The following is a 57,671-nucleotide window of genomic DNA, read 5'->3' on the forward strand; positions in this document are numbered from 1 at the left end:
CTCTCCGTGAGTTTTTGTGATCTGCCGCTGGCGGGCACTTTGTGCACCGTCGCCGACGCGGCCGACTTTGCGAGCGACCCTGGCAAGGCGATCGGCAACTGGATCGCCACCAGCTGCGGCGATCTGGCCGCCACCGCCGCCGACCTGGCCGCCAAGGCGGTCGACACCACCACCAAGATCGACCTCAACGCGCACTGGTTCGTGGCGAATTACGAACTGATCCTGCCCATCGGGCTGGTGCTGCTGGTCGCCTCGTTCTGTGCCCAACTCGTCCGTGCCGCGCTGCGCCGCGACGGCCAGGCACTGCGGCAGGCGTTCACCGGCACTCTGTCGGGCTGCCTGTTCGCCTTTGCCGCGATCGCGCTGACCACAGTGGCCATCGAGGTCACCGACGCGCTCTCGGCTGGTCTGTTCTCCGCCGCGGGCACCAGTATCTCGGCGACCGTGCGCCGTCTGGTGCAGGTGTCGTTGATCGGCAGTCTGAGTTCGCTGGGCTGGCTTGTCGCCTCGCTCGCCGCGCTCGGTTCGGCGCTCGGTGCGCTGCTGTACTGGTCCGTAATGGTCATCCGCAAGGTCGGCGTCTTGGTCCTGGTGACGCTGGCGGTGTTCGTCGGCGCCGGCGGCGGCTGGGAAGCGACCAGGCGCTGGCGGCGTGGCTGGATCGAGGCGACCGCGACCCTCGTCGCCTCCAAGCTGTTGATGACGATCATCTTTCTGCTCGGGGTGTCGGCGCTGGGCAACACCAAGCCCAAGGACGGTCTTGCCGCCCTGTCCGATGTCCTGGCCGGCGTCGTCATCATGGCCATGGTGTTGCTGTGTCCGTATATGACGTACCGGTTCGTGCACTGGGCCGGTGAAGGCGCCGGTGGCGAGGATCTGCACCGGGCCGGCGGCGCGGGCATGACGGTGGCGCGCCAGCACACCGAACGCGTGGGCCGCAAGGCCGCGTCCGCGATGGCCGGCGGCGCCGGGGCCGGTGCCGGGGCGGCGGGCGCTTCTGGAAGTGCGATGTCCAGCGACGGCCTGCTGGCCGCCAACCCCACCGGGGAGAGCGGCAGTTCCGGCCAGGGCGGCGCCGATGCGCTGCGCAAGACCGTGACCCCGCCGCCCACCAGTGTCCGCGACACGGACAGCGAGGCACCGGGCTGGCCGTCCGCGGCGGCCGAATCCTCGGCCGACCAGTGGTCACCACACGGCCCCGCCGCATCGCCTCCGCCCTCCGGCACCTCCGCGCCCGGAACGTCCGCCGCATCCTCGGCGTCGCCGGGGCCGGTCTCCGGTCCCGGGGCCGGTCCCGCGCTGCCGCCGCCGCAGGGCAACTGACCGCCCCTGCCGCACCCCCGGGCGCCGCCCGCTACTTGTTGTGTCCCGTCGTCGATCGGCCTGCTGTCCTTGTCGGAGATATCCCTGCCGCTGGCGGTGAAGTTTCCCCACCGCTCCCGCCGCGGCGTCCTGCTCGGCCTGTCCATCCCCCAACTCGCCCTGACCGCTGGCGCGTTGACGGTTCTTCTCCTCGTGGTCGTCACCACCGGCCTGTTCGGCGCCGTCGCCCTTGCCCCGCTGTGGGCCACCGTGGCCGCGGCGGTCCTGATCCGCCGCTCGGGCCGCTCACTGATCGACTGGGCTCCGGTCCTGGCCCGCTACGCCCACCGGCGCCGCTCGGGGCAGTATCTGTGGCTGGCCCGTCCCGTCACCCGGCCCACCGCCGAGGGTGTGCTGCACCTGCCCGGTCAGGACGCCGCGGTGCGGGTGCTGACCCCGGCCGCCGGGCAGGCCGCGGCCCTGCACAACCCGCATGAGCAGACCCTGACCGCCGTCGCCCGGATCAGCGCCCGCGCGTTCGCCCTGCTGGACACGTCCGTCCAGGACGCCAACGTGCGAGCCTGGGGCCGGGCGTTGGCCAGCGCCTCCCGCACCGGGCACCTGCGCACCGTGCAGGTCCTGGAGCGCACCGTGCCCGACTCCGGCGACGCGCTCGCCCGCTACTGGGCCCGCCACGGCCGCCCCGAGACGCCGGTGGCCGGACAGGTGTATGCCGACCTCGTCGCCTCCGCCGGCCCGGCCGCCGCACCGCACGAGACCTATCTCGCCGTCAGCCTCGACCTCAAGGCCGCCCGCCGCCTCATCACCCAGGCCGGCGGCGGCATCCCCGGCGCGTTCACCGTGCTGGAACAGACCACCGCGGCACTGGCCACCGCGGCGCGCAGCGCCGGACTGCACATCAACGGCTGGCTCGGTGCCCGCGAGATCGCCGCGGTGATCCGCACCGCCTACGACCCGGCCGCCCTGCCCGCGCTGCAGCACTGGTCACCCACCGGCGCCGCCGAGGCCGACCCGGCCGCCGCCGGCCCGGTCGTCCAGGTCGAGGAGTACGACCGGCTCGCCACGGACTCGGCCCGCCACGCCACCTACTGGATCGAGAACTGGCCGCGCACCGAAACCCACCCCGGGTTCCTGCACGGCCTGCTGTTCTCCGCCGGTGTGCGCCGTACCTTCTCCCTCATCTACGCACCCCAGCCGCTGGAGAGCGCACTCAAGGACGTGCAGCGCCGCAAGGCGACCATCCTCGCCGACGCCGCCGAGCGCCAGCGCCGCGGCCAGGTCGACTCCGAGGAAGACAACGTCGAGTACGCCGACGTCAAAGACCGCGAACGGCAGCTGATCGCCGGGCACGCCGACGTCGCCCTCACCGGCCTGCTCACCGTCTCCGCCGACACCGACGAACAGCTCGATGCCGCCTGCGCCCAGATCGAGACCGCCGCCACCGGCGCCCAGGTCGACCTGCGCCGCCTGCACTTCCAGCAGGCCGCGGCCTTCTCGCTGGCCGCCCTCCCGCTCGCCCGCACCGCCTTGTAACCCAGAGCCTCCGGTCCGCCCCTGGCGCCGAGGGCCGGGAAGGAACCCGCTGCCCGTGCCCCATTCCACCCACGCCGACCCGGGATCCCACCATCCCTACCTGCGCGCCGCGACCGCCGGCGTGCGCCACCACACGAGCAGCCTCACGCTCGCCCCGCTTCCGGCCGAGCGGCCCCAGATCGATGCGGTGCACGCCCACTTCGCGGCCCTGCACCTGCTCCTCGACCGACTGCACGCGGACACCCATCTCCCCTGGCCGTCCGCCGGGCAGCAGCTGGCCGCCGCCCGCACCCGCCTGTGGCAGGCCGCCACTGCCGTCCACGACGCGTACCACCTGCTGCCCCGGCCCGCCGAGCCCGGCGGTGTCGGCGAGGACTGCCGGCCAGAACGCCTGCCCGAGGGCCCGCCGTTCCTGACGATCTGCCAGCGCCATCTCGCGGCCTCTCACACCGCGCGCCGCACCACCAGCCCCTCCGACCTCGCCTCTCCGCTGCGGACCCACCACAGCAGCTGCACCCGCTGACCCAGCCCGGCCCAGCGCCCGCCACCATCCCCTCCCCTGACAGAAAGCACCCGTTGAAGCTCACGTCCCGCCGCATTGCCGCCGCCCTCACCACCGTTGCCGCCCTCGGCGCCGCCACCGCTGCCACGACCGTCCCGGCCAGCGCCGCCGCCTCGTATCACTGCACCACGAGCTCCGCCTCCGTCGACGACCCGGCCTATTCCGGCATCGCGACCGACAACTACAACTTCACGACGAAGCTGTGCGCGAAGCGCGCCGGCAGCACCATCTACGCCTACGCCAAGGTGTCCTTCGAGGGCCCGGTGTGGTTCGTCAACCAGACCGATGTCCTGGACGGCGCGCGCGTCCACCTGCAGATCAAGAAAAGCGTCTCGGGCCCCGACCCGGTCGTGACGTACAAGAACTTCTACGCCCTGGAAAGCAAGTTGGAGCACGGCGACACCTGGGGCAACGGCAGCTACACCACGCCGACGATCACCTACAAGGCCGGCTCGGGCCGCTACCTGGCCGACGGCAGTGTCGACCTCGACTGGAACAACGACGGCAAGGGCTACCGCAGCACGCTGTTCTCCGCCTCGCCGCGTGTCTAGCCGCACCCTCGCCTCCCCGAAGAGCCGCGCCTCATGAACCACCGGCCCGGCCGCAAAGCCCGCCGCGCCAGCGCCTCCCCCGTGTTCACGCCGCACGGCGCCGACCGCTCACAGCGCCGAGCGGCGCGCCGCGCCTTGGCCGAGGCCGCCGCCCACGCCCGCGGCCAGGACGCGGCACCCGACGCCTCCAGTACCGCGCACTCCCCGCTGCCCACGCCGCTGTACGGCGCCGCGGGCCGTCCCGGCCCGGCCTCGGCTCGCGGCCCTCGTCTGCGGCTGCCCGCCCAGCGCATGACCACCGCGGTGGCCGGCGGCGCCTATCCCTTCCTCGCCGAGGGCGGGCTCGGCGCCGAGGGCCTCTACATCGGCCGTGATGTGCACGCCGAAGCGAGTTTCGTGTTCGACCCGTTCACCCTCTACGGCAAGCTCGACGGATTCACCAACCCGAACATCCTGCTCGCCGGCGTGATCGGACAGGGCAAGTCCGCGCTGGCCAAGTCCCTGGCCCTGCGCTCGATCGCCGTCGGCTACCGCATCTACGTCCCCTGCGACCCCAAGGGAGAGTGGACGGCCGTCGCCACTGCCCTGGGCGGCACCACGATCGCGCTCGGCCCCGGCCTTCCCGGCCGGATCAACCCGCTCGATGCCGCCCCGCGCCCCGACTCGGTCACCGAGGCCGACTGGGCGGTCGAGGTCCGCAAACGGCGCCTGCTGCTGCTCGGCTCACTGGCCCGCACCGTGCTGGGCCGGGCACTCAAACCCGTGGAACACACTGCCCTCGACATCGCCCTGGACCAAGTGGTCGCCGATGCCGACCGACGCCACCGCACCCCCCTGCTCGGCGACATCGCGAGCGCCCTCAACGCCCCCGCCCTCCTTGACGACGGCGCCGGGACGGCCACCGACCGACTCCTCGCCGGAGGCCGCGACCTCGCCCACGCCATGCGCCGCCTCGTCCGCGGCGACCTCGCCGGAATGTTCGATGCACCCAGCACCACCGCGTTCGACTCCCGCTCCCCTATGCTCACCATCGACCTGTCCCGGCTCGGCGCCTCCGGCGATGACACCGCCCTCGTCCTCGCCATGACCTGCGCGAGCGCCTGGATGGAGTCCGCCCTTGCCGACCCCTCCGGCGGACGCCGCTTCATCGTCTACGACGAGGCATGGCGCCTGATGCGGCACGCCGGACTCCTCGAACGCATGCAAGCCCAGTGGAAACTCTCCCGCGGCCTGGGCATCGCCAACCTGCTGGTCATCCACCGCCTGTCCGACCTGCTGACCGCCGGAGATGCCGGCTCACGCGGACGCGCCCTGGCCGAGGGCCTGCTCGCCGACTGCTCCACCCGCATCATCTACCGGCAGGAAGCCGACCAACTCCAGGCCGCCGCCACCCTGTTGGGACTCACCGGAGTTGAGGCACAGGCCATCGCACACCTGAACCGGGGGCGCGGGCTATGGAAAGTCGCAGGAAGATCATTCATCGTTCAGCATCAGCTTCATCCCGCCGAACAACAACTCTTCGACACCGATGCGCGAATGCACTGAAACCATATGAATTCACGCATACCGGCGCTCCGAGTTCCAGGATCCCAAGAGTACGGAGCCGCGGCAGAACCCGCGCGGAGGTCGACGCGGAAGCACGGCACCGGCCGAGCGATCCGCGGGCGTGCCACGCGTAGTCCTGGTGATCGAGAACTCGTCGAATTCCTGCTCATACAGGCAGCCGCACCAGAGCACTTCACTGGAGCCGGGGCGAATGGGCCATCGACCCGCACCGCCAGCTCGCCCACGGTCAGCCACCGACAGGACCACCCTCGACAGCCTCGCCTTCGACGCCACGCAGACCAGCCCGCAAGTACCGCCCCTTGCCTATCGGAGCCCCTCCCCCGTGCCTCATGCCTCTGACCGCGCCCAGCCCTCTTCACCTCCCGGAACCCAGCTTGTGGCCGCCAGGCTCGGCCTGTCGCTGAAGGCGCTGTACCGCCTGCACCCCGCGGACAGCACCGGAGAGGCCCTCGCCCAGCTCGTCGTCCGCGCAGCCCGCCGCCTCGACCGCCTGCACCAGGACATCACCGCCCGGGCGGCGGGGGCCGCCGACTATTTGACCCGTGTCGCCCACGGCTCCACGATGATCAATTCTCTGGGGATCCTGCAGAACCAGGGCCTGCAGCTTGATCTTCTGGCCGCTCGGCATGCGGATGCCGCCGAGTATCTGGACGAACTGATCTACATCTACCAGCATTTCACCTCCGCCACCCCAGCATCGAAGACGCCCCGCCCGGCGCAGGCAGTGACCTCCGCCCCCTCCGCAGGAGCACCGATACCGCCCCGTCGGCAGTGACGGCCCTCGGAGCTCATCCGCCGGTTGCTGCGCACGGCACTGCACCGCCGCAAAGGATTTCCCGTCATTGTCCCCGCCCACAGCGCCGCGGTCACCGTTGCCCTGGGCCCGCGCCATGGACTGACCGCCATCGCCCATGGCGAGGATCACGCCTGGGCCCGAACAGCCGTCGCGCATACGAGATTTCGCCGCCTCCCCACCGGCGCGTACGCGAGCGGCGCGCGCAGCACCGAGGCAGTACAGCAGATCCTGCCGTGTCACGCCGGTACGCCGCACCGCGTGACCCCCTTGTCCGCAACTCCCCCGCAGGAAGACGTCTTTGTGAATTCCGAGCCGTTCATCGTCATCGGACATCACCCCGATCACGGATGGATCGTTGACGGCCCCGGGCGTCAACTCCCCCATGTTGGCGAGCTACTGGTGGGCGCCGGCTTCGTCTATGACACCGTCCTCGGCACCCACCGCATCCCCGACGGCACCGACCCGTATGCGCTCTTGCATCGGGCGCTGCCCACGCTCCAGATGTTCGACGTCGATTACATGCTGCTCGGCGAGGTGAAACGACCGGACACCGCCCAGCAGCCGGCACCCGGCGCCGTACCTGCTGCCCCGGCCGCAGCACCGCGCCGTCCGCATCGCTGACCCGGCGCCGCCTCACGGCTCATTGCCCGCCCACTCTCACCGCCCACCGCGTTCGGGACGATCTCTTGTCTGAAGTGTCCGACCTCACCCACGCCGATGCCCTCATCACGGCCACCTGGGCCCGCAGCATTGCGGACCTGGAGGACCTCGTCCGAAGGCGCGTCGTGCATCTGCCGGTGCTCAAGGCCGTGCTGCACATCCGCTCCGCGCTCGTCGTCACGGATGGCGACATCACCGCTCTGCGACATCGCCTGCACGCGCTGACCCGGCCCGATCACGTCCCGCACTTCCTGGACCACCAACGCCTGGCGCCCACGGCCACCGACCTGGCCCGCGCTCACGCTGAGAGCCAGGCCCGGCTGCAGGCGATCCGCGCACTGGTGGACGCCTACCCCGAGGGCCATCTCGCTGACGAACTGAACGTCCTGCTGTCGCGTCGGCAAGATCACGATCACGCGCCCACCGACGATCAGCTGCGCGGCGCCCCCGCACCCCGCTCTGTCACAGCACCACCTGCCCGTGCTGCACGCCGCTGACCCCGCCCCCACTCCGCCCCCGGCACGCCACGCCAACCGCCGCGGGAGGAGCACCCGATGACGGTCGAGGAGCACATCCTCCACGCCTGTGCGCCCCGGCTCGGCCGCCTGTACACCGAACTCGACGCCCTCGACCCGATGGTGGACGTCTTCACCGAAGAACTGGCCACGGTGATCTCCGAAGCGGCGCTGCTGCTCGCGGAACTGTGCGGCGCGTTCGACCCACAGGACGGCGGACTGGACGTGTTCGTCCACGCGGCTCATCCGCGCACCCGCAACCGGCTGACCTTGGTGCGCGCGAACGCGGCCCTGGCCGAGGCGGTCCGCTCCCTGTCCGCCGCGCTGGAGTGCGCCGCGCACCACGACGCCCTGCTCACCTCGCGTGATGACGCCCACTGTGCACGGCGGGAGCGCTACTCCGCACAGATCACCGGGCACGTCGTCCGGGCACGCCGGGCGTTCGCCGAGGCCGCAGGCGCTCTGCACCAGAGGACCGGTGCCGGACCTGACCGCGGCAGGGCGGCAGCGATGCCGTTCACCACAGCAGCCTTGAAGCCCCGCCGCCGCTGAACTCCCTCCCGCCACACCCGTCTTCGACACACCGAAAGTCGCGATGCCACGCCGACGCGAACGCGCCCCTGACCCACCCTCCGACATCGTGCTCCTGTCCCCGCGCTACCTGGGAGCCAGCCCACCCGGCCTGCACGCGGCCTGCGTCTTGGAACTCGCCGACGCCTTCCGCTGGACGGTGACGGACACGACCGCGACGATGACCGCAGTGAGCCCCTGCGGGCGGATCACCGTGCGCCATGACCAGGAGGGGAGGCGGCTCGCGCAGGTGCCGGAGTGCACCTGTCCGTCCAGGCGCGCACGGCCGCCGACGCACCGCTGCGCTGGCAGGCCGAGATCGGCGGATCCGCCCCGGCCGAGTTCGTCGCTCATCTCCTGACCGAGCTCGCCCGCGAGCTGCGCGACGATCCCGATCACGTCCTGTACGGCATCGGCGCCGCCCCGCAATCCGAACTGCTCGCCTTCAACGCACAGCAATGGGACGGCGTCAGAAGGGACGGGCTCGACGGTCTGCTCTCCCGTGACGGGCACGCCGCCGTCATCTACCGATCCCCCGACACGCACCCGCCGCTTGCCGCCTCGGATCCGTCCCTGGCCTGGCACATCGCCGCATTCCCTGAAGGCGTAGGCCCGTTGTGGGCGATCGGCTTCACCGAACACGTCCCCCAGTTCCTGGTCCGCGCCACCGTCGCGGACATGCTCAGCGCCGAGCCGCTGGCCCGGCCCGCCGCCGCGCGCCTGCCGGCCGCGCTTGCGCCGCTGGTCACCACGAGCCGCATCACGATCCCCGACGGACCGCCCGCCCCTCCGCAGCCTCCCGGGCCTGCCGCTCCGCCGCGCTCACGCGGTCACTGAAGCCCTCCGCCCACCAGCTGCGCCCCAGAACACGTCCGTCACTGCACCACCGACTGCCCCGCCTCTGGAGTACATCCCGATCTTGTCTGCCCGCCCCGACATCACGGTCGTCATCGCCACCCGGCTGCGCCCCGAGCGCCTGGGATATCTGACCGAACTGCATGCGAGTCTCCAGCGGCAAACCGTGCCCTTTGAGGCGGTCCTCGTCCTCGACGGCGCCGACCCCGCCCGGTTGCCCGCCTCCATCGCCGCCGATCCCCGGATCCGCGTCCTTGCCCTGCCGCGCCCTGTCGGCGCTGCCGCCGCCCGCAACCTCGGCCTGCGCATGGTTCGCACCCGCTACGTGTGCTACAGCGATGACGACGACCTGCTCAGCGACGACAGTCTCGCCGTGCGCCACCAGAGGATCACTGAGACCAACCTGGGCTGGGTCGCGGGCCTCAGCGCGGATCTGTACCCGGACGGCACGACCCGTATCTGGCACTGCCCCACTCCTCCGGGCCGCCATCGCCCCGGCGACGTGGTCACCTACTGGACCAGCCCCCAGGCGCCGATCCCGCTCGGGCAGACCATGCTGCTGGCCCGCACCTCACTCGTGCTGGCCGCCGGCGGGCACGGTGGCCTTCCCCAGGGCGAGGATTTCCTGATGGTGAACGCGGTGACGTCTCTGGCCGCCGGGGAACTCCTGCCGCACGTCTGCTATTTCTACCGCCGCCATGAATTCCAGATGACCGCAGGCGGTGCCGCGTTCCAGCAACTCGAGGGCGCCGTACGGGACTTCGCATTCCGTCAAGGACACGCCCTGCGGGACCTGCTCGCCCTGGGTCGCGCGGGCACTCCAGCCGGGGACCCACTCACCCCGCCGTCCTCCCCCGTCGGATGACCTCCCCGTCGCGGCTCGAACCGTCCGGCCGGCACGCGCGCAAAGCCGCACGCTGCACGCATCCTGCTCAGAAAGGGCCCTGTTCCTGTGCCGTTGTCCGCCGCCGCCATCGACGCTCACGGCGTCCTCTTCCCACTCGTGCTGCCGGACGGTGATCACGAGCGCGAGGAAATGCTGCACGACATCCTCGGCGGATTCTGGGAGGCGACCACCATCAGCCGCCCCGGCCCGGACGGCGAGCCGGTCGGCGCGTGCTTCTTCCTGAACGCCGCCCCCAACGCCTATGGCCTGCCGGCCAATATCGCGGCCACCACCATCGCCGACGTCGTGGGCGATCGACCTTTGCCCATCGAACTGCACGGCACCGTCGTCCTCCTCGGTCTGCCCACCCGCCAGGGCGAGTTCACTTCGCTGGATGGCCGAGTGGTCCGCCTGGCCTCGCTCATGACCACCCTCGCCACTGCGGAGCACGACCCGCCGCCCGGCGCCGTGCGCTCTGCGCCCGCACCGCAGGGCCCCGTGCCGCCGCCCCCTCGCAGCGAGCCCGGCACAGGTCCACCCCGCCGGTGACATCGCCGCCCTGTGTTCCGCCCGCCCCGACAGATGGTTCCTGATCCTTGAACGACCCGCAGACGTACATCGGTTACCACCCCGAGCATGGCTTCATCGCGCGCCCCTCCGAGGAGCTTCCCCCGCATTTGGCGGACTGGCTGCTCACCCGCGTCATGTTCGAGCGTGTCCCCGACACCCCCCTGTACCGGCTCGCCGCCCCCTCGAACGACGGGGTGCGCCGTACCCGCCAGGCCGTCAAGGACCTGCGCGCGCTGGGCTTCCGCGTCCAGGCCGACCTGCGCCTCGACCCGTCCCTGAGCCCGGACGGCCGACAGCTCACACCGCGCCCGGGCAATGGCCAGGCCCTTTCCGCGCTGCGCACCGCGGCTCGCTCCCGTTCCCCTCAACTGGCCGGCGCCGCACTCTCCACCCCGCCGAGTCGGCCCGCCGCCCCGGCTGCCGCCGGCCCGATGGCCGCGCGCCCCACCCGCACGCGCTGAACCCGGCGCCGCCCCGCACCCTTCTCTCGATCTGGAGCCGACCATTACCGAGGCCGCCCCCATCTCCCCTGCTTCGGGCGCCACCGCGGCCGACCACCGTCTACGGGCGTTCAAGGAGAACCTCGACGCGATACACGGCCGGTGGCGGGCGAGCACGGGCAAGCTGTACGACTCCTATCGCAGGATCACCGACAAAGACGCGCTGCACGCCGCGGCCCGAGCACGCAACCGCGACGCAGCCCGCGCCTTTGCCGAGCTTCTTCCCCACTGCCCGGCCCTGCTGGCACACGCGCGCACGGCCCTGGACGCCCTGCCGGTCACCGCGCTGCAGCATGCCTGGCGCGGCATCATCGACCGGCTCGACAGGGCCGCCCACCAGGCCGAAACGCTGGCGAGCGATCCGCAGTTCTTCAGCACGCCCATCTCCACCGCACCCAATGAGCTGTGGACCTCGGTCCGTCTGTGGGACCAGCATCATGACTTGCTCACCGGCCTCCTGGAGGACCGCTACCGTCCACGCCCTGACGCCGTACTGGCGGCACCCGAACGCGACGCGCTCGCCGAACCCGTACGGCAGGCCCTGTTCGAAGGCCACTACAGCATCTACAGCTGGTGGAACGACGCCCACGGACGCCTCATCCGCCTGCTCGCTCACACCGCCGAGCACACCGACACGACGGCGCCCGACCTTGGTGCGTTCATCGCCGTCACCGGGGACGAGGACGCGCCGACCGTCCTGGGCGTCTACGACGACGAGCATCGCGCCGAACAGGCCCTGCCGCCGGTGCCGCCGTTCAGGCTGCAGGAACAGGATCGCTGGCAGCGTCCCGCCGTACTCTTCGTGCCTCATCTGGCGGACCTGCTGCGCGGCGTGCGCACCGCCGCACACGCCGGCGAGATCGGCGAAACGCTGGATCACGTGTCCGCCCGGCGGAGCCCTGCACAGGGTCATCTCCCGCAGATCAGTGAAATCGTCCGAGCCGCCGCCGCGTTCACACACGCCACAGGCACACCCGACGGGGCCGTGGCCGCCGCTCGCCTGCGCGCGGTGGCCGCGCAGCTCGATCACGCCGCCGACGAACTCCACGACCTGCAGGTGGAGTTGCAGGACCAGGTCTCGCTGCTGCCGCCGCCGGCACGTGCGCAGGCGCAGCAGCCGCGACCGGCCCTGGCGCCGATGCCGCAGGCGGCGATGTCAGCGGCCCGCAATCGCTGATCACCCGGCTATCGGAACGTGCGGAAAGGCGAGGTAGCTGCGGGGTGGTGAGGCCCGTCCTGGAGCGTGTCGGCAGTCATTGCCCATGTTCGTGGTCCAGCCACGCACCGTTGATGTGCTGGAGGCTCTGGGCCGCCTCGCCTTCGCCCAACGCGGCACCGCTTTCCCGCCACCACCGAGAGGAGATCCGCCTTGCCCGAAACACCAGCAGAGCCGTTCATGACGATCCGGCACGCCATCACCGGCGAGATCACCACCACCGGCTACAACGCCGCCGCCCGGCGGATCCTGTTCCAGTCCGGCTTTGAAGAAGCTCCAGGCTGCGCCTGCCGATCGACGGAGCCCGGTACGGAGCGGAAGCATGGGTCTGCTCGGCAGCCGGCGAGCTGCTCGTCGCTGGCCATCCCATGCCCTTGGACCGAGCCCTCGGCCGGCCGGTGAACGCCGACGGCACGCCCCGGTTGGCCCGGTCGCCGATGCCGGCACCGTCCGTGATCCGCTCCGAGGGCTGTCAGCCTCTCCGCCGTATCGCCAACTCCGCCCGCACCCGAACCTGTTGAAGGATCCTCGTTTTGACCACACCCGGAACGCGCAAGAGTTCAGCGCGTACCAAGGGCGGCGAGCTGCGGGCCAAGGTGGCCCGGCTGCTGGCCGACCGGCCGGCGGACACGCTCACCATCGGGGACATGGCCAGGCAGCTGGGCCACTCCCACGGCGCCGTCCGCAACGCCGCCCTCACCCTGGTGCGCCGCGGCGAGGCCGACCAAGGCGGAACCGGACAACCGGAGTTCCGCGCGAACGCGAGAACCGCCGCAGCCGCGCAGACCGCTGTGATCAGCCCACCGGGCACCCACGCTCCCCGCGCCCAGGCGGCCACGGCCCGTACGACCATTCCTGCAGCAGCCACGGCCAGGCAAACCGGCCCGATCCTCCGCGCGGGGGGCCAGCTCTACCATCCCCGGGAGCTGGCCGATCTGCCCGACGTCGAGGCGCTGAATCGCTTGCGCGACGCCGACGTACCGGTGCTGCTCTACGGCCCTCCGGGCACCGGCAAGACGAGCCTGGTCGAGGCAGCGTTCCCGGACCTGCTCACCGTCGCCGGTGACGGCGACACCACGGTCGGCGACCTGATCGGCGAATACACACAGGACGACGCCGGCGGCTACGTCTTCCAGTACGGACCGCTGGTCACCGCGATGACCGAGGGCCGCGCCCTGCTGATCGACGATGCGACCCTGATCTCACCGAAGGTCTTGGCGGCGCTGTATCCCGCGATGGACGGGCGCAGGCAGATCCAGGTCAAGGCCCACAAGGGCGAGACCATCAAGGCCGAGCCGGGCTTCTACGTGGTCGCAGGCCACAATCCCGGCGTCCACGGGGCGGTGTTGACAGAAGCGCTGTCGTCCCGGTTCAGCGTGCAGATCCAGATCGGCACGGACTATGACCTCGCCCTGGCCTTGAGGATCGATGCCCGGGTGGTCCGGGTCGCCCGACACCTCTCCCACCAGGTCGAACTCGGCGAGCTGGGCTGGGCACCCCAACTGCGGGAACTGCTCAGCTACCAGAAGACCGAGGCCGTCCTCGGCACCAAAGCAGCCCTCGCGAACCTGGTCGGCATCGCTCCTGTGGAGGACCGCGACGCCGTCGCCGACGCCGTCATCAAGGCCGTCGGCCTCAAGGAGATCCGCCCCCTCACCCTCGGCAAGCAGCTCCCCGCCACAGCCGCACGGCAGCCCCCGGGCAGCACCGGCTCCGCGCACCGGGGCCGCTCGCGATGAGCGCCCACCACCACGTCCAGTCCCCCGCCACCACGGCGGGCGACGACGCCGACCTCGCGCGATGGGACGACGACGGTGCCCCGCCCGCGCAACCCCGCACCTCCCCGGCCGCGTGGCTGCGCGTGGGAGCCGAACTCGGCTCTCGGCTGGTCGACCTCTCCGGCCGCCAGGACCTCCTCGTCACCTGCCGCCCCGGCACCCGCAGCGGCGCACCGGCCGCGTTCTTCCCCACGCTGGGCGAGGTCGAGTTCGACGCCGGCCTGTTCGCCCCGCTTCAGCCGCACGAGATCCATCCGCGGATCGTGGGCGACGAGGAGCGGTATCCCGCCGCCTGGGGCGTGTTCGTCCACGAGGCCGCGCACGCGGCCCACTCCGTCTGGGCGGCGCCCGGCGGAGCCAACCCCCGTGTCGTCGAGGCCGCGCTCCTGCTGGAGGAGAGCCGTGTCGAAGGCGCACACCTGATCACGCGGCCCACGGACCGCACGTACCTGCGCACCAGTGCCCGAACCCTGGTCATGCCCGACATCAACCACCCCACCCTTCAGGGCATCGAGCACGCCGCCGCCGTGGCGGCCCTGATCCTCGGCCGCCGTGACGTCGGCATCCTGGACGCCGGCGAGACCCGGGCCGTCGCCGATCTGTGCGAAAAGGTGCTGGGCGCCAACCTGCTGGCCACCCTCACCCGCATCTGGAGTGCAGCCCACCAGTGCGCCGACCACGACGCCACGACCATGCTCGCGCACGCTCAAGAATGGTGCGACACTCTGGACACCGCGGCCCCCGCCCTGCCCGTGCCTCAGAACCTCACCGATCTGCTGTCCGGCGCCGTGGGGGTCGTCATGGACAGCACGGCCGCCACCGACGCCGCCGACCTCGCGGCACAGGCCGCAGCGGCCAACGCCCTGACCGCGCGGTCCAAGGCGCAGGGTCAGGACCGCGCCCAGCGGGCCGGCCAGCGACGCAAGGCCGCCGCCACCGCCAAGTCGGTCTTCAACGCCCGCGGCACCACCGTCACCCCCGACGGCACACCGGCGCCCTACGGCAACCCGGTCACCGGCACCCGCAGGCCCACCGCCGCCGAGCAGAGTGCCGCCGCGCGCCTGAGCCGCGCCCTGCGTGCCGCCGCCTACCGCGAGCGGACCGAGGAGTGGACCACCAGCCCCACTCCGCCCGGCCGCCTCAATTTGCGTGCGGCCCTCGCCCGCGACGCTCAGCGCGCGGCCGGATCGGTCCCCACCGCGGAACCGTTCACCCACACCCGCCGCCGCAACTCCCCCACCCCACCACTGCGTGTGGGGATCGCCGTCGACGTCTCCGGCTCCATGCGTGCCGCCTGCGCGCCCGTCGCATCCGCCGCCTGGATCGTGGCACGCGCAGCAGCCCTGACCGACCCCGACTCCCGCACCGCCACCATCGCCTACGACACGCATCTGACCGCACTGACCCGACCCACCCACCGAGCACCAGAGCGCGTGACAACGTTCGGCGCCAAAGGCAGCAGTCACAACCTCGGCGACGCCATCGACGCACTCGACCACGGCCTCGAACTCAGCCGCCCCGGCACCGGCCGCCTCCTCGTGATCGTCACCGACGCCATCTACACCCCCGACGAAACCGCTCACGCCGTCACCCGCGTCAAGCAGCTCACGACCGCCGGCTGCGCCGTACTCCAGCTCACCCTCACCGCGCAGTCCCAGCACTTGCCGGGGACCACCTTGCTGCACCTGACTCAGCCCTCCAGCGCTCCCGCCGCCATCGCCACGGCGGCCACAGACGCCATCCGCAGGACCCGCTGAGACGACGCAGAAGACAGAAAGCAGAAACAACCACGTGGCAGTTAAGAAGTTCTGGTCCGTCGAGCACGCTTGCGGACACACCGTCGAATTTGATCTTTCGGACCGCCCGGCCGACCGCCGGGCAGGGTTTGCTCGCTGGTTGTCCACCCGGGAGTGCACCGACTGCTGGCGGGCCTCCCGCGACGAGGATGCCGAGGCGAAGGCCGAGTGGCTCGCCCGGCAGCGGGCCGCCGAACAGGATGTCGCCGAGGAATGGGCCCAGCAGTACCGCATGCCGCCGCTCGAGGGCACCGACCGCGCCGTCGCCTGGGCCAGTCGCTGCCGTCACCGGCTCGTTTCGGCCGCCTACACCGCGCTTGTCGCCGAGGGCGGTATGAGCGAGACCGAATGGGAGTCGGTCGAGGACGCCGTCCGCCCGATCACGCGCGCCGGGTGGTGGCTGGACCAGCGCGAAGCAGATCCGGCCGACCTGCCCGAACTCCTCGCCGCTGCCCACGGCGACGACCGGCCGACCGAGAATCCCCATTTCTAGCCGTCCTCTCCGGAGCCCCATTGCCCTCCGCGCTGCCTACCGTCACCATCACCCGCGAGCCCACCGGCAACGTCACGGCCGAGGGCGGCGACCGTCTCGCCCACGACCTGCTGCGCCACGCCGGATTCCAGATCGAGACCTCGATCCGCACCTTCTGGTTCCGCCTGCCCTGGGACATGGGCGAGACCCGCGAGAACCAGATGGCCAGCCATGCCGCGCGCATGCTCAGCGCCGCCGGCTACCACGTTCATCTCGACCCCGCTCTCGCCGCCGACGCCGCGCTCCCGCAAGCCACGTCCGCAGCACAGCAGACGGGCGAGGTTCCGTTGCAGGTGCTGAGCGACCGGATGCGCGGGGCGGAAACGTTCGCTCACGCCGCGTCCCTGCTCCATCAGGTCGTCGATGGCCAGGAAGGTCCCCTGGTGAGGCTGGCGTCCTTCTTCGCTGCTGCCGCCGAGCAGGCCGAGACTGTGCCGGGCACCGCGGCCAGTCACCTGGCGAGCCTCCTCGACCGGGCCTCCGCCACACTCGATGACCTGCTTCGTCAACTCGACGGCTGCGCTGGACAGTTGCACAACCTGGGACCGGCGTCCCAGGTGACACCACCCCCCGTCTCCGCGGCCCCAGTCGCCGAACGCGCGGCGGTCAACTTCCCACCCCGCACGACGCCCAAGCCTCATTCCCGCTGACCCCGAACCCGCTGCTCCTGCGCCACCCCCATCCCTCTAACAGGAGTTGACCTGACCCGCTCCTCCAGCACAGAACTCGCCGCCTTCGCCAGCGCCTTGGCCAACCGTCTGTACGGCACGTGGCGGCCGGCGCCGCCCGCCCCCGTCCATCAGGACCCGGCCCGACACCGCTTGTGGGACAGCGGCCCACTGACCCAGCAAGTCTTCATCGAGCCCCGCTCCGCCCAGCGAATCGTACTGACGTCGCCGCTGGGCCTGCAGCTTCATGTCACCGCCCGGCCAGGCCGCCCAGGCCGCTTCGCCGTCGTGCCGTTGTTGCCCGCCGGGATCGGCAGGGCCGACATCGCGACCGTGCCCCGCCCCTTCGGAATCTCCGTACCCCGCGACCCCGCACGGGCCGCCGCCGCGGTCAACCGGCGCCTCATCCCCGACCTGGTCAGCGCCGCCGCTCTGCTGCCCTCCCGCTCCGAGCCACGTCATGCCACCCGGATCGAGTGCGCCTTCGGCCCGGACCGGCTTCCCTACATCGCTGCCGCCCACGCCGACGCGGTGTTCCAGCTGCTGCACAGCGGCCGTTTCGAACTGGACCCGGCCACCGGCATGTTCGGCGTGCCGGACGGAGTCGGCACGTTCGACGCCGCGCTCCGCGCCCGTGATGCCACCACCGCTCTGGCCGCGACGGGCTTCGACGTTCGCATCCGTGCCGCTGCACCGCACCCCCCGCCCGCGCCCCAGGGCCTTCCCCACGCCCGCACCGTCCGGGGCGTCCCATCGCGCGCTCACTGAACGGCCGGAATCCCATCATGCTCGCCTCACGTTCCGCCGCCATAGCGCTGACCTGATGCGCACCCCTGCGACAGCGGCCTGTTCACCCTGCCGGTCCGTGACCTCGCAGCTGCCAAGGCCGCCGCACGGCGCGTGCTGACCACCGACGGCCTCCACCAGTCCGCGGCCACCGTCAGCTGCCGCCGTCATCCCTGAACATCAAGGAGAGCCTCATTACCTCGTTGCCCGACGACGGTCGCGTCCACGTCAGTCCGCGCTACCTGGCCGGCCAGGTCGACGACCCTCACGACGAGTACCTTCGGCCGCTCGTCGAGAAGTACGGCTGGAAGCAACTGGATGACGGTGCGGACACGTTGTACTACGTCAGTCCCTGTCTGCGCGTCCGCCTCACCTGGACACCGGAGTTGTACCGCGAGCCGTCCCTGCAGATCGGGGCGCATGCGGATCCTCACCCGCTGCGGACACCGCTGTGGCACATCGCGGCCGACTGCCACCTGCCCACCGAGTTCCTGACCGCGCTCACGACCGTGGTGGCCAACGCGCTCACGGAGACGCCCGATGCGCTGCTGCGTACGAACGAGGACTGGATGGCCCCGCTGCCGCGCCCCCGCGGCTGGCGGGGAGCAGCCCGCTCGGCCACCTCGCCCGACAGCCTGGCGCACTACACCCGTGAGCCCGCCGCCGTGCTGGCCCCGCGGCCCGGCCTGGTGGCGGGCTGGACGTTCACCGCCGCCCTCCCCGATGGCCGCGATGAGTGGCAGGCCCAGTTCAGCACCAGCACCCCGCGTTTCCTCGTCGAGGCGTTCCACCGCGCCGTCACCGCGCCCGAACCCGTGATCCGCTACGGCTCCTCCCTCTCGCCGTGGACGCGCCCCTATCTCGCCACCTGGCCGGTCTTCCCCGCCGCGCTCCCGCCACCTCCGCCCGTACCGCACGCTCCGGCCACGCCGCGGCCCCACCGCTGACCGCCCACCCGGGGAGGATCACCTGCCGCCCGGCCTCGACGACGGCGCCTACCTGTACACCCTGGCCGAACAGTTCCACGACGCCGCCACCGACCTGCCGCTGCCCGAGCGGGTCGCGGCCGGCGACGAGGTCGGCCAGGACCTCGAAGAGCAACTCCGTTACATGACCGGCCTGTTCATCCGTCTCGCGCACGAAACGGTCCAGCGCCGTGCTCTCGCCCTGTCCTCGGCCGAGCAGGACACGACCGACAAACGTCACGCCCTGGACCGCACCGCGCAGGCAACCGCCTCGGCCGCCGAATCGATCGCCCACCTCGGAGCGGCGATCGCCCAGCTCGGCGTGCACCGGACCACGGCCCCGCCCACCGCGCGAGAACACGGGCACGCCGCCCAGCGCGCCCGTCTCGAAATGGAACGCCATCTGGCCGCCGCGGCTGCCCTGGCCCACCAGACAGGCCGCATCCTGCTGCCCCCGCCTCACGCCAACTCCCCGAAGCCCCCGGCTCACCCCGCAGCCGCCGCAGCCCCCTCGCCCCGCACCCGCTGACCCCGGCCCACCTGTTCTTGGAGCCCACCCATGTCCCGCCGCCTTCGACGCCCTGCGGCACTCCTCGCCCTGGCCTGCACCCTGCTGCCCGTGGCCGCATGCAGCAATACCGCCTCCACCCCGCCATCTCACACGAGCGCTACGGCATCGTCCCCGGCCCGCGCGCAGCCCGCCCCCGCGCTCTCCCGTACGCAGGCGCGCACCGTCCTGACGCACTACTCGAAGATCAACAACAAGGCCGGTGCCGCCCTCGACGCCACGCTGCTGGACACCGTCGAGGACGGCCCGCAGCTGGCCATGACGCGCTCCTGGTATACCCAGGAGCGGGCTCTTCCCGAACTTCAGCGCACCCCCTACATCCCGTGGTCGTACGACGCCGACACCGCCCGCTACTTCATCCCGCGCCTGCCCGCGGGCCGGCAACGCTGGTTCGCCGCCCAGGTGTTCAGCGGCACCGCCACCGAGCAGTCCCGTCTCCTGGTCGTGGCCGAGCGGCCGCGCACCCACGCGTGGGAGCTGGTCGAGGTGGTCGACCTCGCCGATGCCACTGCGCTCAAGGTCGCCGAGGACCGTGACGGGTACGCCACGGCCGTGGACGCGACGAGCAGCGCGCGGCTGGCCGCGCCGGTCTCCCTGCTGCGCACCGCCGTCCTGGACAACGTGGTCACCGGCGGCGCCAACACCGGCCACCAGGTCTTCGCCTCCACCCCGGCCATCCGAAAGTTCCTGGCCGCCCGCAAGAAGACTCTCCTCAAGTACGGTCCGCAGGGCACCGTCGCCTTCGCACCCGCCACCACCACCTCGCCGCAGAGTTACGCCCTGAAGATGGCCGACGGATCGGTGCTGGTCGCTTTCGCCCACCGGCACACCCAGACCGACACCGTCACCCGTGCCGGGCTGGGCATCACCCCCGCACCCGAGGACCGGGCCTGGCTCGGCACCAACAGCCAGTACACCTCCATCACCTACACCTTCACCTGCGCGGACGCCGCCCTCGTCCCGTCAACTTCCCGCCAGGCCAACCTCCTTGGCTCGCATTGCGCGCGCACCGACGCCGAGGGGACCCCCGCGTCCCGGCGAGCGGCATAGGCCCTGCGCGGCCTGCGGGCCCGTGCGCCCGGCGGGTACGCACGTCCACTGCGCGATCGGACAGCTGCGGCGCACAAGGGCGGGAATCGGGTTCCGGACCGCCGTGAGTGCTGAGAAGATCGGGGCCGATCGCCCGTCCCTCCACGACCCGGCCGGGCGCCGAAGGGGAGAGCCGATGGACACGCCTCGGATGGAACGCACCGTCATGGTGGGCAAGACGCCGGTCGCCGACGCGGCCACGGGCCGTGTGAGGGTGATGGTTGAACGCTGCGCCACCTGCGACTTCCGCCCCGGCAACCAGGGCAATCTGGCTCCCGGGCAGTTGTCCCGGCTGGTGCGCGAGTGCGTCGCCGACGAGGGACATCTGGTCTGTCATGAAACCGGCCAGGATTCCGGGCAGCCGGGAGCCGTGTGCGCTGGGTTCGCCGCGCACCCCGATGCGGAACGCTCCCTCGCGCTGCGCATCGCGGCAGCCGGTCACGTCCTGCCCCAGCTGCCCCCGTCGGCCCCGCAGGCCATCGCACCCTCGGCGGGCGGCCCCCTGCCGCAGTAGTTCACCCCACTGTCGCGTGCCGCGGCAGATGACCGGCGGCCGTACGAGGGGATCGATGTCCTGTGCGAGGAGTGCCCTGAACTGCGGGCCACAGGCAAAGGTCTGGCATTTCGACGCCTTTTCCGAGAGGACCGGAGCGACGGCGCGCACTTCACCCGCGCTGAGCCCGGTGGAAAGACCTTCATGCATGGGGGGCAGCGGCCTCTTATACACCCACTTCGTCCGTTAGGGAAACGGCTGATTCTCCGCAGTATTGATGATCCCTCCGCACGCCGCGCACGAGAGGTCATCCGCATGAACCAGCAGCATCGCCGGTGGTCCGCCATCGACACCGTCACCCCCAACCGCCGGATCACTCACCAGCACTTCGCCGTCGGCGACACGGTCACGGTGATCCGCGGCGTGGCCGACGGCGTTCTGTGCGGCGAGGAGATGAGGATCGTCGCCCCGTCGTGGCACGAGCCGACCAAGGAAGACGGCTGGCGCGTCCGCAACCCGAAGGGCGGTCGGCGCACGTACCTCACCGCGCACCCGCGCTACCTCGTCCACACCGCCAAGAGCCGACGCCACTGCCCCGACTGCACCCTTTACCTCAAGGACCTCAGCCAGACCGTACTGTCGCAGCTGCCCGCGACCGGGATACACGAGGCCGGCTGGTACCGGATCACCGAGCCCCCGAACCACCTCCTGCACAACGCCGACGAGGACGCGGCGAAGTGATCGCTTCCTGGACCACCTACACGGACGCGTCCGAAGCCCTCACGGACGTCCTGTGCCGTCCGGTGGACGACCAGGCCAGCGTGGCCCGTCTGCGGACCATCGCCCGGTCCTCCTGCCTCACCACGGCTTCTACCGTGAACTCGGCGGCCGCGCTGGCCGCCTGGTCGATCCGGCTCAACGCACCGAGCCGCGAGCATCGCATGCCCGGCCGGGGGATCGCGCGCCTCACCCTGGTGCCGCACCCCGATGACCGGCGTCTGACCGAGCCGGAGGCACGGGCCGTCGTCGGCCGCATGCTGCAGGCGATCGGTCTGAACCCGCCCGGCTGCCGCGACGAGCACCCGTGGCTCGCGCTGCGGGCCGAGGACCGGCACGCCCTGCACGTCGTCATCAGCTTGCGGTCGCTGGCCGGCCGGCTCCTCCACGTGCCGGGCATCGGCCAGCGGCTGCACGTCGAAGCGCGCCGCATCGAAGCCGACCTCGGCCTGGTGCCCTCGACCACTGGCCTGCGCCACACCGGCCCGACGGACGTCGAGTTCACGCTCGACCCCGGCCTCGGGCTGTCCGCGACCGTCCGCAGCATCCATCCGGGCGCCCGCGCCGCGCTCGCTGCAGCCGGGTTTCAGCCCCATTCGGACGACGCCGTCTACACACTGCCCGATCACCTGACGCTCACCGAGGCGCGAGTGGCTCTGGCCGACGCCGAAGTACGCCTGCGTCAGCTCGGGGTGACCTCCACTGCCGATCCCGCCATCGCGGCGCACACCCTGGCGGCACCGGACACCACCCCCGCCCGCACCGCCGCCCTGTACACCGTCCCCGTCACTCAGCTGACCGCTGTGCAGCGCCAACAGCTCGTGGGTCATCTCACCGACGAGCGCTCCGGCGTCCTCGGTGCCGTGCGGCGCCAGATCGAACAACTGGCGATCGCCTCCGATCCGACCAGCGAAGACGCCCATGCGGTCGACGAACACGAACGGCTGCTGTGGGCGGCCCACCGGCTGTACGGGATCACGACCGATCTGGCCCGTCTCGCTGACCGCCAACGTCCCGGCGGCGAGCCCACCGTGGCGCATGCGCTGACAGCACGCGCAGCACCGTCATCACCGGCCACCGCTCCCGTGACCCGGGGGCCTCATACAACTCGGCGCCTGCCGCACTGAACCACGAATCGCGGTCCGATTGGTGCATCAACTTGCCTATCCGTCACTGCCATTGACCCACATTAGGGGTTCCCCTGCACCTTGCTCCTGAGCCGTCGTCGAAGCCCACCGACACGCAGTCCAGTTTTCGCGCCGACGCCGTCACTGCACTCGGGTTTGGCGCAGCCGCGTTGTGCGCGGTGATCTACCTGATCAGCTGCTGCTACGCGCTGGCCCGCTGCCAGGGGTGGGCCGGCGACGTTGCCTTCTTCACCGCCCTCGCGCTCACCACTCTTCTTCTGATCGCCAGCGTCCTAGGATCCCTCGCCCTGGAGGAGCCGGAGGAGTTGAGCATGCTCGTGTTCGTCCTGCTACTGGCCGCCCTGCCAGTGTCGGTCGCAGCCACCAGCCCCATCGGCGTGCACCTGGAGACACTCCTCGGCACCGGTGCGGCCCTGTTCCTTCCGCGCTTCGTCTACTCCCTGTTGGATGCGTCCCCCCTCGAATGACCCCTCGCTCACCACATTCACTCTCCGAGTCTGCGCAGGACTTTCAGCCTCTGGCCACGGCGCCACATCAGCCGTGGTACCGCGACCTGCACCTTGCCGAGCTCGTCAGCACGGGCGCCGCCGATCTGATCCGCGCGGCCCGTGACATGCTCGACGACGGCTATCCCCTCTCGTCGGCCCTGGCGAAGGGCGCCGCGCACTATTGCGCACGGCACCAACTGCCGGTTGCTGCGGCAACGCTCGTGGAAGCGGAGGCGCTCCGGCTGGTTCTCAACGTCTTCGCCGACCAAGGCACTGAGCCGCTCATTCGCGAACTGCCGACCCTGCTCGCGTCGTTCGACCGCTTGCCCATCGCCGAGCAGCGCCGCCTGATGGCCACGCCCCTTCAGCAGTCCCAGCAGTCCTCGGACGCTTCCAGGACGAGAACGGCCATTCGCCCGATCACCTTGCAGGAGCGGTTCGCCGCTCCTTCCTCGCACAGCAATTCGCCACGCCCTGGCCGGTAGCGAGCCCACGGCCGTCGGCGGCATGCGTCCGAACTCCCCCACCGCGGTTGCGGTGTGAGGCAAACACGGGCCCACCGCCCACGCACCGCACGCCACGGCCGCAGCCCCACTGGTCCCGAAACCCTGTCCAGCTCACATCAACGGCCCCGCGCTCTCTCGTCTGAAGGACAGCACCATCCCCATCACGTCCCCTCGCGCCACGCTCGACAACCCGTCCGACCAGGCCCGCAGCTGGCTGCGACGGCTCATCTCCCCCTATCTGCGCGCCTGTCTGCCGGCCGGCCGTGAAGGCAGCTCCCCGCTGGCCTGCGGCCCGTACGCGGTTCTCGACGAGTCCCGCCGCCGCAGTCCGCACCACTGATTCGGACCACGCGCCGGTCGCATCCTCCTCTCCCCGCTCGCACGACCGAGATCGCATCCGTTGGCCTACTACGCTCCCAAGAATCTGCGCGCCGCCGAGTTCTTCGCCCGACTCCATCTGCCCTTCGGCGGCAGCGAAGTTGTCGGTGACACCTACTACGTCACGCCGCACCCCGGCTCCGTGCTCCGGCTGCGCATCAGCTTCCACCAGACCATCAAGTCGGGTGAGTACGACGGGCTCGTCGTCGCGCTGCTGCATCCCGAACACGGAACCATCGACAGCACGTTGCTGACATTCCTCATGCACGAAACCTTCGCCGAGCGCGACACAGCGCGGCAGGTCCGCCCCGGGCACGCCGGTCACGCCACCTTCGATGCCCTCGCCCCGCAATGGGCCGGGGCAGACCTCGGTGAGCTGCGCCGTGCAATCGAGCGATACGCCCGCATCTGGTCTCCCACCACGGCGCTCCCGTCGCCCCCCGCCGTCGCCCCGTCGCGGACGGCGACACCCCGGCCCTCTCCCCCTGCCGGACGCACCCGCTGACCCGTCCTCACCGCCGCCGCCCTCCGCCGTCGCCTACGTTCCTGCCGCTCGCCAGAGCCAACGAAAGTCCGGATCACGGAACTTGCTCCTCGGTAGCGCTCGACCGTCCTTTGATCCTGGAGTGTTTTGTCCTCTGAGTCCCGTCCGCCCTTCGACGCCGCACCGCAGCAGGTGAAGGAGCTGAACGCCGCCCTGCTCACGGTTACCGACGCCCTGCGCCACGCCACCACTGGGCAGCAGGTCGCCACCCTCATCACCCCGCTCCTGAACCAGCAGGACGGCACCCTCCCGCGTCTCGCCATGGCGCTGAAGACCGCCGCCGACCGCGCGCAGAAGGTCACCGCGCACTCGTCCGCGGACCGCACCCTGTGGCAATCCCTCGCCCATGCCGCCGAGGCCCTGGATACCTGGATCGTCACCCTGCACGGCGTGGACGACGATCTGGCCGCCGCCCCTCCCCCGGCCGCGCCCCGCCCGCACCCGCAGTCCCCAGGCGCCGAACACGGCCCCGGGCGGAGCCGATGAGCGCCGCCAAGACGGCATGGCAGCGCCCCGATACCGCCCGGCAATACTTCGCCGTCACTCCGCGCCACCTCGCCGGGCCGGGGCATTTCTCCCACGTCACCGAGCACTTGAGGGCCTGCGGCTGGAAGGACCGCAGCCCGCGGCGCGGCGGGCAGATCGTGTTCGAGAACCCGCAGCGCACCGCCCGGGTCACCTACGATCCCGCCTCCGCTCCGCCGGGCTGGACCATCGCCGGGCGCACGGTGGACGGGACGAGCTGGCATGTCGCCTTCTCCATGCACACGCCCGCCGAGGCCATCGCCGGACTGACCGATGCCCTGACCCGCCCGCTGTCTCCCCTTCAGGAGCATCTGAACGTGTGGGCGCCGCTGCAGCAGCAGAACTGGTCCACCGCTCAGGGACGGCACTTCACGGCGAGCAGCCCGGACGGCACCGCCGCCGTGCAGTACCGGCAGACGGTCAACCAGGACGGCCGGGCCGAGGCGATGTGGTGGGCCGCCGCCCGCACCGAGCACGGCCGATTGTGGGATGCCACGTTCAGCCAGCACACCCCGATGCAGTTGATCGCCGCGTTCACCACCACACTGGCCGACCCGCGCCCGCTGCTGCGCGAACGCGGCGCGCACCCGGCCACCAAGTTCGCCGCCGCGGCCTCCGTCCACATGCGCCCCTCTCAGGCGATGGCCCATCTGGCCGCCCGGCTGCACCAAGCACGCCAGGACACCTGGGCCCGGCATGCCCCCGCCGCGCACCGCACCACTTCTTCCGCAGGAAGGCGCCGTTGACCACCCCTGACCGGTTCTTCCCCACTCTGGCTCGCGATCCGCGCGACGCGGCCCCGTTCGCCGTCACGCCCCGCCACCTGGCCGGGCCGGGCGACCCACGGCACATCACGCACTACCTGAGTGCGGCCGGCTGGCGCGACCACTCGGTCCCCCGCTATCCGCATGTGCTGCTCGAAGCCCCCGACCGGCGTACCCGTCTCACGCTGGAACCCGGCGCGGAGAACCCGATCACCTCGAACCCGGTCGCCTGGCAGCTGCACGGCACCGTGCAGCACTGGTACGCCGCTTTCAGCAGCCTCACCCCTGTCGAGATCATCGCCGGATTCACCGACACTCTCACCGGCCCGCCGCCTGCGGCGGCCCCAGGCGTGTCGGACGTGCTGGCCGAACGCGGCTGGAGCGAGCACTATCGCGGGATCGAATCCATGGCCTCCGACGAGGAGGACGTCCTCCTGTCGCGCGAGGACGACGAGTCATGGCTGATCGAGGCAGGAACGCCGCATCCGGCCGGCGGCATCCACAAAGTCATGTGGGAGGCGCGCCTGGTCGGGCAGGTGCCCGCGCACGCGCTGGCGGGCCTGGCCGCCACGCTCAGTGCTCCACAACCGCTGCTGCGCCATCAGACCAACATCATTCACCCCAAGGCCGTCATACGGAACACCGAGGTCCAGGGCGAAGATCTCCAGCGGCGGCACGAGCGGCGACTGGCCAGTGCCCGCACCGCCGCCCGTACCGCCCGGCGTCCGGCCCCGCCGGCCCTGAAGGCGGCGGCCCCGCCGGGACGGACTCGGTGACCGGCCCCCTCACCCGTCCGTCGCTCCGCGTGAGCGTGCACCAGAAGGTCCTCGATGACATCGCCGCGGAGATCGCCCAGCGTCTGCCCGGCCGCTGGCGCCCGGCCCCAACGCCATCACACCCGGACCTGGACGCGCTGGTGTGGGACGACACGCCCACCGCCTGGCAGGCATGGTCGGTGTCCCAGACGCCGCACCGCGTCCTGGACGGGCCGGATCATGAACAACTGCTGCTGGCGGTGCACTCCGGCCATGTGCGCCCCTTGCGCGTCAGCCCTTTGCGCCCGCTCCATCTGGGCCTGCACCGCGACTTCATTCCCAATCTCGGCCCGGTCGGCATCACGGTGCCTGCGGACCCGGCCCGGGCCGTTGCCCAGATCTCCCGGCGCCTGCTGCCCCGCTACCAGGACGCCCTCGCCCGCGTACGGGACTTCGCCGAGCACCGCATGGGCCCCGGACTGCACACCGTACGCGCGCGCGACACGCGCATCGTGATCGCCCAAAACGCCGAGGGGGCATGCGTGGTGCGCGCCCTGCATCCGGTGGCCGCTCTCGCTCTGACGCGCCGTGACTTCACCTTCGATACGGCGACCCGCGAATTCCGCGCCCCGCAGCAGCACACGTGGCAGATCCGGCGGTGGCCGGAGCGGGATCTGGCGACGTTCGGCGCGAGGCTGCGCCGGGATGGCTTCGCCGTCACCGTCCGCACCGCGCTGCCGCCCGTCGCCGCCGTGCAGGCACTCGCACTGCCCCCTCCCACTGTCCCCGCCCACCCCGTTGCCCGGAACCGCTGATGCCCGAACCCGACCTGCCCGTGCCCGGTCCGTCCACCGAGATCGTCCTGGCCTACAGCCCCTCGCGCCACACTCTGGTGGCACTCGCTCACGGCCCCGACTACGCGCGGGCCCATGAGGTACTGCAGCAGGCCGGGGCCCGGCCCGACGCCGATGCCATGTACCAGATCCCGATGCAGGACCCGGCTGCCTTCCAGCGCATGCTCGAGATGGTGCTCCCGGAGTCCGCGGACACGGCGATCACCACGCGCATCTCCGCCTGCCCCTACCTCGGCGATGTCGCCGAGCGCATCGCCGAGCACCTGGACGGTCCGTGGACGGCTGATGTTCACGTCTACGCGCTGCCCGACTGGCAACGCAACGTACGCCCATGGCTGTGGGATGACGGACCGCTCGCGCAGGCCCTTGACGCCCAGGCCGTCCCCTTTGCGGCGACCCTCACCCATGGAGACGGCACCGCCCTGCTATTGGCCGAGGATCCCGCGGCCCTCGCCGGTGACGCGTCGCTGCTCATCGGCGCGTTCGCCCCGCCCGGTGTGCCCGGCGGCGACTTCGCCGATGCCCTGGACGCACCCACGAGCATCATCGTGCCCGGCCCGTACAAGGGGGCGGCGCTCGCGATCCAGCAGGACTTGTTGCCCCGCTATCGGCACGCAGACCGCATCCGCCGCGCGAGCGAGGTCGGCGACGCCCTCGACCTCGCCCACGAGGCCCTGGCCGCGTGGGAGCGGACGGTCCGCGACCGGGCGAGCGGCGACCACCGCGAGCTGTCCCTGCTGCGCCAGCGCACCAAGGAGCGGCTGTGGCAGCAGTTCACTCAATTCCTCGACTACGGCGGGCCGTTGCTCGCTCATGCCGAAGCACTTCCCCACAGCCTGCGGGCCCAGCTGGCCGCCGGGCGCGACCCGGAGCACGCACTGGACCTGCTGAAAGCCGCCTTCGCCGAGGGACAAGAACGGCGCGAGGAGTGGAACGCCACCGTGCAGCGGTTGCGGGAGACCCCGCGGCGCCTGCCGCCCGTGTCCGTCGAGGTCCTCAAGAACCGGCGCAACCACGGCGCGAGCAACGCGATCGCCCGGTGGATGCAGCGCGGCCAGCTCCTGCTCGACCTCACCCAGACCGAAGCCGCCCCGGCATCGACCAAGGCTGCCCAACGACGATGCGGGCCAGCGCCTGCGGCCCCCACCGCGAACACGCAACGCACCCCGCCGAGCCCCTGACCTGGCGGACCGCGGCCGGCCGCTCTCACGCGGCCCGCATCAGCACCAGGGGCACCGACGAGACCCGTTCATCTGCGGCTCTCCCCGGAAGCACAGAGATCACTTCCCAGGCTGTTGCCGATCGTTCACCTCGGTTCCGGGGCCCTACCGAGAAGGGCGCATCACGGGTCGACTCCGACGGCACGCCATGCCGCGAGCAGGTCGACGTGCGCGGCACGGAAGTTGTCGTCGTGCTCGCCCTGGAGGAGCAGAGTCGTGGCCACCGTGCGAACTGCGGGAATGTCCAAAGAAAGGACGGCCCCGACACGCTCCAAGTCTGCGATCACGTCATTGACGCAGCGCGGCGGAAGGAAGCAGCGCGTGGCGTAGTCGTGCACGAGCTCCAGGACCTCGCGGGCGTCCTCGTCCTCGTCTCGCGCACGCCGTAGGACGCCCAGAACCTGCCACAGCGCTTCCAGCTTGAAAGCTGGCAAGGCCATCAGGTTCATGGCGCCTCGGCGAGAGGGCGGCATGTCCGATCTGATCTGACCGATGGCATCGGCAGCGACCCGGTACGGAAGGTGTGGCAAGACGTACTTCTCGGGGTCTCCGTAGTCGTGAGCGACAGCCGCCGCAGCTGCAAGGGTGTCGATGATCTCCTGCACATACCGCGCGTCGTGGACCCAGGATGCGTCTCCCGGCATCACGCACGGGTGGTCCGCTCGTTGTCTCGTCACCCACTCACCCTGCCCATGCCAGGTGCCGACGGAACTCGCCGAATACCTGTGGCGGACGGGGGGTCTTCCCGCTGTCGCCATCAATCACCGCCCGGCACATTCCCTCGGTTCGCTGAACCAGTTCCGCCAGTGCCCCTACCAGGCCAAGAGAGCCCGCCCCCCGTCAGTGAGGACTCCTACACACCTAATGCAGCTGTTCTATCCCCCGCGGCCCGGAGACCAGACACGGCGGCAGCTCGTCCACGCCACCACACCGCGGCATCTGGCCGGCCCGGGCGATCCCCGGTACGTCACCGCGCACCTGCTGGCCGCCGGGTGGAGCGACGTCTCCGTCCCCGGCTACCCGCACGTCGTTCTCGCGTCCCCCGCCGGCGACGTGCGCGTCGCCCTGGAGTCGCAGTCCCCGATCCGCTCGGCCGGCTGGCGCATCCACTCCACCTGCCGTCGCTGGTCCATGGCCCTTGACGCCCATGTACCGGTGGAGATCGTTGCCGGGGTCACCGACCTGCTGGCCGTCCCCGGTGACCTGTCTGAACCCGACCGCAGTGTCTGGGAGGTGCTGGAACAGCGCGGCTGGAGCATCGCCCGGGATCTGCCCGACAGCCGGATGATGCGGCCCGCCACGGACCCGAGCCTGCTCGTGGACTACAGCGACGGTCTGGGCCGCTGGACGATCGAGGCCGTCGGCGGTTACACAACCAACCGCCTCATCTGGCGCGCCTCGCTCACGCACGACGTACCCGCCGCCCTCCTGCACGGCCTGCTCACCCGTCTCACCGACAGCGCGCCGCTCTACCGAGGCCGCTACCTGACGTCCCATCACCCCCTGCTGGTCCAGGACGACACGAGCCTGGATGCGGCCGACCTGGTGACGGCGTACGAACACCGTCTCGCCGCGGCGCGCGACGCGGCAGGCCGAGCCTGCCACCCGGCCGGGACCACACCAGCCCCCGCGGATCACTCCGTGCGCACCGGCCCGCGCCGTATCCGCTGATGGAGCCTTGCTCCGCCCCGACCTGTCATCGCTGCAAGGAGCCGCCCCTGTGACACCCATACGTTCCAGCCCTCACGACCTGCACCTGCGCGCACTCGCCGTCTACCGCGAACGCGCCACCGCCATCCTCGCCCAGTGGGATCTGTACACCACCCGCAACCCCGACGCCGACTCGCTGGCCTACGGCCTTCGGCAGCGCGTGCGGGACGCCGAGACCTGGCGGGAGTTCACCCGCATCGCACCCCTGACCGACTCCCTGCTGCAGCGGGCCGAACACCAGCTGGCCCAGCTCTCCGGCCACCGCGAACAGCGGCGTTGGCGCGGCCAGCTCGGCCGGCTCGACGCAGCGAACCGCGGGCTGCGCCAGCTGCGCCATGAATGGCGCCAGACCCGCACGGCGCTGCCGCACACGGCCCGCCCCGGCACCGAGGAGTACGACGAGCCGATCGCCGAGCGCAACGCCGACGCCTGGGGCTACCTCGACGAGTGGACCCTGCTGAGCACCGCGCTCACCGAGATCGACGCTGCAGCCCGCGCGCAGTCCGGCACACCCGTCACCGCCCGGGGCCTGACCCAAGCCGCCCCCGCCCCGCCCGCCGCCGGGGCCCCGCGCCGCCGCTGACCGCAACCTCGCCCGTGCGCGTGTTCGTTCTCCTCCTCTCGGAAGTACCGCTTGTCCGCACCCCGTTCCCCTTCCGACGCCTCCCCCTTCACGGACGCCGCCTTCAAGGCCCTGCTCGCCGTCCTCGCCGTGGCCGTCCCCGTCGTCAACATCGCCTGGCTCGGCGGAAATCTCGCCGCCGTCCTCACCCGCGCCGACCCGTGGGCCGCCTACCTGCCCGCCGAAGCCGTGCTCCACCCCGACCAACTGTGGCCGCACACCAGCCCTGCCGCCCTGCTCGTCGGCCGCTATCTCGCCCCCGGCCTGCTGCTCGGCGCCGCTGCCGTCGTCGCCCTGCGTTGGTGGCGCCGCAGGGGCCCCGGCACGGGCCGGAGCAAGAAGATCGACGGGATGGCGAAGGTCAAGGACGTGTCGCCGCTCCTGGCCAAGACGCTCGCCGCCAAGGCGCCGTCGCTGCGCCCGAGCCTCGCCGACTCCGGCAAGGTCGCGGCGAACGACCTGGGCATCCTCCTCGGCAACCTGGCCGGCACCCGCCAGGAGTTGCGCATGGGTTTCGAGGACGTGGCCGTCGCGATCATGGCGCCGCGGTCCGGGAAGACGACCTCGGTGGCCATACCGGCGATCCTGGCCGCGCCGGGGCCGGTCCTGCTGACCTCGAACAAGGCCGGAGGCGACGCGTACACTGCCACCTTGGAGGCCCGCGCGAAGATCGGCCGGACCTGGACCATGGATCCGCAGCGCATCGCCTACGCCGAGCGGCTCATGTGGTGGGACCCGCTCGCCGACGCCACCACGCTGGAAGGCGCCGGCCGTCTGGCGGGCCATTTCCTCGCCGCGTCTGTGGACGCCTCCGCGCAGGGAGACTTCTGGTCCAAGGCCGCCTCCAACATTCTCGCCCAGCTGTTTTTGGCCGCGGCCAACGACAAGCGACCGATCACCGACGTCATGCACTGGCTCGCCTATCCCGCCGACCGCACGCCGCTCGACATCCTGCGCGACCATGGCTTCGCCTCGGTCGCCGCCCAGCTCAAAGGGACCGTCGAGGGGCCGCCCGAGACCCGCGACGGCATTTATGAGACCGCCCGTCAGTACGCGGCCTGTCTCCTCGACTCGGGGATCGCTGCCTGGGTCACCGAGCAGAAGGACGTGCCGCAGTTCGACCCGGCCGCCTTCGTGACCAGCCGCGACACTCTCTACCTGCTCTCCAAGGACGGAGGCGGGGGCGCCTCAGCGCTGATCGCCGCATGCGCGGACTCGGTGATGCGCGCCGCGACCGCACAGGCCGAGCGCGCCGGCGGACGCCTCGACCCACCTGCCCTGGCGGTCCTGGACGAAGCGGCCAACGTCTGCAAGATCAGCGATCTCCCCGATCTGTACAGCCACTTGGGCTCGCGCGGCATCATCCCCATCACCATCCTGCAGAGTTACCGCCAGGGCCAGAAAGTGTGGGGAGAACAGGGCATGGACGCCATGTGGTCGGCCGCCACCATCAAGATCATCGGATCCGGTATCGACGACGCCGATTTCGCCGACAAGATCTCCCGGCTGATCGGCGACCACGACGTGCCCACCACGTCGACTTCCCGCTCCGAGTCAGGCACCTCCACCTCCGTGTCCATGCGCCAGGAGCGGATCCTGCCCGCCGACGCGGTCCGCGCACTGCCCAAGGGCAGCGCCCTGCTGTTCGCCACCGGCCTGCGCGCCGCCCTGCTCACGCTGCGCCCCTGGTATGCCGAGCCCGGCGCCGACGAACTGTCCGCCGCCTCGGCCCGTGCCTCCAAGGCCATCACCGACCGCGCCCTCGCCGCACACGCTCCCCGCCAGGACGACTACGGCCCAGCCGCATAATCGGCAACGTGTCCTTGCCGGGCACACCCGCTCTCCTCACCTTCCTTCCTTCAGAGTTCACCGTGCAGTTCATCGACCTGGCCGAGCAGACCCGGCTGCTCGGCCAGCGGGCACCGGCCCTGCAGGCACTGTGCGACGACATCGAGCAGGTACGCGGCGGGAACATCGGCAAACCCGTCGACGAGATCGCTCCGATCGCCCTGCGTGCGCAGGAGCTCGCCCTGCAGTGCACCCGCCAGCTCCAGCAGCTCGCCGACAGTCAGTACGCGGCCATGAAGGGCGGACAGGAGAACCTCGCCCATCTCGCCGAGACCACCGCCCAGGTGTCGCTGGCAGCATCCATGTGCACACTGGCCATCCACACCCGCACCGACGACGCCGACGAGACGCCACAGGCGAGCCGTCGGGTCCTGGCCGACGCCGTCGAACGGCTGAAGTCCGCCGCCACGACGTACCCGTCGCTCGCCCAGCGGCTGTCCTTCCGTCTTGCCTCCGCCGCCGCCCAACGTGAGGACGAACAGCTCCTCGCCCAGGCACCCACCGCCCCGGGCGCCACCCGTTCTCCTGCCGGGCCGCCGTCGGCCGGCAGTGCCCCCGTCCCTGACGGTGCGGCCCGGGCAACTCCTCGACGCCCCGCGCGCTGACGGTGCACGACGCTAGCCGGGTAGCGCCACCGGGCTCAATCCCGATCTGTTCCCGCCGATCTCCGGTGGAACTTCACCCTGTCCGCCCCGGCCCCGCCCCGACCGGGTTCGAGGGACAATGGGCTCTGTTCGACGCGGCCGGCATCGCTGCACCCCGGACGCTGTTGCTGACGCCCGTCGTGAACCGTGCGCTCTGGCCTGGGCGCGCCCACGCAGCATCCGGCCTTCTCCGCCAACTCCCCTAATTTTCAAGGCATCCAGTGACTGACTCCCTGCCTGACGACCACGCTCGAGACGATGAGGCGCGCGAAGAGGCGTTCGTCGACGCCGTCATCCGCGCCGGCGACGCTCTGGGGTCCCCGCCTTCGCCCGATTACCGGATCGACGGTTACAGGGCGGCCGCCGACGAGGTCGAGGACGACTTCGTCCAGGCAACCCTCAACGAGGACACCTTCGTCGAACTGGCCGTCCACCACAGCGACGACGACCACACCTACATGGTGTTCTTCGACGGCAGTGCCACCTGGGACATCCCGGGCACCAGTGCCTATCGGGCCCTGCACATCACCCGCGATGTCGCCGCCCGGACCTTCACCTTCGCCGCCTCGGTGCACCCCACGGTCCCCTTCGCCCAGAACTGGCTTATCCAGCGCGGGTGTCCCGCCAACCAGATCGACGTCACCAACCCCGACGGCCCGCGGCCGGCCGACGCCGACACCAGCCGCCTCGAACAGCAACTGCGCACCTCCGGAACTCGGTACCGGATCATCGACACGTACACGCACGACCCGGTGCCCGGTCACGACGGCGGGCAGACGTGGATCCTGACACAGGACCAAGACCCTGTCGCACACGCCGCGCCCTACCGGCTGTTCGTCGAGGAGACCACCCTCACCTCGCACCAATACACCCTGCGCGAGGGGGCGTTCACCACCGTCGAAGAGGCCCGCCGCTGGCTGAACGACCCGACCACACCGCTACCACCAGCCCCGCCGTCCCCAGCGAATGCGACCGCTCGGCGCGCTCCCCAACAGGGCACCCCGCTCGCCCTGCCGCCCCGCCCCGTCGCACCACCCCGCCCTCCGCACCGCCGCTGAGCCCGTACATCCGCGCCGAACCGAGCAGAACACCGGCGCGCCGCGTGCACAACACCCGGTCTCGCAACTCCCGTTGCTCATTGCGGCGCGCCGCCGGACGCCACCACCTCGCCCGAAAGCCTCCTTTGGTCCCACCGCTCCCTCCCACCACCCTCCTGCCCGACGTGCTGGTCACGCCCCGCTACCTCGCGGGCAACACCACCGTCTTCGACCACGGCTTCGTCCCCCTGCTCACCGAACGGTCCTGGCCCCACCTGCGCGACCCCGACACCGGCGACCTGTTCATCACCAGCCCGTGCCAACGGCTGCGCGTCGCCGTCTATCCCGACGGATACGACACCTGGCAGATCACCGCCAGTCCCGATCCGTTCCAGCACATCGCCTGGAATGCGATCCTCACCTCGGAGACCCCGCCCGAGATCGTCGCGGCACTGACGCGGGCCCTGGCCGTGCGGCTGGAGCACCTGCCGGACTCGCTCTTTCACGAGCCGCCGCTGACCCCGGTCTCCGTCGCCTTCGATCCGCTCGTCGCAGCCGGATGGCACAAGGAGCGCACCGAGAACTTCCACCGCGCGGAATCTCCTGACGGGCTGGCCGGACTGCAGCTTCAGCGATGGCCCCGCGACGAGGCGCCAGAGCCCGAACCGACCGATCTGATCTGGCAGTTCACCGCGGGCAACGGCGCCGCCGCATGGTCGGCCGAGTTCAGCAGAGATACTCCACTGCGCATCCTCAAGGCCCTCACCGTCGCTGTCACGGACCCGGCCGCGGTGAGGCGCGAGCCGGCTCTCATTCCCGCCGCCCACCGCCCCCACGTCACCGTGCATCCCATCACGGCCGCCAGCACCGGGCCCGCTGCCCTCGCACCCGCTCCCGACGTCCGCCGCCCGGCAAGTCGCTGACCAGGCCACCTGCACGGCCAGTCACAGAATCCGCTGCGCAGACTTCGCCGCGATCACCGCCTGCACGCGACAACGCCCCTCCTCTCTCGTGTCACGAGCAGCCAGGCCAGTCGGCAGTCGAACGGCACGTCCTCCTGCAGCCGCCCGGGACGGCCCATGCCACCGCCCGCCCTCTATTCAGGAATCCCATGGCACTGACAGACCACAATGCGGTCTTCGTCGGCTCCACCGACGACGGCCACACCTTCGTCCTGGTCAACCGCAAGATCCCCGCCGCGCACCAGACCCTGGTGCGGGCGGGCTTCACCACCCGCGAGCACCACGGACGCACCGTGTACTGCCTTGCGCCCGACACCAGCGAGGACGCCGTCGAACGCGCCCTGACCGCCGTGTACTCACTCATGGCCCACACGATGGACCTGGTGGACCTTGCCTGGACCACGCGTGCCCGGGCATCGGGTCAGCAGCCCGTCCCCGCCCTGAGCTTCTGCTTCAACAACGGCACGGTGACCGCGACGGCGACCACCGGCCCGGCGCGCGTCGTGCTGAAGCAGCACAGGTTCACCCGCACTACCGGCGCCACCTACGCGCCGCCCGCGGGCCTGGGCGAGCGCGACCTGGTCGCCACCGTGGTGCGCGCCGAAACCCACGGCTACGCCGACGGCCTCGACGTCCGGGTGGATCTGGGCATCCCCACCCTGGCCGCCATCCCGGCCGCATCCCGCACCCGCCGCCCGGCAGCACCCTCCGGCCCGGCGCGGCCAGCGCTCGCACCCGCCTCGGGCACGCCGCGCCGGTGAGCAGCACGATCCACCGCGAAGCCGCCGGGCGCCCCGCCCACCGCAGCATCTCCACGCAGGACTCCTGCGCGGCCCGGCCGATCACACCCTCCCGCCTGGCCACCCAACACCGTTTCACTGAAGGGAAGTTGTATGTCCGCCGCCCCTGCGTCGGGCGCTCACGCCATACGCACCGATGACGGCGCCCGTCTGATGACGTACGTGGCCGGGCCGGCCACCGCACCGGCCACCATGGTCCTCGTGCACGGTCTGTCGGTCACCGCCGACCTGTGGCGCATCCCGGCCCGCTATCTGGCCAGCGACGGCTACCGGGTAGTGCGTTACGACCAGCGAGGCCACGGGCACTCCACCCGCGGTCGTGTATTCCGGCTGAGCCTGGACCAGCTGGCCGACGACCTCGACCAGGTGATCACCACAGCGGCACCCGCCGGCCCGCTGATCCTGGCGGGCCACTCCCTGGGGGCGCTGACCCTGCAGCGCCTGCTCGCCCGCCATCCGCACCACCGTGACCGAATCCGGGGCATGCTGTTGGTCTCGGCGACCGGGCGCGGCGCCCGCACCCGCCCCGGGCCCGGCCCCCGCCACCAGTTGCTAGGCGCCGCCCGCCAGGCCGTCGCCCTGGCGTGCACCCTCGCGCCCCGAGCCGTCGACCGGATCCGCCGCCGGCTGCCCACCGCCTACCGGCACGCCCTGCGCCCCCGCTCTCTCGAGCCGCAGGCGCCCCAAGGGACACCGCCGTGCCGGGCGGGCCTGCGGCACACCCCCACCGAAGACATCGTCGACCTGTGGGAGGAGCTGGTCGACTACCAGCTCACCGCGGCCGACCGGCGGGCTCTCCACTCGCTCGGCGACCGTCTGCGGCTGCTGGCCGGCACCCACGACATCCATATTCCCGCCGCCGAGACCACCGGGCTCGCCGACCAACTCCCGGCCGCCCAACTGCACTTGGCCGCCGATGCTACGCACGCCCTGCCCGTGCACCAGCCGGGCCTGGTCACCCGACACCTCACGCAACTGGCCACCAGCACACCCGCCGCAGGGAACGTAAGCCGTGGACGCCGAGCACCAGCCACCGCAGTCGGCGCGCCGTTGGTCCGGCGTTCGTAGCAGCACGTAAGTCGATGGAAGGCGTTCTGCCAGGCGTGCGTGCGCTCGACATGCCACCGCTGACTCGCCTGGATCGGTGCCTTCTCGCCCCTGTGCGCGATGCGGCCGTGCAGGTTGCGAGCAGCGAGTTCGGTGCGGGTCCTGTCCGAGTCGTAGCCAGCGTCCAGGTGCATGCTGACATGGTCGGGCAGCGGCCCGAGGTCCTCCGGCAAATCCAGGGGCGGGGCGAGCAACGGGGAGTCATGGCGGTTCGCTCAGGCCAGTACCCTGCCGAGCGGGCTTCCATAGCCGTCCGTCATGTCCGAGCGTTTCAGGCCCTGTCTGCCGCGGTCGACCGGTGAGCGCCCGGCGCCTTTGCCGCCACCGAGGGCCTTGGTGATGGAACCGTCGACGGTAACCCGGGCACGCACTCGACCTCATCACGCCCACCCGCTGAGAACGCTCGAGCCTCGGACTACTGGTGAAGATGGTGCGCGGCGCCCTCAAAGATCACCTTGCCATGCGACTCCGCACGGAGCCCTGCCAACTCACTTGAAGCTGGCAAGAGGCAGGCGGCGAATTTCATGCCGAACTTTTCCACAGGCTCAGACAGCGTCATCTCGGTCTCGCTGCCGTCATCCGCTACCGCGACCATGCGATCCACATGCACCATGCACCGTGCGGCTACCGTCACTGGAAGATCGTCGCGGCGGCCATATGAATACTGGACTGGCTTGCTGGGGCTGGGTACAGCTCTGCCCCCCATGCCGCCTCCATCGACATGCCGTTCCCCGGCATAGATGTCGAGGTGGGTGACAAACACGTCGCTCACTGGCCCAGCACGCAGTACCCAGTGGTACTTCCCGGACTGTCCGGCGAGAACCTCGTCCAGATCACCCGTTGCACTCATGGCCTGCCCCCTCACGTGCCCGGGTCTGGGGGACGTGAAGTTCCCCCCAGACCTGGGATGCGCCTCTACTTGATGATCTGCGCCTGCGGTTCGCCATGCACCTTGTGCCAGTAGACAGCGAGAATGTCGCCATCGCTATAGGTGCGCGGCCTCCTGTAGTTGTAGTAGTACACGCCCGGCTCGTCAGTGTCGGGGCAGATTGTGTACCCGTCGTACAGGTACCCCCAGTTCTTGCGATATTTCGGGCTGGTGCATCCCACATTTCCGAAAGCCTGGGTTCTCCATTCCTTGACGCGCAGACTCTCACCGATCACCTGCATGCAAACGTCCTCGTCGCACTTGCTGGCCGACTGTATTTGCACTGTGCTGACCCCGGCCGATGCCGCTTCGTCCGGGTGGGCCTTGATGTAGCCATTCGACATCCAACCGGCAACACTGCCATCGGAATCGGTGACCTGAACGGAACCCGTCGCACTTGACGTGTCAGCAGCCGCGGTTGGCACGTACGCCGCCCCCAGAAGAGCTGCTGCCACGACAGGTAATGCGAGGTATTTCCTTGAGCGCATTGTTCCCCCATGTTAGTTGTGGTCGATGCCAATGATCCCGTGTGGGGCCCCAGGCGTCACAAGTGCTTCGGTGAAGCGCTTCGACCACGGGAAGCTACAACGCACCGCATAGACGTTCTCTCAACATGAGATAAACGGCTGAGGTCAACCAATTACTTGACGATGCGTCCGCGAACCTCCGTCGTTCAGCACACCGGTTCCCAGGTCCCGCGGCACCGGCGTGCCCGTCGCATCGTGAGCTGCCCGTCCCTTTTTCCACCCAGGCCGACGATCCGGTTCAGTCGTTCTGATTCGCCACTACACCCCGCCACGACGCCGCCCGTGACGGCCATGCGCCAAGGTGGCCCAATGCCGCCAGGGCGTCTGGCACTTACCGGCGGCGCGCTTTCCAACGGGACACCGCCACCGGTCCAGTCGACCGTCTGCCCCACCCAGAAATGCCCCGATGCCCACACCCTCGCCCCTGCCCGCACAGCTGCGTGAGCTCGGCACCCAGTTCGCCGCGCTCCGATCCCGCCTGGCCTCCGATACCGCAGCCCAGGTCACCTTCGACGAACTCGCCCACGACTTCGCCACCGCCCAGATATTGTCCGCACGGGCCATCGGCCTCCTGCAAACCCTGTCCCGCGCCACACCGGCCGTCAGCGAAGGGGTCCTGAGCGGGGTGCGCGGCATCGTGCGCGCCACCGCCGACGTCAACCGTCACCTCGCCACCGCTCTCAGCCTCGCCCCCGTCTCGGCGACATCCCAGCCCCGACCGCACCAACTCCGCCTCGCAGAAGATAGGTTGCAGCCCTTGCCGGGCCGGTGCAACTGGCTCGCCCCGTTCCTCGCGACCGCAGGCACGTCGGCCCGTACGGCGGCCGGACGCGCCCCGCAGCGCGGGCCCCTCACTCCCGCCCAGTACCAGGCTCTTCAAGCCATCGCGCGAGGCGAGGCCGTCATGACGCAGCGCTCGGGAGGGCGCATGTTCGTGTACACGTCGGCCGAAACCAGGATCACGAGGCGCTCCAGGAGCGCGGACTGGTCGAGCGTGACCGGAGCACCACCCTCTTCGCCGGTCAGGCACTCGCCCTCACCCCGGCCGGCCACACCGCCCTGAAGTCGCCCGCGCCCTCGGCCGCCCCGCCCGCTGGCCCTACTCACCGGGCCACCCGAAGCCGATGACCGAGCAGACCTCTCTGGGCACCAACTCCTCACCCTCCCTTCTCAATCAAGGTCCCGCATGCTCATCAATCGCGCCGACATCTACGGCGTGGACGTGCAGATGTTCCACGCCGACAGCGTCCTTTACCTCGACACCCGCACCGGAGCACCCGACGAGCTGCTCGCCCTGCTCGACAGTCTCGGGTTCGAACGGCGCACCTCCGGCGACGGCACCTGGCACCAAGTGCCCCAGGACCTGGACGAGATCGCCCTCAAGCATCTCGCCGACCACGCTCTGATCGAGCTCGACGCCGCCGGGTTCCGCCTCGATATCGATGCCGGAATCGTCGGCGGCAGCGCATACCGCGCCGCTCTCGCCCAACACATCACCCCAGCCCCCGCATCCGCGGCCGACGGCCAGGAACGGATCAACCATGAACGACAGCAGCCGCCAGGACCGCTTCGCGCACGGCATGAACGTCCTCACCCGCGTCGACAGTGAAGGCGGTCAACGCGTCATCGACGCGCTCGGCGACATCAGCCCCGAACTCGGCCACCAGGTCGTCGCCTGGGCCTTCGGCGAAATCTAGGACCGTCCCGCCCTGAAACCGCGCGACCGGCAACTGGTCATCCTCGGCATGCTCACCGCTCTGGGCGGATACGAACCTCAGCTGAAGGTGCACATCAACGCCGCCCTCAACGTCGGACTGACCACCGAAGAGATCGTCGAGGCCCTACTGCACTCCGCCGTCTACTGCGGCATGCCCAAGGCCCTCAACGCCACCTTCGTCGCCAAGGACGTCTTCACCCAGCGCAGTCTCCTGCCCGTCCCGGCGCCGTAGCCGCCACGCCGCCCGGACACAGGCACAGCGCAGTCCGCCCCAGCCCTAACTCGGCCCTGCCGCACACACATTAGCCCCGGAATCGTTCCGCACCCGCACAGGAGAGACCGTCCCCCAGCAGCCCGAGCGCACCCCCGCGCCCATGACGCCCCACCGCACCCCACGCCTGGCCCTCGCCGTCTTCCGCCGCTACCTGCGCGCCGCCATCGTCCGCAGCCGCGAGCACCACATGCCGCTCGTCGAGCAGGCCCTCGACGAAGCGCACCGGCGTGACGCCGTGCTCCTCCTCGAAAGCCACCGCATCAGACACCTCCGGTAACCCCATGGCCACGCCCTGGGCCACCGCGCCCAACTCCCGCGCATCGGCGCTCCCCCGGCCCGCGCAGCATCGAGTAGACGTCGCTCCTGTCTACCTGGCCGGCCCCGGCAGCGCGACCACCGTCACCGACTCCCTGCAGGCGGCAGCCTGGAGCGTGACGCACACTGCCGTCGGCGCTCTATACACCAGCCCGTGCCTGCGCGCGCACGTCGTTCACCTGCCCGAACACTGGAAGATTACGTACGCCCGCACACCACTCGAAGTGCCCGCCTGGAGCGCCCAGTTCTCCCGCGAGGCGCCGGCCGAGGTGGTCGCGGCCTTCACCAGCGCCCTCGCCGACAGCCTGCCCGCCGACCATCGGCCGCTGCCAGAGACGGCGTCGAATGACAGGGGCAGCGGACCGCGCACGATCCTGAACGTGCCCGGCTGGCGCAAGGAACGCCTGGCCCACTACCGCTACCACCACTCACCGGACGGCCACGCGTACCTGCGTCTCAACCTCGGCGAGATGGACTTCCACGCCGAGCTCGAAGGCGAGGTCTCCGCCGCGTGGAGCACGTATGCCTGTGTCGAGGCCGTCAACGGGCCGCGCTGACACGCCGACTTCACCACCTGCACCCCGCTGTCCCTGATTGCTGCCGCGACCGACGCATTCTCCCAGCTGCTCCCCGTGCGCCGTGAACGGCACGAGGTACCGGAGCGCAACCAACCCTTCGTAACCCTCGGCCCGTCCGCCCCCCGAGGGATCGGCCCCCGCTTCGAGCAGGACGCCCCGCGGGCCGGTAGCACCGCGTCGGGACACCTCGGCCCGTTCACGGCGCTGACCGCCTCCCCCGGAACTCGGCGTCGCCCACCAACTCCCGGACGGCACCGGCTCGCGGCGCCGCTCGACGACGCCCGTCTCCACGCTCATTCCGGCTGCCTGGTCCACTCAACTCACAGCAGAAAGTCTCATGCCCGAACCCGTTCTCCGCATTCTCTCGCTGGGTGCCGGCGTGCAATCCAGCACGCTCCTCGCGCTTTCCGCATCCGGAACCCTCCCCAAGATCGATTACGCGGTCTTCGCAGACACCGGATGGGAGCCCCGGGCTGTTTATGACCATCTCGACAGGATCGAGAGGGATATTGCCGCTCCCGCCGGGATCCCGATTCTCCGTGTTTCTACAGGTAACATCAGAGACGACGCCCTCAATCCCGCTCACCGGTTCGCATCCATGCCGCTCTACATCCTCAACCAGGACGGGAAGAGCGGGATGGGTCGACGCCAATGCACAGGTGAGTACAAGGTGAAGCCCATCAAGAAACAGGTGCGCGCCCTGCTCGGCTACCCCTATCCGAAACGCGTCCCGAAGGATGTGTTCGTCGAGCAGTGGGTGGGAATTTCGACGGACGAGTTCCATCGCGCAAAAGACTCAGATGTCGCCTACATGCGCAACCGCCACCCCTTGATATCTGACATGGACTGGTCTCGTTCCGATTGCCTTCGATACCTGTCCTCCATCGGACTGGACAGTACGCCCAAGTCCTCGTGCCTGGGGTGCCCCTACCACGGAAATGCTCAGTGGCGTCATATTCGGGACACCTCGCCCGCCGAATGGCAAGACGTGGTCGCGTTCGATGCGGCGATCCGCAAGGGCAACGCCCGCGCAACCGCGCAGGGGCGTCCGCTGCTGGGCACGGCCTATCTGCACCGCTCGCGCGTCCCGCTCGGCAAGGCGCCCATCGATCACGTCACGGCCGCCGAGTGGGCCGCGCGCCAGCAGCAGTTGGATCAGACGCCGGTCGATGCCGACGAGGCTGAGCAGGGCGTGGTGGGCGGCTGCTCCCCCTGGACCTGCCGCGGCGACAGCCTCCTGAGTCAGAACGAATTCGACCTGGCCTCATAGCTCCTACGAATGCCACCTGCTCTGATTCCCGATCGCGACAAGGAGATTGATGCCCGTCCGCATGTCCCCACCGCCCGTGCCCGTCTCGCAGGGCACCGGCCCTCTTGAGTCTCTCCGCGCCATCGCGCCTGTCGCCTCGTGAGCCTCCCGCACCTTTCCACCCAGGCTGACGACCCGTCGGAGTCGTTCTGGTTCGCTACCACGCCACGCCACTTCGCCGGGCGCGGCGATCCCCGCCACATCACGCAGGCCCTACGGGCTGCAGGATGGCGCTCTCGCGCCGACCCCGACATTCCCCACGTGGTGCTGGTCAGCCCTGATCACCGGTACACGCTCGCGCTGGAACCGAGCCCCGACGCGTATGCGACGTGGTGGCGCATCGTGTCGCATGCCGATGGCAGCCACTGGTACGCCGCTTTCGGCGGCAACACGCCGGTGGAGGTCATCGCCGGATTCACCGACGCCCTGCTGCGCCCGCACCCGACAACGCCTTCGTCACCGTGGCCGCTGCTGCGTAAGGCCGGCGGATCTACGAGCGCCACGAGCGCGGCAACGAGAGCAGCCGGCATCCGGACGGCAGTCTGCGCATGGAACGGCGCGCCGCGATCAGCGACTACTTCAACTGGTCGGCCGAAGTGAGCGTGCCCACCGGCCTCGGCGACCACCAACGCGTGTGACAGGCCCACTTCGACGACCACACCCCGGCGCATCTGCTCACCTCCTTCGCCGCAGCCCTGGCCGACCCGGCTCCTGTGCTGCGCCGCCACTACGAGGCGGCCCCCGGCCACAGCTATCTGGTCTCCCAAAAGCCCGGGCCGCCCGGTGAGCAGCTCGCCGCCGCGCACGCCGCGCGGCTCAAGGCCGTACGTGCGGCTGCGGCCAAGGCCCGGCGGGCCGCCGCTCGCAGCGTAAGCACCCGCCCGGCTGCGACCGTCTCGTCCGCCGCTCCAACTCGCCGCCGCTGATCCACACCCCGGCGCCCCACGCGCCGCCCGCCGCCTCGCCCCGATGGCGCGGCGCAGCAGACCCCGCTCCTCGTCGTCGGCGCCTACTTGTCGAAGGACTCGTCCCTCGTGCCCACACCGACCCACTCCCAGTCCTCCATACCTGAGCAACTACTCAGCCTCGCAGGCGACTTCACTCGCTTCACCGACTCCCTTTCCGCGCTCACCGTGAGCGTCGCGGATTCCAACGCGGCACTCCACCGTCAAATCGAGGAAGCCCAGCAGCTGGCCGACGCTGCCAGCACCCTGTCGAACCGGATGGCCGGCCTGCGGCTATACCGCAGCACGCGGTATATCGCCGCAATGGCCCGCATCCGGCAACTCGGCCAGCTGGCCCTGGACGCGGTGGACCACCTGTACGCCTTGGACCAGGTTCTGGACCACGCCCGCAACAAGACCCCGCGCCCAGACGGCGAGCCGCCGCTGAGCGAACTGGCCGCCCTCTCCTCGGCCAGTGGCCGTCTGCGGCTCGCCCGCGACCTGACAGCGCTCGGCGGCCTCGACGCGGCCCGGGCCGCCGAGGCCGCCGCCCAGGAGCTGCACCGACAGCAGCACGGTCCGGTGCCCGCGGCTGTCCAGCTGTCCGAGCGCCAGCAAGACCTCCTGCATGCCGTGGGCGAAGGCACCGTCACCTACTTCCAGGCGGGCCCGGCCGCTGTTGCCCGGTATGCCGGTGAACCAGTCAGCCTCAACAATCTCCGCGCACTCGAAGCCCGCGGATTCCTCGTCCGCGAGCCGAGCCAGCGTGTGCCGGTCGCGCAGCGCTGCTACCTCACCGCCACCGGCCGCGCGGCGCTGGCCGCCACCTTCGTGCCATCCAGGCCCGCCCCGGAGATGGCTCCGCGTGTATCGCCCCGGCCAGCCATGTCCCGCGCCACCGGGCGCTGAACCATCCCCTCCCGTCCGCACCGCCCTGGAGAAGTCCCATCCGCATACCCCCTCTCCACCATCTCGCCCCGCTCAGACACCTGTTGTCCCCGGCGCGCCACAGCATGAGCACGGCCGCGGGCCGGCCGGTATGACGCTGATTCTTGATCTCTTCGCCGGCCCCGGCGGCTGGAGTTACGCCCTGAAGGTGCTCGGCGTACGCGACATCGGCCTGGAGTGGGACGAGTGGGCGTGCAAGACGCGCGCCGCGGCCGGCTTGAACACGATCCGCACCGACGTCGCCCAGTATCCGACCGAGCCGCTGATCGGCAAGGTCCACGGGCTGATCGCCTCCCCGCCCTGCCAGGCATGGTCCAAGGCCGGAAAACGCCTCGGCCTCAAGGACCAGCCCCTGGTCCACCAGGCCGTCGCCGACCTCGCCACCGGCCGTGACACCCGCGCCCAACTCCTGGCCGCCTGCCAAGATGCGCGGTCCCTGCTCGCCGCCGAACCCATGCGTTACCTGCACGCCCTGAACCAGCACGGCCAGCCCGACTGGATCGCCATGGAGGAAGTGCCCGACGTGCTGCCGCTGTGGCGGCAGTACGCGCACATTCTGCGTGCCTGGGGCTGGTCGGTGTGGACCGGCCTCCTCAACGCCGCCGACTACGGTGTCCCCCAGACCCGCAGCCGCGCGATCCTGCTCGCCTCCCGCATCCGCACCGCCGAGCCGCCCGCCCCCACCCACGCCCAACACCCCGAACCTGACTCGCTGTTCGGCCCGGGACGGACCCGCTGGATCTCCATGGCCCAGGCTCTGGGCTGGGGCGCCACCAACCGGCCGGTCCCCACCATCTGCGCCGGCAGCGGCAACGGCGGCGCCGAACCCTGGCCCTCCGGCAGCCGCCGGGCCCTGGCCACCGCCCGCGACAGCGGCACCTGGCAGCGCCAGCCCGAAGAGCCCCGGGCCCCGCGCCGCGCGGCGTCCGCCCGCCTGCCCGTCCCGGTCGAAGAACCGGGAACCTGGCGCTGGTCACTGCGTAGCAACAACCAGTCGAACGCCACCGTCCGCTCGCTCGACGAGCCGGCCAGCACCCTGTTCTTCGGACACCGCGTCAACGAGTGCCGGTGGGTCGGCGAATCCGCCGCCGCACCCGCCACGGCCTCCGTACGGATCACCGCTCAGGAGGCGGGCGTGCTGCAGTCGTTCCCCGCCGACTACCCCTGGCAGGGCACCAAAGGCCGCCAATTCGAGCAGATCGGCAACGCCGTCCCGCCCCGCCTGGCCGCGCACCTACTCGCCCCACACCTGGGGGCCACCTTCACCCAAGACGACTTCGACCTGGCCGCGTAATGTCCCACCCCACCCCGTCCCCCACTCCGCCCCGGCCCCCGCAAGCCCTCGCCCCCGCCGAACAGGCCCTGCTCGGCGCACTGTTGCAACAGCCCCACCGCCTCACCGAGGCCGGCCCACTACGCCCCGAACACTTTTACGACCCCATCCACGCCGCGCTCTTCCACGCTGTGCGCGCCATCTCCGCCACCGCACCCGCGCGGCAGGCGACGGCAGACGAAGCGAATGCACCGCATGAGCCCGGACGCCCGGCCGGCAGCTGGCCCGCGTCCGGACGTCACGACCCACGCCGCGAGCAGGCCCTGGAGCAGCTCAACGCCATCGTGTCGCTCGCCGCACGACAGGCCGCGGGCACCACGGTGGTGTACGCACACCAACTCATCGACGCCTGCCCGGAACCGCGCCACGTGGCCGCCTACGGCCGGATGGTCCTGGCCGCCCACACACGCCGCACCGTGCGCGCCCACGCCGAACGCCTCTCCCGCACCGCCGGCGACACCACCCTGCCCAACCGGCTGCAGGCCACCGCCCACGCCGCCCGCACCCTCACCCAGCACCTCGACCAACTCGCCCACCTGTGGCGGCCTCACCCGGCCGCCACCCCCCGCACCCCGCCGCCGCCCGCACCCCGCTCCCACAACGAACGCGAACGCTCCGAACGCCACGGCGACGAACGCGCCTTCCTCGCCGCCGTAACCACCCACCCCACCGCGCTCGATGTGATCCGCACCTACCTCAACCCGGACGACATCGACTACCCCCTGCACCAGGACCTCGCCCGCTGCCTGATCGCCCTGCGCCACCGCGGCGACGCCATCGACCCGGTCACCGTGCTGTGGGAAGCCGAGCACCGCGGCCTCCTGACCACCCACCAGATCGCCGCCCAGCACGTTCTGGACCTGTGCGCCACCTCCTCCGAAGACCCCGAACACCTCGCCCGGCGCCTGCTCGACCACGCCGTGCTCGACCAAACCGTGCACACCGCCCACACCATCGCCGCCTACAGCGACAACCTCACGCTCAGCCCCCACCAGCTCATCACCGGATCCCGGCACGCCCTCTCGCAGCTCGCCGCCCGCCACGCACGACGCCAGCACGCCCAGCGCTCCACCTCACCCGCCCGTCCACCCGAACCAGGTCCGGTGCCTGCCGTACCGCCCGCGCCCGGTCCTCCCGAGCAGGCACCCTCGCGTCCGGTGGCGCGCTGACGTACCGCCGGGACAGCACCCCGCCCCCAAAGTGTTGACTTCCGCCACCCTGTGCGCGGAGTGTGGCCCGCAAACAAAGAACTGCTCGATGGGGGCCCCATGCCGGTGATCACCGTCCAGGAGGCCGCGCACCGCTGGGAGGTCAACCAGGACACGGCCCGCCGGATCCTCGCCCGCACGAAGGTCCGCGGCTCCGACAGCACCACCGGCGCCCACCTCTACGACCTCGCCGAGGCCGAGGCCGCACGCGCCCAGCGCCCCGGGCAGGGGGCACGCACCGACCTGCGGGCGCAGTATCTGAACCGCGAGCAGTACGAACAGCTCGTCACTGACGACACGCTCTCCCCCACGCACCGCGCATTGTGGACCCTGCTGTGGGAAGGCCGGCGCCTCACCGAGGCCCTGTCCCTGGACGTGCGCGACGCCGCACCAGATGCCCGCACGCTCGAGGCGCCCGACACCAAGGAGGGCGGCGCACGACGGACGGTTGCGCTCAGCGGCCGGGCAGCGGCCCGCCTGCAGCAGGCCATCGGCGACCGCGCCGAGGGCCCCTTGCTGCTCAGCCGGAACAACAACCCCCTCAGTCGGCAAAGCGCCGCCCGCTACGCCCGCACCGCCGGGGCGCCCACTCTGCACGCCTTCCGTTCCGGCGGCCGTCGCGATCGGGCCCTCCATCAGGCCATGGCGCAGAGCGCCGAGCGGGAGAGCGTCACCGCGGACGAGCTCAGGGTCGGCGACGTCATCCACAACATCAACAAGTCGCGCCCTGACGGCACCTTCGGCCCGGTCACGGTCCGGGAGATCAAGCACGTCACCAGCAGCCTGGGGCTGGAGATCCACATCAACCCGGATGCCGACGACGAACAACTGCCCCTGGCCTGGCAGACGGTGGAAATCACCAAACGCTCGACCCGATAGCCCCCGGCATCCACGCACACGCCCTGGCCACCTGGCCAGGGCGGGCTCACTTCACCAGCCGAAGCATGCGCCGACGCCGCCGATCCGTGCGCTCTCGTTGACGCCCAAGGGCGGGCTCACCCGCAGTTCACGGCAGACAACGGGGGCACTGTCCGCCATGCAGGGTCACCTGCCCGGCACCTCCAGGCCCGCAAGCCCGCGTTCCCCTCCCGGCGCGCGCAGTCCGACGACACGTCAGGGCCCGGACTGCCGATGATCGACGCGTCCGGCGGCGTCCGGCGTTCCGGGCTACGGACCGCGTACCTAGCCGGATTTTCCCCGATCCGATTGTCAGTGGCCCCTGCGAGGGTAGGCAGCCCGCAGCTAACGTCGAAGGAGTAACAGGTGCCGCAACGCGATGACTTGGCCACCACCGAGTCATTCGATCTTGATGTTCTGGCGGTGAACGACCGTCTGGGACTGTTCAATTTCACGCAGCGCGATGACCGCGTGGGGTACCTGTGGGTACTGCGGGCGATGAACCTGCTGCGCGACGTCCACCAGGTGCAGGCCCACCCCGACGACGTCGCCCGCGCGCTGGAGGAACTGGCCACGGCCCACGAAGAGGTTCCGACGGCCGCGGACTTGAACTTGCGGAGCATGCTCGATGCACTGTCCTCGGACAAGGAGCAGGTCTTGTACCGGGTCGAGGACCCGGCGCGGTGCGGGAACCTGGCCGCCTACCGCAACCGGCAGTCGGTGTACCAGTTCACAGAGATCGGCTACCGCGTGTACTGCGCAGTGGAGGAGGTCATCGGCTCCCGCGTGCAGGATGCGAACCTCTCGCGGCTGGTCTTCGCCGACATCCTGGCCGACTTCAAGGCGCTGGGCCGCGCGAACCGCGAGGGCGACGCTGAGGAGGTCTTCCGCAAACTCGCCCGTCTCGACAGCGTGTTGGAGGATATGACGCGGCGGGCGGCGCGCTTCTATCTCACGCTCAACGACGTGGCGCGGACCACTGACGTCTCCCCGGAGACGTTCCTGCGGCACAAGCACGCCTTGCTGGCGCACATGAGTGAGTTCACCGCCGAGCTGGAGCGCTACGCCCCGCGACTTGCGGAGGCCATATGTGAGGTGGAGGCCAGCGGGGTGCAGACGCTGCTGGAGCGGGCGGCGGAGGTGGACGAGCGGCCGATGATGCGCCCGGCTGCCCGGCTGGAGGACTGGCGGCGGCGCTGGGTGGGACTGCGTCAGTGGTTTGTGGCCGGCGCGGGCGAGTTGACCAAGGCCGAGCAGCTGCAGACCTCGACGCGCACCGCGATCTCCGGGGTCATCGCGCTGCTGCGGCAGGTCACCGAGGCCCGGCGCGGCGGAGTGAGCCGCACCACCCAGCTGCGGCATCTGGCCGCGTGGGCGGCCGGGTCGCCGGACGAGCAGGCAGCAAACGCCCTGGTGTCGGCGGCCTTCGATCTGCGTTCGGTGCGCCATCTGTCTGGTGCCCATGATGATGACGAGCAGATTTCCCCGCGCGCCACCTGGTGGGACGCACCCGGCGTGGAGATCAGCATCAGTCTGTTTCGGCACGGGCGCCGTCCCGCGCCGGGCGGCCCGCAGCCGCTGCGCACCCATCGCGGCGCCCGTGCCCGGCTGCGCGAGCAGCAGCTGGTCCAGCGGGCCGCAGACCGTCAGGCTGCCAAGAGACTGCTGGAGCAGGGCGCGCACCATCGGGTGCTGAACACGGCGGAGACCCGCGCCGTGCTCAAGCTGCTCACCCGGGCCCTGCAGACGCGCACCACGGTCGCGGGTCAACTGCGCTTCGGACATGACAGCAGCGATGTCCTGACCTTGAGGCTGGTGCCCGCCGAGCACGGCAGCCAGCTGCGGACCGAGGCAGGCGCCCTGCACCTGCCGGGATTCGCTTTGGAGATCACACCGCACGGCGCGTCACGCCGGCCGCGAACGGAGACACTCTGATGTGCGCGCACCGCGTCGCCGCCACGGTGGAGAACACCGATCTGGGCGCCTATCAGCAGGCGGCCCGTCTCATCCTGCTGCACGGCGTGATCACCGAGCACTATCCCGGGTCCAAGGCCCTCGCCCTGGTGCAGCAGTTCTCCGACGAACTCGCCCACGATCTACGCGACTTGTTCGGCTACACGCTGCAGACCAGCGCCCGGCACGTCCGGCTGCTGCGCCGCCTGGACGCCTTCGACGACACACAGGCTCTGCTCACAGTGAAGACCAGGCGAGCTTTCGACCGGCGACGGCTGGCCTATCTGTGCCTGATCCTGGCGTGCCTGCACCGCTCCCGGATCGAGATCACCCTGGCCGACCTGGTCGCCCTCCTCGCCCCGGCGGCCAACGCGATCGGCCACCTGGGCTTCGATGCGACCGTGCCCGGGCACAAGGACGCGGTGGTCGACGCGATGGACTGGCTCGTTGACCGCGGGGCCCTACACATCTCGGACGGGTCGATGGAGGACTGGGCGCGCGATCACGACCGCGGGGACGCGTTGTTCGACATCGACCACGACACGTGCACCGCACTGTTCCGTCCGAACCGGCCCCTGCAGCATCTCACCAGCGCCCGGGGCCTGTTGGACACCCCGGCCGCGGGCATCGGCCGCGACGCACGCCGCCGGCTCGCCGCCCAGCGGGCACGGCGCCTGCTGATCGAGCACCCGGTCTTGTACTTCAGCGACAGCGACGCGGAGATGGCTGCGGCGCTGCGCCAGCCCAGCCTGGCCGAGGACCTCACCCGGCTGACCGGGCTGCCCGTCGAGCGGCGGGCCGAGGGCATCATGCTCGTCGACACCACCGGCCACTTCACCGACCGGCGCTTCCCCGGCCGCGGCGGCGCCGTCAACCGGACGGCCGGCCTGCTGCTGGCAAAGATCGCGGACCTGCGCGAAGACCCGGCCCGGGCCGCCAGCCTGCCCCTGATCGCAGACACCGACCCGGCGCAGGACCACGCGGACCTGCTGGAGCGCATCGACCTGGCGCTGCCGGCCACCGGCACTCTCGAGGTGTTGGCCGACGCACCGCCCCACCCCTCGCAGCGCGGCAGCGACGACGCGCCGGGCGGGGGCGAAGCGGCGGCGGAGCACGGCACGGAGGCGGCCAGGCTACCGTTCGTGGCCGCAAGCCTGCTCCACCAGATGATCACCGAACTCTACGCGGAGTTCGGTGCCACCTCGTTCACCAACAAGTGGCAGGCCGATCCGGGCGGACTGCTCACCGAGGCCCTGGCCCTCCTCGCCGACCTGCGTCTGATCCACCGCATTCCCGGCGGCATCCTCGTGCGGCCCGCCGCTGCCCGCTACCGCAACATCACCGCCGTGCTGCCTCGCCCCGCAGCCGACGGCCAGTTACCCCTCGACTTCCTCCCCAAGGACACCCCTGCATGACGCTGATCCCCCCTCCCCGCACCGCCGAGCCGGCGCCGGTGCGCTTCAAGCCCACCCGCGCCGGAGTCATCGGCCTGTGGGACTACACCGACGAGGAATTCGTCTTCGCCGACGGGCGCCTGGTCCTGCGCGGCCACAACGGCTCCGGCAAGACCAAGGCACTGGAAGTCCTCTTCCCCCTGGTCTTGGACGGTGTCCTCGATGCGCGGCGCCTGGACCCGTTCAGCGGCGAGGAACGCACCATGAAGGCCAACCTGCTCTACAAGGGGCAGGATTCGGGATACGGCTATGTGTGGATGGAGTTCACCCGCACCGCCGCCGACGGCACCGTTGTGGAAGCAGTGAGCGTGGGCATCGGGATGCGCGTCTCCAAGGCGCAGTCGAGTCCGTCGCGCTTCTTCTTCGTCACCGACGGCCGCATCGGCATCGACTTCGGTCTGCTGGATGACGCCTCCCGCCCGCTGCGCGAGAGCGCCCTGCGCCAACTGGTGGGCGATCAGGCACTGTTCGACACGGCCGAGGCATACCGCGAGGCCATCGATGCCCGACTGTTCCACCTGGGCCGCGAACGCTACAACCAGCTCGTCAACCTGCTCCTGCAGTTGCGCCGGCCGCTGCTGGCCAAGGACCTCGACCCGAACAAGCTGTCCGACACCCTCACCGCCGGACTGCGCCCTGTGGACGAGGACCTCATCTTGCAGGCCGCCCGCGACTTCGAGAACCTCGCCGAAATCCAGTCCCTCCTCAACGCCCTCACCCACACCAACACCGCCGTCAAGGACTTCCTTCGGGACTACACCACCTATCTGCGTCTGCACGCCCGTGACCGCGTCGACCAGGTGGCCGCACGGGCGAAGGCCACCGCCGACCAGTGCGAGACGATCATCACGGCCGGCCGCGAGCGCGACGAAGCCGAACATCTGCAGGCCGCAGCCCGCCAGCGGCAGGAAGAGGCCGAGCGCACCCGCAAGGAAATCGGCGCCCGCCTTGAGGAGTACAAGAGGCGCGACGCCTACCAGCAGCAGGACGGTCTGCGTGAACTGCGCAGCCGGGTTGTTGATGAGCGCCGCTCGCTCGCGCAGAACGTACGCCTGCTCGCCCAGGCCGAGGCGAACCTGACCGCGCTGCGCGAGGAGACCCAGCAGGCCCAGGTCCGCCACGAGGGCCTGCTTGACCAGGCGTCCCGGCACACCCGCAGGCTGCTGGAAGCAGCCCGCACGGCGGGCATCCTGGCCGACGACGACACCCTGGACCTCGGCGCCGACCTGGCCACCGACGTGACGGGCCGGGCCGCCGCCCGCCGCACGGAAGTCGCCGACATCGACGCCCGACTTCATGCTGCCGACGAGGCCGCCAGGGACCAGGACCGGGAACAAGACCACGCAGAGGCGGCCGGCCACGAACTGGCCAAGGCCGAGGGAGCGGCCACCCAAGCCGCCGACACGCTCACCCAGGCCGAACAGACGGCCGCCCGCGCACTTAACGCCTTCTGCGCCCGCCGCTACGGCAGCGCCACGCTGCCCGTCCTGACCGCCGAAGACGCCGATGCGCTGCACGCCGCCCTGGCCGCGGTGGGCGAGCCCGACGCCCCGGCACTGCCGGAAGTCTTCCGCTCGCTGACCGACTCCCGCCGCACCACCGCCCTGCAGCACCGGGACCATCTGCAGCGAGAGCAGGACAGCACGGCACAAGCGCTGAAGACCCGCCGCGCGGAGCGCGACACCATCGCCGCCCAGAAGGACGACGCGCCGCCGCCCAGCGACCTGCGGACCGCCCCGCGCGAGGGCCGCCCGGGCGCCCCGCTGTGGCAACTCGTCGCCTTCGCCGACACCGTCGACGAGGAGACGGCCGGCGCGCTGGAAGGCGCCCTGTACGGGGCGGGGCTCCTCACCGCGTGGCTGCACCCCGATGACGCCCACACCCGCCAGGCCCTCACCGACCGGGACACCGACGCCTACCTGCGCCCGCTCCCCGAAGCGCAGCGCCCCACCGGGCCCACCCTGGCCGACGTCCTCACCGTCGAGGAACAGGACCGGGTCGACGCGGCGACGGTCAAGGCCGTGCTGGCCTCCATCGCGGTGCTCCCCCACGCGCCCGACGCCGCAGCGGCGCGCGTGCTGCCCGCCGTGACGACCGGCGGTCACTTCGATCTCGGAATCCAGCTCGGTGCGCACCCCAAGGACCGTCCCGAGTACATCGGTGCCACCGCCCGCGCCGCCCGCCGCCTGGAGCGGCTGCGCGTCCTCGACGAGGACATCGCCACCCATGAGGCCCGCCTCGAACAGCTCGCACACCAGCACCACCAAGCCGAGGAGGTGTTCGCGGACTTCGACCGCGCGCTGCGCGAACTCCCGCGCACCCAGCCCGTCCTCGACGCGATCGGCGCCGTGGCCGTGGCCGCGCAGGCGGTGGCCGGCGCCCGCCAGCGCCACTCCGGCGCCCTCACGCGCCTCAACGAGGCGACCGCCCGCACCCACGACCTGCGGCGCCAGCTGCGGCACGCCGCCGCCACAGCCCGCCTGCCCAGCCGCCGCGACGAACTGTCGAGGGTGGCCCAGGCCATCGACGACTTCACCGGCGCCGGCCGCGACCTGTCCGCCTGCCGCGTGCAGGCCGCCACCGCCGAGCGTGACCTCACCGGCCGCAAGAAGCTGCTGGCGGCGCAGAGCGAATCCTGGGCCGACCAGGCCGCAGCCCTCAAGATCCAGCAAGAGGAGTCCACGGTCCAGGAAGCACGGCTGGCCACCCAGGAGGCCGCGCTTGAGGCCCCGTTGCAGGAGATCCTGAAGCAGATCGCCGCGGCGGAAGCCGAACTCGCCGAGGCCACCAAGGATCACGATGCGGCCCAGGCGGAAGCCACCGCCCAGCGCGAACGATTCCTCAAGGCGGACCACACTCTGGACTCCGGCCGCGCCCAGCTCACGACGGCTGTCACCGAGCAGGTCCGCGCCGCGCTCACCCTGGAGCCCTATGCCCGCCCCGATCTGCTCGGCCTGCTGGAAGCCGACACCGACACTCTCTGGCTGCCGCACGAGATGTGGCCCAGCCCCGAGCAGGCCGTGACCACACTCATGGACCAGCTCGCCCGGCCCGACACCGACCTGAGCGCCATCACCGCGGCGCGCCACGTGCTGCCCGCCTCCGTGATGGCGTTGATCGACGCGCTCGATGCTGCCACCCGCGGCCGGCCGGTCACCGCGACCCTCCTCAAGACCGTCACCACCAAGATCTCCACCGCCATCACGGCCTTCGAAGCGGCGCTCAACGCCTCCGACCAGGGCTACCTCTTCGAGTGGGAACCGGCCGGCGACATCATCCTGGCCAAGGTCACCGACAGCGAAGGACCGGCCCCGGTGGCCGAGTTCGCCCGCCGCCTGGCCGAACAGCTCGCCGACCAGAGCGTGCTGCTGGAGGACAAGGAGCGCACCGTCCTCGAGGACGGCCTGCTGACCGGGCTGGCCCAGCAGATCCACGACCGCACCGTCGCCGCCCGCGACCTCGTCAAGAACATGGACGCCGACACCCGCGCCAAGCCGATGTCGTCGGGCACCACGGTCGGCATCAAGTGGGTCATCTCCGACGCACTCACCGACTCCCAGCGCGCCGTCAACAAGCTCCTCGACAAGGACGCCGCCGGCCTGGGGCCGGCCGGGCTGGCCGAACTGCGCACCCACCTGCGCGGGCAGATCCGTGCCAAGGCCGCCGCCGACAAGAAGCCGAACTACCAGCAGGTGATCGCCGACGTGCTGGACTACCGCGCCTGGCGCAAGTTCGAACTGCGCCTGTTCAAGCCGGGCATGGACGCCCACGAGCGCGAGACGGGCGAACTGCTGACCAAGGCCAAGCACAGCCAGATGTCCGGCGGCGAAAAGTCCGCCTCCATCCACCTGCCGCTGTTCGCTGCCGCCCACGCCCAGTACAGCTCCGCACACCCCACCTGCCCGCGCCTGATCGCCCTGGACGAGGCATTCGCCGGCATCGACGAGCAGTACCGGCCCGACCTGCTCGCCCTCACCGCCAAGTTCGACCTCGACCTGTTCATGACCGGCTACGACCTGTGGATCACCTACCCGCAGGTCCCGCAGATCTCGCACTACGACATGAAGCACGACGAGGCATCCCACACCGTCTCCGCGATGCTGCTCGTCTGGGACGGCACACAGATCCTCGACGACCTCGGCTACCCCGGATCCGACGAACTCGCCGCCCACCTCCTCGGCTTCACCCCGCGCCGCCACGCCCCCGCCACCGCCCCGCTCCTGGACGACCCCGCACCCGAGCCGGACGACGCCCCGGAGAACGCATGACCACCGTGCCTGCACTCGACCGCTACCGCACACCCGCCTACCGGCGGCTGATGGCCGCCGCCCGCCGCCTGCTGGAACGCAACAACGGTCAACTCACCGGCACCATCGGCCTGACCAGCCCTACCGACGACGAACGCCACGCGATCATCGGCATCACCGGCACCCACCGCGGCAACGACGTCCGCCGCATCACCCTGCCCGTCACCGCCCTGGACACCAGTGTCCGCAACGTCACCGGGCTGCCCCTGCGCGAGGTGCTGGAACAGCTCGGCGGACCGTTGCGCTTCCGAGGCACCGAACGCGCCCGTCTCGAGCAGGCCCGCACCACGCTCCACGCCCAGGCCGCCGCCAGCCCCCTGCACGACAAGCACCCCTGGTTCCGGCAGTGGCTGGACACCCTCGCCGCCGGCGGCGCACTCACCTCGCTGGTCAACAAGGAGGAGACCCACCTGCTCGGCCAGGCCGTCCGGGTCCTCGAATACCTCGATGCCCGCCCTGCCGGAGCACCACCCGTGATGCTGCCCGCCCTGGCCGATGCCATCACCGGCGACACCAAGGCCCTCAACCCGGGCCGCGGCACCCTGCCCACCCTGGTCCTGCGCGCCCTCGCGCTCGCCCGCTCCATCCCTCTCGCCTCCGGAGCCGAAGCCCGACGCGAACTGTGGGACTCCTTCGACGTCATCGTCGACGACCTCGCCAGCCGCGTCCTCGTCCTCAACCTGCCCGCCGCCGGACAGGGCCTGGGCCAGTGGCTCACCGACGCCGCCCACTACGCCACGCCCTTCCACATCACCCTCCACCAGCTCATCACCCTGCCCATCACCGTCCATCTGGAGACGGTGTACGCCTGCGAGAACCCCGCCGTGCTCCGCCGCGCCGCCGGCGAACTCGGTACCCACAGCCCCCCGTTGATCTGCACCGAGGGCCGTCCGTCCACCGCCTTTCACCGCCTCGCCCGCCAGGTCATCGCAGGAGGCGGCACACTGCGCTACCACGGCGACTTCGACTGGCCCGGCATCGAAATGACCAACCACCTGCGCACCCGCTACCAGGCACAGCCCTGGCACATGACCGCGGCGGACTACCTCGGCGGCGTCCGCGCCGATCACGACCACACCCAGCTCAGCGGCAAAGCGCAGGACACCGCCTGGGACCCCGAACTCGCCACGGTCATGCAGCAGGAGAACCGCGCCGTGTACGAGGAAGCCGTCGCCGACACCCTGCTGGACCGCTGGTCCCACGGGCCACGGTGAGCAAGCGTGCCCCCACAGGCAGCCCGTTTCGGACGCGGTATGTCACCGCCGACCGGCGTGGCCTCACAGCCGACGGTCTGTGGCCCTGACGATCATCCTGTTCATCACGGCGACCTGCGCAGACTCACCGCCCACCCAGAGCCGGTGGGATCGCGCTCCAACGACTCCACGGTCCACGCTGACCCCTCCAAGGCCGCCACGAACTCGTCCGGCGACGCCAGCCAGTAGTCGAACCACGGCGTGGCCACGGCCCCATCCCGTACGCGGAGGCGCAGTTGACCGCGCGCTCGCCCCCGGC

General features: G+C 70.9%; 60 protein-coding genes and 2 pseudogenes (1 of these 62 running past the window's edge). 56 read left to right on the top strand and 6 right to left on the bottom strand.

The annotated features are described in order from the left end of the window. Window positions 1-6 precede the first annotated feature (6 nt). The 33 genes from ACIBUY_RS04145 to ACIBUY_RS04305 all read left to right on the top strand — a co-directional run bounded on the left by ACIBUY_RS04145 (window position 7) and on the right by ACIBUY_RS04305 (window position 28,698). On the top strand, window positions 7-1,323 hold the full coding sequence (locus tag ACIBUY_RS04145) for an ATP-binding protein (protein WP_399151703.1): 1,317 nt from the start codon (window positions 7-9) through the stop codon (window positions 1,321-1,323). A gap of 69 nt (window positions 1,324-1,392) precedes the next feature. Continuing rightward, complete coding sequence (locus ACIBUY_RS04150; protein ID WP_399151704.1) at window positions 1,393-2,856, top strand: SCO6880 family protein; 1,464 nt, start codon at window positions 1,393-1,395, stop codon at window positions 2,854-2,856. Window positions 2,857-2,911: 55 nt separating this feature from the next. Beyond that, entirely contained in the window at window positions 2,912-3,379 is a 468-nt protein-coding gene (locus ACIBUY_RS04155; protein ID WP_399151705.1) for a DUF6238 family protein, read from the top strand. 53 nt (window positions 3,380-3,432) lie between these two features. Then, entirely contained in the window at window positions 3,433-3,969 is a 537-nt protein-coding gene (locus tag ACIBUY_RS04160) for a hypothetical protein (protein ID WP_365576559.1), read from the top strand. Between the two features lie 33 nt (window positions 3,970-4,002). After that, the gene (locus tag ACIBUY_RS04165) at window positions 4,003-5,514 is read left to right on the top strand and encodes a VirB4 family type IV secretion system protein (RefSeq protein ID WP_399151706.1); all 1,512 of its coding nucleotides are present in this window, start codon (window positions 4,003-4,005) and stop codon (window positions 5,512-5,514) included. 397 nt (window positions 5,515-5,911) lie between these two features. Next, window positions 5,912-6,310 (top strand): hypothetical protein, encoded by a 399-nt coding sequence (locus tag ACIBUY_RS04170; RefSeq protein ID WP_399151707.1) that lies wholly within the window; start codon window positions 5,912-5,914, stop codon window positions 6,308-6,310. 24 nt (window positions 6,311-6,334) lie between these two features. Further along, on the top strand, window positions 6,335-6,952 hold the full coding sequence (locus ACIBUY_RS04175; protein WP_399151708.1) for a hypothetical protein: 618 nt from the start codon (window positions 6,335-6,337) through the stop codon (window positions 6,950-6,952). A 65-nt stretch (window positions 6,953-7,017) separates the two neighbouring features. Then, window positions 7,018-7,488 carry a hypothetical protein gene (locus tag ACIBUY_RS04180; RefSeq protein WP_399151709.1) on the top strand — a complete coding sequence of 157 codons (471 nt, stop codon included), beginning with the start codon at window positions 7,018-7,020 and terminating at the stop codon, window positions 7,486-7,488. Window positions 7,489-7,545: 57 nt separating this feature from the next. Continuing rightward, window positions 7,546-8,058: a hypothetical protein gene (locus ACIBUY_RS04185; protein WP_399151710.1), complete on the top strand. Its 513-nt coding sequence runs from the start codon at window positions 7,546-7,548 to the stop codon at window positions 8,056-8,058. A 276-nt stretch (window positions 8,059-8,334) separates the two neighbouring features. After that, window positions 8,335-8,913 (top strand): DUF317 domain-containing protein, encoded by a 579-nt coding sequence (locus tag ACIBUY_RS04190; RefSeq protein ID WP_399151711.1) that lies wholly within the window; start codon window positions 8,335-8,337, stop codon window positions 8,911-8,913. An 82-nt stretch (window positions 8,914-8,995) separates the two neighbouring features. Continuing rightward, window positions 8,996-9,796, top strand: coding sequence for a glycosyltransferase family 2 protein (locus ACIBUY_RS04195; RefSeq protein WP_399151712.1), 801 nt, complete (start codon window positions 8,996-8,998; stop codon window positions 9,794-9,796). 93 nt (window positions 9,797-9,889) lie between these two features. Further along, window positions 9,890-10,366: a hypothetical protein gene (locus ACIBUY_RS04200; RefSeq protein ID WP_399151713.1), complete on the top strand. Its 477-nt coding sequence runs from the start codon at window positions 9,890-9,892 to the stop codon at window positions 10,364-10,366. 47 nt (window positions 10,367-10,413) lie between these two features. Next, window positions 10,414-10,848, top strand: a complete 435-nt coding sequence (locus tag ACIBUY_RS04205) for a hypothetical protein (protein WP_399151714.1) — start codon at window positions 10,414-10,416, stop codon at window positions 10,846-10,848. Between the two features lie 1,435 nt (window positions 10,849-12,283). Next, the gene (locus tag ACIBUY_RS04210; RefSeq protein WP_399152154.1) at window positions 12,284-12,505 is read left to right on the top strand and encodes a hypothetical protein; all 222 of its coding nucleotides are present in this window, start codon (window positions 12,284-12,286) and stop codon (window positions 12,503-12,505) included. A gap of 194 nt (window positions 12,506-12,699) precedes the next feature. After that, complete coding sequence (locus ACIBUY_RS04215; RefSeq protein ID WP_399152155.1) at window positions 12,700-13,842, top strand: AAA family ATPase; 1,143 nt, start codon at window positions 12,700-12,702, stop codon at window positions 13,840-13,842. Beyond that, on the top strand, window positions 13,839-15,638 hold the full coding sequence (locus tag ACIBUY_RS04220) for a hypothetical protein (protein WP_399151715.1): 1,800 nt from the start codon (window positions 13,839-13,841) through the stop codon (window positions 15,636-15,638). Before ACIBUY_RS04215 ends, ACIBUY_RS04220 begins: the two co-directional genes overlap by 4 nt. Window positions 15,639-15,672: 34 nt before the next feature. Then, window positions 15,673-16,170, top strand: a complete 498-nt coding sequence (locus tag ACIBUY_RS04225) for a hypothetical protein (RefSeq protein WP_399151716.1) — start codon at window positions 15,673-15,675, stop codon at window positions 16,168-16,170. 20 nt (window positions 16,171-16,190) lie between these two features. Continuing rightward, complete coding sequence (locus tag ACIBUY_RS04230) at window positions 16,191-16,859, top strand: hypothetical protein (protein WP_399151717.1); 669 nt, start codon at window positions 16,191-16,193, stop codon at window positions 16,857-16,859. 96 nt (window positions 16,860-16,955) lie between these two features. Continuing rightward, on the top strand, window positions 16,956-17,645 hold the full coding sequence (locus tag ACIBUY_RS04235; RefSeq protein ID WP_399151718.1) for a hypothetical protein: 690 nt from the start codon (window positions 16,956-16,958) through the stop codon (window positions 17,643-17,645). Window positions 17,646-17,866: 221 nt separating this feature from the next. Beyond that, window positions 17,867-18,610 (top strand): DUF317 domain-containing protein, encoded by a 744-nt coding sequence (locus ACIBUY_RS04240; protein WP_399151719.1) that lies wholly within the window; start codon window positions 17,867-17,869, stop codon window positions 18,608-18,610. A 163-nt stretch (window positions 18,611-18,773) separates the two neighbouring features. Then, window positions 18,774-19,157 (top strand): hypothetical protein, encoded by a 384-nt coding sequence (locus ACIBUY_RS04245; RefSeq protein ID WP_399151720.1) that lies wholly within the window; start codon window positions 18,774-18,776, stop codon window positions 19,155-19,157. A 30-nt stretch (window positions 19,158-19,187) separates the two neighbouring features. After that, window positions 19,188-20,246, top strand: coding sequence for a hypothetical protein (locus ACIBUY_RS04250; RefSeq protein WP_399151721.1), 1,059 nt, complete (start codon window positions 19,188-19,190; stop codon window positions 20,244-20,246). A gap of 175 nt (window positions 20,247-20,421) precedes the next feature. After that, window positions 20,422-20,799 (top strand): hypothetical protein, encoded by a 378-nt coding sequence (locus ACIBUY_RS04255; RefSeq protein ID WP_399151722.1) that lies wholly within the window; start codon window positions 20,422-20,424, stop codon window positions 20,797-20,799. Window positions 20,800-21,093: 294 nt separating this feature from the next. Next, on the top strand, window positions 21,094-21,519 hold the full coding sequence (locus tag ACIBUY_RS04260) for a hypothetical protein (protein ID WP_365576593.1): 426 nt from the start codon (window positions 21,094-21,096) through the stop codon (window positions 21,517-21,519). After that, entirely contained in the window at window positions 21,516-22,682 is a 1,167-nt protein-coding gene (locus tag ACIBUY_RS04265) for a hypothetical protein (RefSeq protein ID WP_399151723.1), read from the top strand. Before ACIBUY_RS04260 ends, ACIBUY_RS04265 begins: the two co-directional genes overlap by 4 nt. Before the next feature lie 179 nt (window positions 22,683-22,861). Further along, on the top strand, window positions 22,862-23,170 hold the full coding sequence (locus ACIBUY_RS04270; RefSeq protein ID WP_399151724.1) for a hypothetical protein: 309 nt from the start codon (window positions 22,862-22,864) through the stop codon (window positions 23,168-23,170). Continuing rightward, window positions 23,167-23,676, top strand: coding sequence for a hypothetical protein (locus tag ACIBUY_RS04275; protein WP_399151725.1), 510 nt, complete (start codon window positions 23,167-23,169; stop codon window positions 23,674-23,676). Before ACIBUY_RS04270 ends, ACIBUY_RS04275 begins: the two co-directional genes overlap by 4 nt. A 421-nt stretch (window positions 23,677-24,097) precedes the next feature. Next, the gene (locus ACIBUY_RS04280) at window positions 24,098-24,580 is read left to right on the top strand and encodes a hypothetical protein (protein ID WP_399151726.1); all 483 of its coding nucleotides are present in this window, start codon (window positions 24,098-24,100) and stop codon (window positions 24,578-24,580) included. Window positions 24,581-24,706: 126 nt separating this feature from the next. Continuing rightward, window positions 24,707-25,105 (top strand): hypothetical protein, encoded by a 399-nt coding sequence (locus ACIBUY_RS04285; RefSeq protein WP_399151727.1) that lies wholly within the window; start codon window positions 24,707-24,709, stop codon window positions 25,103-25,105. Beyond that, window positions 25,102-25,890, top strand: coding sequence for a DUF317 domain-containing protein (locus ACIBUY_RS04290; RefSeq protein ID WP_399151728.1), 789 nt, complete (start codon window positions 25,102-25,104; stop codon window positions 25,888-25,890). Before ACIBUY_RS04285 ends, ACIBUY_RS04290 begins: the two co-directional genes overlap by 4 nt. Then, entirely contained in the window at window positions 25,887-26,684 is a 798-nt protein-coding gene (locus ACIBUY_RS04295; protein WP_399151729.1) for a DUF317 domain-containing protein, read from the top strand. Before ACIBUY_RS04290 ends, ACIBUY_RS04295 begins: the two co-directional genes overlap by 4 nt. A 29-nt stretch (window positions 26,685-26,713) precedes the next feature. Further along, on the top strand, window positions 26,714-27,478 hold the full coding sequence (locus tag ACIBUY_RS04300) for a hypothetical protein (protein ID WP_399151730.1): 765 nt from the start codon (window positions 26,714-26,716) through the stop codon (window positions 27,476-27,478). Next, window positions 27,478-28,698 (top strand): hypothetical protein, encoded by a 1,221-nt coding sequence (locus ACIBUY_RS04305; protein ID WP_399151731.1) that lies wholly within the window; start codon window positions 27,478-27,480, stop codon window positions 28,696-28,698. The genes ACIBUY_RS04300 and ACIBUY_RS04305 overlap by 1 nt, the downstream gene beginning before the upstream one ends. A gap of 161 nt (window positions 28,699-28,859) precedes the next feature. On the opposite strand, the gene ACIBUY_RS04310 is transcribed toward ACIBUY_RS04305, so the two are convergent. Then, complete coding sequence (locus tag ACIBUY_RS04310; RefSeq protein ID WP_365576613.1) at window positions 28,860-29,342, bottom strand: hypothetical protein; 483 nt, start codon at window positions 29,340-29,342, stop codon at window positions 28,860-28,862. Window positions 29,343-29,601: 259 nt separating this feature from the next. Here ACIBUY_RS04310 and ACIBUY_RS04315 point away from each other — a divergent pair, with 259 nt between their 5' ends. The 8 genes from ACIBUY_RS04315 (at window position 29,602) to ACIBUY_RS04350 (ending at window position 37,428) form a co-directional block, all read left to right on the top strand. Further along, window positions 29,602-30,408 (top strand): DUF317 domain-containing protein, encoded by an 807-nt coding sequence (locus ACIBUY_RS04315; RefSeq protein WP_365576615.1) that lies wholly within the window; start codon window positions 29,602-29,604, stop codon window positions 30,406-30,408. A gap of 49 nt (window positions 30,409-30,457) precedes the next feature. Beyond that, window positions 30,458-31,030: a hypothetical protein gene (locus tag ACIBUY_RS04320; RefSeq protein WP_399151732.1), complete on the top strand. Its 573-nt coding sequence runs from the start codon at window positions 30,458-30,460 to the stop codon at window positions 31,028-31,030. 51 nt (window positions 31,031-31,081) lie between these two features. Beyond that, window positions 31,082-32,878 (top strand): type IV secretory system conjugative DNA transfer family protein, encoded by a 1,797-nt coding sequence (locus tag ACIBUY_RS04325; protein WP_399151733.1) that lies wholly within the window; start codon window positions 31,082-31,084, stop codon window positions 32,876-32,878. Window positions 32,879-32,886: 8 nt separating this feature from the next. Then, window positions 32,887-33,522 carry a hypothetical protein gene (locus ACIBUY_RS04330; protein WP_365576621.1) on the top strand — a complete coding sequence of 212 codons (636 nt, stop codon included), beginning with the start codon at window positions 32,887-32,889 and terminating at the stop codon, window positions 33,520-33,522. 260 nt (window positions 33,523-33,782) lie between these two features. Next, window positions 33,783-34,619, top strand: coding sequence for a hypothetical protein (locus ACIBUY_RS04335; protein ID WP_399151734.1), 837 nt, complete (start codon window positions 33,783-33,785; stop codon window positions 34,617-34,619). Window positions 34,620-34,783: 164 nt separating this feature from the next. Beyond that, the gene (locus ACIBUY_RS04340; RefSeq protein WP_399151735.1) at window positions 34,784-35,521 is read left to right on the top strand and encodes a DUF317 domain-containing protein; all 738 of its coding nucleotides are present in this window, start codon (window positions 34,784-34,786) and stop codon (window positions 35,519-35,521) included. 188 nt (window positions 35,522-35,709) lie between these two features. Then, window positions 35,710-36,321, top strand: a complete 612-nt coding sequence (locus tag ACIBUY_RS04345) for a hypothetical protein (RefSeq protein ID WP_399151736.1) — start codon at window positions 35,710-35,712, stop codon at window positions 36,319-36,321. Between the two features lie 132 nt (window positions 36,322-36,453). Then, a complete protein-coding gene (locus ACIBUY_RS04350; RefSeq protein WP_399151737.1) occupies window positions 36,454-37,428 on the top strand; it encodes an alpha/beta hydrolase in 975 nt (324 codons plus the stop codon). Here the strand turns inward: ACIBUY_RS04350 and ACIBUY_RS04355 are convergent. From ACIBUY_RS04355 to ACIBUY_RS04365, 3 genes and pseudogenes are all read right to left on the bottom strand, one after another. Then, window positions 37,416-37,826 (bottom strand): annotated as a pseudogene (locus tag ACIBUY_RS04355) (transposase); the annotation flags it as partial. The gene ACIBUY_RS04350 and the pseudogene ACIBUY_RS04355 sit on opposite strands and share 13 nt — an antisense overlap. Window positions 37,827-37,882: 56 nt before the next feature. Beyond that, window positions 37,883-38,317, bottom strand: a complete 435-nt coding sequence (locus ACIBUY_RS04360) for a hypothetical protein (RefSeq protein ID WP_365576627.1) — start codon at window positions 38,315-38,317, stop codon at window positions 37,883-37,885. Between the two features lie 65 nt (window positions 38,318-38,382). Continuing rightward, a complete protein-coding gene (locus tag ACIBUY_RS04365) occupies window positions 38,383-38,850 on the bottom strand; it encodes a hypothetical protein (RefSeq protein WP_399151738.1) in 468 nt (155 codons plus the stop codon). Between the two features lie 478 nt (window positions 38,851-39,328). Here ACIBUY_RS04365 and ACIBUY_RS04370 point away from each other — a divergent pair, with 478 nt between their 5' ends. Beyond that, a complete protein-coding gene (locus ACIBUY_RS04370; RefSeq protein ID WP_399151739.1) occupies window positions 39,329-39,985 on the top strand; it encodes a hypothetical protein in 657 nt (218 codons plus the stop codon). Between the two features lie 111 nt (window positions 39,986-40,096). Here ACIBUY_RS04370 and ACIBUY_RS04375 read toward each other — a convergent pair whose 3' ends face one another. Further along, window positions 40,097-40,465 (bottom strand): hypothetical protein, encoded by a 369-nt coding sequence (locus ACIBUY_RS04375; RefSeq protein ID WP_399151740.1) that lies wholly within the window; start codon window positions 40,463-40,465, stop codon window positions 40,097-40,099. On the opposite strand from ACIBUY_RS04375, the pseudogene ACIBUY_RS04380 reads away from it, so the two are divergent. The 14 genes and pseudogenes from ACIBUY_RS04380 (at window position 40,464) to ACIBUY_RS04445 (ending at window position 57,373) form a co-directional block, all read left to right on the top strand. After that, window positions 40,464-40,871 (top strand): annotated as a pseudogene (locus ACIBUY_RS04380) (carboxymuconolactone decarboxylase family protein). The gene ACIBUY_RS04375 and the pseudogene ACIBUY_RS04380 sit on opposite strands and share 2 nt — an antisense overlap. Window positions 40,872-41,013: 142 nt before the next feature. After that, window positions 41,014-41,190 carry a hypothetical protein gene (locus tag ACIBUY_RS04385; RefSeq protein WP_365576635.1) on the top strand — a complete coding sequence of 59 codons (177 nt, stop codon included), beginning with the start codon at window positions 41,014-41,016 and terminating at the stop codon, window positions 41,188-41,190. A 4-nt stretch (window positions 41,191-41,194) separates the two neighbouring features. Continuing rightward, window positions 41,195-41,785, top strand: a complete 591-nt coding sequence (locus tag ACIBUY_RS04390) for a DUF317 domain-containing protein (RefSeq protein WP_399151741.1) — start codon at window positions 41,195-41,197, stop codon at window positions 41,783-41,785. A 358-nt stretch (window positions 41,786-42,143) separates the two neighbouring features. After that, window positions 42,144-43,076, top strand: coding sequence for a hypothetical protein (locus ACIBUY_RS04395; RefSeq protein WP_399151742.1), 933 nt, complete (start codon window positions 42,144-42,146; stop codon window positions 43,074-43,076). Window positions 43,077-43,376: 300 nt separating this feature from the next. Then, the gene (locus ACIBUY_RS04400) at window positions 43,377-43,715 is read left to right on the top strand and encodes a DUF317 domain-containing protein (RefSeq protein ID WP_399151743.1); all 339 of its coding nucleotides are present in this window, start codon (window positions 43,377-43,379) and stop codon (window positions 43,713-43,715) included. Window positions 43,716-43,828: 113 nt separating this feature from the next. Beyond that, window positions 43,829-44,041, top strand: a complete 213-nt coding sequence (locus ACIBUY_RS04405) for a hypothetical protein (protein ID WP_365568045.1) — start codon at window positions 43,829-43,831, stop codon at window positions 44,039-44,041. A 108-nt stretch (window positions 44,042-44,149) separates the two neighbouring features. Further along, a complete protein-coding gene (locus tag ACIBUY_RS04410; protein ID WP_399151744.1) occupies window positions 44,150-44,968 on the top strand; it encodes a hypothetical protein in 819 nt (272 codons plus the stop codon). A 130-nt stretch (window positions 44,969-45,098) separates the two neighbouring features. Then, window positions 45,099-46,301: a DNA cytosine methyltransferase gene (locus tag ACIBUY_RS04415; protein WP_399151745.1), complete on the top strand. Its 1,203-nt coding sequence runs from the start codon at window positions 45,099-45,101 to the stop codon at window positions 46,299-46,301. After that, window positions 46,301-47,509, top strand: a complete 1,209-nt coding sequence (locus ACIBUY_RS04420; protein WP_365568036.1) for a DnaB-like helicase N-terminal domain-containing protein — start codon at window positions 46,301-46,303, stop codon at window positions 47,507-47,509. Before ACIBUY_RS04415 ends, ACIBUY_RS04420 begins: the two co-directional genes overlap by 1 nt. A gap of 99 nt (window positions 47,510-47,608) precedes the next feature. Further along, a complete protein-coding gene (locus ACIBUY_RS04425) occupies window positions 47,609-48,427 on the top strand; it encodes a hypothetical protein (protein ID WP_399151746.1) in 819 nt (272 codons plus the stop codon). 384 nt (window positions 48,428-48,811) lie between these two features. Then, entirely contained in the window at window positions 48,812-50,380 is a 1,569-nt protein-coding gene (locus ACIBUY_RS04430) for a TIGR02677 family protein (protein ID WP_399151747.1), read from the top strand. After that, complete coding sequence (locus ACIBUY_RS04435) at window positions 50,380-51,813, top strand: DUF2398 family protein (RefSeq protein ID WP_399151748.1); 1,434 nt, start codon at window positions 50,380-50,382, stop codon at window positions 51,811-51,813. The genes ACIBUY_RS04430 and ACIBUY_RS04435 overlap by 1 nt, the downstream gene beginning before the upstream one ends. Continuing rightward, complete coding sequence (locus ACIBUY_RS04440) at window positions 51,810-56,120, top strand: TIGR02680 family protein (protein WP_399151749.1); 4,311 nt, start codon at window positions 51,810-51,812, stop codon at window positions 56,118-56,120. Before ACIBUY_RS04435 ends, ACIBUY_RS04440 begins: the two co-directional genes overlap by 4 nt. Then, window positions 56,117-57,373 (top strand): TIGR02679 family protein, encoded by a 1,257-nt coding sequence (locus ACIBUY_RS04445; RefSeq protein WP_399151750.1) that lies wholly within the window; start codon window positions 56,117-56,119, stop codon window positions 57,371-57,373. The genes ACIBUY_RS04440 and ACIBUY_RS04445 overlap by 4 nt, the downstream gene beginning before the upstream one ends. A gap of 124 nt (window positions 57,374-57,497) precedes the next feature. Here ACIBUY_RS04445 and ACIBUY_RS04450 read toward each other — a convergent pair whose 3' ends face one another. Continuing rightward, window positions 57,498-57,671, bottom strand: the 3' end of a protein-coding gene (locus ACIBUY_RS04450) for a class I SAM-dependent methyltransferase (RefSeq protein ID WP_399151751.1). Its footprint extends 561 nt past the window's final position; only the last 174 of its 735 coding nucleotides appear in the window; its start codon lies beyond the right edge, outside the window; the stop codon is at window positions 57,498-57,500.

The organism is Streptomyces sp. NPDC050085, assembly GCF_044460595.1.
Lineage (GTDB): Bacteria > Actinomycetota > Actinomycetes > Streptomycetales > Streptomycetaceae > Streptomyces.

Excerpts from the sequence above, each read along its gene's own strand:
- ACIBUY_RS04220 (WP_399151715.1), top strand. The coding sequence starts at position 13,839 with ATGAGCGCCCACCACCACGTCCAGTCCCCCGCCACCACGGCGGGCGAC.
- ACIBUY_RS04250 (WP_399151721.1), top strand. The coding sequence starts at position 19,188 with ATGTCCCGCCGCCTTCGACGCCCTGCGGCACTCCTCGCCCTGGCCTGC.
- ACIBUY_RS04385 (WP_365576635.1), top strand. The coding sequence starts at position 41,014 with ATGACGCCCCACCGCACCCCACGCCTGGCCCTCGCCGTCTTCCGCCGC.
- ACIBUY_RS04290 (WP_399151728.1), top strand. The coding sequence starts at position 25,102 with ATGAGCGCCGCCAAGACGGCATGGCAGCGCCCCGATACCGCCCGGCAA.
- ACIBUY_RS04445 (WP_399151750.1), top strand. The coding sequence starts at position 56,117 with ATGACCACCGTGCCTGCACTCGACCGCTACCGCACACCCGCCTACCGG.
- ACIBUY_RS04345 (WP_399151736.1), top strand. The coding sequence starts at position 35,710 with ATGGCACTGACAGACCACAATGCGGTCTTCGTCGGCTCCACCGACGAC.
- ACIBUY_RS04390 (WP_399151741.1), top strand. The coding sequence starts at position 41,195 with ATGGCCACGCCCTGGGCCACCGCGCCCAACTCCCGCGCATCGGCGCTC.
- ACIBUY_RS04360 (WP_365576627.1), bottom strand. The coding sequence starts at position 38,317 with ATGAGTGCAACGGGTGATCTGGACGAGGTTCTCGCCGGACAGTCCGGG.
- ACIBUY_RS04165 (WP_399151706.1), top strand. The coding sequence starts at position 4,003 with ATGAACCACCGGCCCGGCCGCAAAGCCCGCCGCGCCAGCGCCTCCCCC.
- ACIBUY_RS04420 (WP_365568036.1), top strand. The coding sequence starts at position 46,301 with ATGTCCCACCCCACCCCGTCCCCCACTCCGCCCCGGCCCCCGCAAGCC.
- ACIBUY_RS04275 (WP_399151725.1), top strand. The coding sequence starts at position 23,167 with ATGACCCCTCGCTCACCACATTCACTCTCCGAGTCTGCGCAGGACTTT.
- ACIBUY_RS04395 (WP_399151742.1), top strand. The coding sequence starts at position 42,144 with ATGCCCGAACCCGTTCTCCGCATTCTCTCGCTGGGTGCCGGCGTGCAA.
- ACIBUY_RS04245 (WP_399151720.1), top strand. The coding sequence starts at position 18,774 with ATGACCGGCCTGTTCATCCGTCTCGCGCACGAAACGGTCCAGCGCCGT.
- ACIBUY_RS04375 (WP_399151740.1), bottom strand. The coding sequence starts at position 40,465 with ATGGTTGATCCGTTCCTGGCCGTCGGCCGCGGATGCGGGGGCTGGGGT.
- ACIBUY_RS04435 (WP_399151748.1), top strand. The coding sequence starts at position 50,380 with ATGTGCGCGCACCGCGTCGCCGCCACGGTGGAGAACACCGATCTGGGC.
- ACIBUY_RS04315 (WP_365576615.1), top strand. The coding sequence starts at position 29,602 with ATGCAGCTGTTCTATCCCCCGCGGCCCGGAGACCAGACACGGCGGCAG.
- ACIBUY_RS04440 (WP_399151749.1), top strand. The coding sequence starts at position 51,810 with ATGACGCTGATCCCCCCTCCCCGCACCGCCGAGCCGGCGCCGGTGCGC.
- ACIBUY_RS04305 (WP_399151731.1), top strand. The coding sequence starts at position 27,478 with ATGCCCGAACCCGACCTGCCCGTGCCCGGTCCGTCCACCGAGATCGTC.
- ACIBUY_RS04255 (WP_399151722.1), top strand. The coding sequence starts at position 20,422 with ATGGACACGCCTCGGATGGAACGCACCGTCATGGTGGGCAAGACGCCG.
- ACIBUY_RS04350 (WP_399151737.1), top strand. The coding sequence starts at position 36,454 with ATGTCCGCCGCCCCTGCGTCGGGCGCTCACGCCATACGCACCGATGAC.
- ACIBUY_RS04210 (WP_399152154.1), top strand. The coding sequence starts at position 12,284 with ATGACGATCCGGCACGCCATCACCGGCGAGATCACCACCACCGGCTAC.
- ACIBUY_RS04425 (WP_399151746.1), top strand. The coding sequence starts at position 47,609 with ATGCCGGTGATCACCGTCCAGGAGGCCGCGCACCGCTGGGAGGTCAAC.
- ACIBUY_RS04370 (WP_399151739.1), top strand. The coding sequence starts at position 39,329 with ATGCCCACACCCTCGCCCCTGCCCGCACAGCTGCGTGAGCTCGGCACC.
- ACIBUY_RS04185 (WP_399151710.1), top strand. The coding sequence starts at position 7,546 with ATGACGGTCGAGGAGCACATCCTCCACGCCTGTGCGCCCCGGCTCGGC.
- ACIBUY_RS04260 (WP_365576593.1), top strand. The coding sequence starts at position 21,094 with ATGAACCAGCAGCATCGCCGGTGGTCCGCCATCGACACCGTCACCCCC.
- ACIBUY_RS04415 (WP_399151745.1), top strand. The coding sequence starts at position 45,099 with ATGACGCTGATTCTTGATCTCTTCGCCGGCCCCGGCGGCTGGAGTTAC.